56 protein-coding genes and 1 tRNA gene (2 of these 57 running past the window's edge) are annotated in these 57,671 nt (G+C 45.4%); 36 read left to right on the top strand and 21 right to left on the bottom strand.

What is annotated here, in order from left to right; genetic code table 11:
* Positions 1-1,038 carry the 5' portion of a homogentisate 1,2-dioxygenase gene (locus HG547_RS09810; protein WP_169547739.1) on the bottom strand. It extends 123 nt beyond the left edge of the window, so the window shows 1,038 of its 1,161 coding nt (coding positions 1-1,038); the start codon lies at positions 1,036-1,038; its stop codon lies off the left edge, out of view.
* A 216-nt stretch (positions 1,039-1,254) separates the two neighbouring features.
* On the opposite strand from HG547_RS09810, the gene HG547_RS09805 reads away from it, so the two are divergent.
* Both HG547_RS09805 and HG547_RS09800 read left to right on the top strand, forming a co-directional pair.
* Positions 1,255-2,169, top strand: a complete 915-nt coding sequence (locus HG547_RS09805; RefSeq protein ID WP_037417642.1) for a LysR family transcriptional regulator — start codon at positions 1,255-1,257, stop codon at positions 2,167-2,169.
* A 148-nt stretch (positions 2,170-2,317) separates the two neighbouring features.
* On the top strand, positions 2,318-3,112 hold the full coding sequence (locus tag HG547_RS09800; RefSeq protein ID WP_140906875.1) for a TIGR00266 family protein: 795 nt from the start codon (positions 2,318-2,320) through the stop codon (positions 3,110-3,112).
* A 121-nt stretch (positions 3,113-3,233) separates the two neighbouring features.
* Here the strand turns inward: HG547_RS09800 and HG547_RS09795 are convergent, their stop codons facing one another.
* The 3 genes from HG547_RS09795 to HG547_RS09785 form a co-directional block, all read right to left on the bottom strand.
* Positions 3,234-4,493 carry a hypothetical protein gene (locus HG547_RS09795; protein WP_069454783.1) on the bottom strand — a complete coding sequence of 420 codons (1,260 nt, stop codon included), beginning with the start codon at positions 4,491-4,493 and terminating at the stop codon, positions 3,234-3,236.
* Between the two features lie 443 nt (positions 4,494-4,936).
* Positions 4,937-5,269, bottom strand: a complete 333-nt coding sequence (locus HG547_RS09790) for a hypothetical protein (RefSeq protein WP_037425338.1) — start codon at positions 5,267-5,269, stop codon at positions 4,937-4,939.
* Positions 5,270-5,344: 75 nt separating this feature from the next.
* Positions 5,345-5,806, bottom strand: coding sequence for an EVE domain-containing protein (locus tag HG547_RS09785; protein ID WP_037417654.1), 462 nt, complete (start codon positions 5,804-5,806; stop codon positions 5,345-5,347).
* 302 nt (positions 5,807-6,108) lie between these two features.
* Here HG547_RS09785 and HG547_RS09780 point away from each other — a divergent pair, with 302 nt between their 5' ends.
* From HG547_RS09780 to HG547_RS09765, 4 genes are all read left to right on the top strand, one after another.
* Positions 6,109-6,489, top strand: a complete 381-nt coding sequence (locus tag HG547_RS09780; RefSeq protein WP_169547738.1) for a DUF6508 domain-containing protein — start codon at positions 6,109-6,111, stop codon at positions 6,487-6,489.
* Positions 6,490-6,615: 126 nt separating this feature from the next.
* A complete protein-coding gene (locus HG547_RS09775) occupies positions 6,616-8,340 on the top strand; it encodes an AMP-binding protein (RefSeq protein ID WP_169547737.1) in 1,725 nt (574 codons plus the stop codon).
* A 314-nt stretch (positions 8,341-8,654) separates the two neighbouring features.
* Positions 8,655-9,407: a transporter substrate-binding domain-containing protein gene (locus tag HG547_RS09770; RefSeq protein WP_169547736.1), complete on the top strand. Its 753-nt coding sequence runs from the start codon at positions 8,655-8,657 to the stop codon at positions 9,405-9,407.
* 30 nt (positions 9,408-9,437) lie between these two features.
* Positions 9,438-9,755 (top strand): alpha/beta hydrolase, encoded by a 318-nt coding sequence (locus tag HG547_RS09765; RefSeq protein ID WP_248278731.1) that lies wholly within the window; start codon positions 9,438-9,440, stop codon positions 9,753-9,755.
* A gap of 97 nt (positions 9,756-9,852) precedes the next feature.
* Here the strand turns inward: HG547_RS09765 and HG547_RS09760 are convergent, their stop codons facing one another.
* Positions 9,853-10,260, bottom strand: coding sequence for a YccF domain-containing protein (locus HG547_RS09760; RefSeq protein WP_011072069.1), 408 nt, complete (start codon positions 10,258-10,260; stop codon positions 9,853-9,855).
* Between the two features lie 253 nt (positions 10,261-10,513).
* Here HG547_RS09760 and HG547_RS09755 point away from each other — a divergent pair, with 253 nt between their 5' ends.
* From HG547_RS09755 to HG547_RS09740, 4 genes are all read left to right on the top strand, one after another.
* Positions 10,514-11,464, top strand: a complete 951-nt coding sequence (locus tag HG547_RS09755; RefSeq protein ID WP_169547735.1) for a 1-aminocyclopropane-1-carboxylate deaminase/D-cysteine desulfhydrase — start codon at positions 10,514-10,516, stop codon at positions 11,462-11,464.
* Between the two features lie 95 nt (positions 11,465-11,559).
* A complete protein-coding gene (locus HG547_RS09750; RefSeq protein WP_144346321.1) occupies positions 11,560-12,273 on the top strand; it encodes an NUDIX domain-containing protein in 714 nt (237 codons plus the stop codon).
* A 337-nt stretch (positions 12,274-12,610) separates the two neighbouring features.
* Positions 12,611-13,498, top strand: a complete 888-nt coding sequence (gene prs / locus HG547_RS09745; RefSeq protein WP_169547734.1) for a ribose-phosphate diphosphokinase — start codon at positions 12,611-12,613, stop codon at positions 13,496-13,498.
* Between the two features lie 7 nt (positions 13,499-13,505).
* A complete protein-coding gene (locus tag HG547_RS09740; protein ID WP_248278730.1) occupies positions 13,506-14,981 on the top strand; it encodes a nicotinate phosphoribosyltransferase in 1,476 nt (491 codons plus the stop codon).
* Between the two features lie 156 nt (positions 14,982-15,137).
* Here the strand turns inward: HG547_RS09740 and HG547_RS09735 are convergent, their stop codons facing one another.
* The 5 genes from HG547_RS09735 to HG547_RS09715 form a co-directional block, all read right to left on the bottom strand.
* On the bottom strand, positions 15,138-15,398 hold the full coding sequence (locus HG547_RS09735) for a hypothetical protein (RefSeq protein WP_169547733.1): 261 nt from the start codon (positions 15,396-15,398) through the stop codon (positions 15,138-15,140).
* Between the two features lie 271 nt (positions 15,399-15,669).
* Complete coding sequence (locus HG547_RS09730) at positions 15,670-15,843, bottom strand: hypothetical protein (RefSeq protein WP_011072074.1); 174 nt, start codon at positions 15,841-15,843, stop codon at positions 15,670-15,672.
* A 523-nt stretch (positions 15,844-16,366) separates the two neighbouring features.
* Positions 16,367-17,059, bottom strand: coding sequence for a ChrR family anti-sigma-E factor (locus tag HG547_RS09725; RefSeq protein WP_169547732.1), 693 nt, complete (start codon positions 17,057-17,059; stop codon positions 16,367-16,369).
* Entirely contained in the window at positions 17,052-17,720 is a 669-nt protein-coding gene (locus HG547_RS09720) for a sigma-70 family RNA polymerase sigma factor (protein ID WP_169547731.1), read from the bottom strand. The genes HG547_RS09725 and HG547_RS09720 overlap by 8 nt, the downstream gene beginning before the upstream one ends.
* A gap of 122 nt (positions 17,721-17,842) precedes the next feature.
* On the bottom strand, positions 17,843-18,394 hold the full coding sequence (locus HG547_RS09715; protein WP_169547730.1) for an LON peptidase substrate-binding domain-containing protein: 552 nt from the start codon (positions 18,392-18,394) through the stop codon (positions 17,843-17,845).
* Positions 18,395-18,490: 96 nt separating this feature from the next.
* Here HG547_RS09715 and HG547_RS09710 point away from each other — a divergent pair, with 96 nt between their 5' ends.
* Both HG547_RS09710 and HG547_RS09705 read left to right on the top strand, forming a co-directional pair.
* Positions 18,491-19,105, top strand: coding sequence for a class I SAM-dependent methyltransferase (locus HG547_RS09710; protein ID WP_169547748.1), 615 nt, complete (start codon positions 18,491-18,493; stop codon positions 19,103-19,105).
* A gap of 225 nt (positions 19,106-19,330) precedes the next feature.
* Positions 19,331-20,275, top strand: a complete 945-nt coding sequence (locus HG547_RS09705) for a chemotaxis protein CheV (protein WP_169547729.1) — start codon at positions 19,331-19,333, stop codon at positions 20,273-20,275.
* Positions 20,276-20,328: 53 nt separating this feature from the next.
* Here HG547_RS09705 and HG547_RS09700 read toward each other — a convergent pair whose 3' ends face one another.
* On the bottom strand, positions 20,329-20,970 hold the full coding sequence (locus tag HG547_RS09700) for a hypothetical protein (RefSeq protein WP_169547728.1): 642 nt from the start codon (positions 20,968-20,970) through the stop codon (positions 20,329-20,331).
* A gap of 51 nt (positions 20,971-21,021) precedes the next feature.
* Positions 21,022-21,381, bottom strand: a complete 360-nt coding sequence (locus tag HG547_RS09695) for a DUF2750 domain-containing protein (protein ID WP_037425300.1) — start codon at positions 21,379-21,381, stop codon at positions 21,022-21,024.
* Between the two features lie 406 nt (positions 21,382-21,787).
* Between HG547_RS09695 and HG547_RS09690 the strand changes: the two genes are divergently transcribed.
* Positions 21,788-23,089 carry a lytic murein transglycosylase gene (locus HG547_RS09690; RefSeq protein ID WP_169547727.1) on the top strand — a complete coding sequence of 434 codons (1,302 nt, stop codon included), beginning with the start codon at positions 21,788-21,790 and terminating at the stop codon, positions 23,087-23,089.
* A 160-nt stretch (positions 23,090-23,249) separates the two neighbouring features.
* A complete protein-coding gene (locus HG547_RS09685) occupies positions 23,250-23,738 on the top strand; it encodes a peptidylprolyl isomerase (protein ID WP_169547726.1) in 489 nt (162 codons plus the stop codon).
* Between the two features lie 244 nt (positions 23,739-23,982).
* Here HG547_RS09685 and HG547_RS09680 read toward each other — a convergent pair whose 3' ends face one another.
* On the bottom strand, positions 23,983-25,911 hold the full coding sequence (locus tag HG547_RS09680; RefSeq protein WP_169547725.1) for a M1 family metallopeptidase: 1,929 nt from the start codon (positions 25,909-25,911) through the stop codon (positions 23,983-23,985).
* A gap of 337 nt (positions 25,912-26,248) precedes the next feature.
* Between HG547_RS09680 and HG547_RS09675 the strand changes: the two genes are divergently transcribed.
* The 4 genes from HG547_RS09675 to HG547_RS09660 all read left to right on the top strand — a co-directional run bounded on the left by HG547_RS09675 (position 26,249) and on the right by HG547_RS09660 (position 32,373).
* On the top strand, positions 26,249-26,476 hold the full coding sequence (locus HG547_RS09675; protein ID WP_037425292.1) for a DUF3389 domain-containing protein: 228 nt from the start codon (positions 26,249-26,251) through the stop codon (positions 26,474-26,476).
* A gap of 75 nt (positions 26,477-26,551) precedes the next feature.
* Positions 26,552-27,217: an alpha/beta hydrolase-fold protein gene (locus HG547_RS09670; protein WP_156143183.1), complete on the top strand. Its 666-nt coding sequence runs from the start codon at positions 26,552-26,554 to the stop codon at positions 27,215-27,217.
* Between the two features lie 363 nt (positions 27,218-27,580).
* Positions 27,581-29,290, top strand: coding sequence for a bifunctional UDP-sugar hydrolase/5'-nucleotidase UshA (ushA, locus tag HG547_RS09665; protein WP_037425286.1), 1,710 nt, complete (start codon positions 27,581-27,583; stop codon positions 29,288-29,290).
* A gap of 425 nt (positions 29,291-29,715) precedes the next feature.
* Positions 29,716-32,373 (top strand): TonB-dependent receptor, encoded by a 2,658-nt coding sequence (locus HG547_RS09660; protein ID WP_169547724.1) that lies wholly within the window; start codon positions 29,716-29,718, stop codon positions 32,371-32,373.
* Positions 32,374-32,447: 74 nt separating this feature from the next.
* Here the strand turns inward: HG547_RS09660 and HG547_RS09655 are convergent, their stop codons facing one another.
* Positions 32,448-32,807 (bottom strand): TraR/DksA C4-type zinc finger protein, encoded by a 360-nt coding sequence (locus tag HG547_RS09655; protein WP_037417804.1) that lies wholly within the window; start codon positions 32,805-32,807, stop codon positions 32,448-32,450.
* A 141-nt stretch (positions 32,808-32,948) separates the two neighbouring features.
* Positions 32,949-33,896 (bottom strand): tRNA-dihydrouridine synthase, encoded by a 948-nt coding sequence (locus HG547_RS09650; protein ID WP_088585714.1) that lies wholly within the window; start codon positions 33,894-33,896, stop codon positions 32,949-32,951.
* Between the two features lie 266 nt (positions 33,897-34,162).
* Here HG547_RS09650 and HG547_RS09645 point away from each other — a divergent pair, with 266 nt between their 5' ends.
* From HG547_RS09645 to nadE, 15 genes are all read left to right on the top strand, one after another.
* Positions 34,163-34,591, top strand: coding sequence for a hypothetical protein (locus HG547_RS09645; protein WP_037417772.1), 429 nt, complete (start codon positions 34,163-34,165; stop codon positions 34,589-34,591).
* A 93-nt stretch (positions 34,592-34,684) separates the two neighbouring features.
* Positions 34,685-35,524: a DUF692 domain-containing protein gene (locus HG547_RS09640; protein WP_047540409.1), complete on the top strand. Its 840-nt coding sequence runs from the start codon at positions 34,685-34,687 to the stop codon at positions 35,522-35,524.
* Positions 35,524-36,264, top strand: coding sequence for a putative DNA-binding domain-containing protein (locus tag HG547_RS09635; RefSeq protein ID WP_169547723.1), 741 nt, complete (start codon positions 35,524-35,526; stop codon positions 36,262-36,264). Before HG547_RS09640 ends, HG547_RS09635 begins: the two co-directional genes overlap by 1 nt.
* 157 nt (positions 36,265-36,421) lie before the next feature.
* A complete protein-coding gene (locus HG547_RS20925; RefSeq protein ID WP_011072094.1) occupies positions 36,422-36,544 on the top strand; it encodes a hypothetical protein in 123 nt (40 codons plus the stop codon).
* A 117-nt stretch (positions 36,545-36,661) separates the two neighbouring features.
* The gene (locus tag HG547_RS09630) at positions 36,662-37,030 is read left to right on the top strand and encodes a YbaN family protein (protein ID WP_037417764.1); all 369 of its coding nucleotides are present in this window, start codon (positions 36,662-36,664) and stop codon (positions 37,028-37,030) included.
* Between the two features lie 180 nt (positions 37,031-37,210).
* Positions 37,211-37,762 (top strand): adenine phosphoribosyltransferase, encoded by a 552-nt coding sequence (gene apt, locus HG547_RS09625; RefSeq protein ID WP_023265726.1) that lies wholly within the window; start codon positions 37,211-37,213, stop codon positions 37,760-37,762.
* Between the two features lie 129 nt (positions 37,763-37,891).
* Positions 37,892-41,056, top strand: a complete 3,165-nt coding sequence (dnaX, locus tag HG547_RS09620) for a DNA polymerase III subunit gamma/tau (protein ID WP_169547722.1) — start codon at positions 37,892-37,894, stop codon at positions 41,054-41,056.
* Between the two features lie 169 nt (positions 41,057-41,225).
* On the top strand, positions 41,226-41,555 hold the full coding sequence (locus HG547_RS09615) for a YbaB/EbfC family nucleoid-associated protein (protein ID WP_007648738.1): 330 nt from the start codon (positions 41,226-41,228) through the stop codon (positions 41,553-41,555).
* Positions 41,556-41,567: 12 nt separating this feature from the next.
* Positions 41,568-42,167: a recombination mediator RecR gene (gene recR, locus HG547_RS09610; protein WP_169547721.1), complete on the top strand. Its 600-nt coding sequence runs from the start codon at positions 41,568-41,570 to the stop codon at positions 42,165-42,167.
* Positions 42,168-42,446: 279 nt separating this feature from the next.
* Positions 42,447-44,360, top strand: coding sequence for a molecular chaperone HtpG (gene htpG / locus HG547_RS09605; RefSeq protein ID WP_037425271.1), 1,914 nt, complete (start codon positions 42,447-42,449; stop codon positions 44,358-44,360).
* Between the two features lie 117 nt (positions 44,361-44,477).
* The gene (locus HG547_RS09600) at positions 44,478-45,341 is read left to right on the top strand and encodes a tetratricopeptide repeat protein (protein ID WP_169547720.1); all 864 of its coding nucleotides are present in this window, start codon (positions 44,478-44,480) and stop codon (positions 45,339-45,341) included.
* A 141-nt stretch (positions 45,342-45,482) separates the two neighbouring features.
* Positions 45,483-46,127: an adenylate kinase gene (gene adk / locus HG547_RS09595; RefSeq protein ID WP_037417813.1), complete on the top strand. Its 645-nt coding sequence runs from the start codon at positions 45,483-45,485 to the stop codon at positions 46,125-46,127.
* An 80-nt stretch (positions 46,128-46,207) separates the two neighbouring features.
* A complete protein-coding gene (gene hemH / locus HG547_RS09590; RefSeq protein ID WP_169547719.1) occupies positions 46,208-47,254 on the top strand; it encodes a ferrochelatase in 1,047 nt (348 codons plus the stop codon).
* Positions 47,255-47,444: 190 nt separating this feature from the next.
* A complete protein-coding gene (locus HG547_RS09585; protein ID WP_088585710.1) occupies positions 47,445-48,749 on the top strand; it encodes an inosine/guanosine kinase in 1,305 nt (434 codons plus the stop codon).
* A gap of 136 nt (positions 48,750-48,885) precedes the next feature.
* Positions 48,886-49,716 carry an ammonia-dependent NAD(+) synthetase gene (nadE, locus tag HG547_RS09580; RefSeq protein WP_037425381.1) on the top strand — a complete coding sequence of 277 codons (831 nt, stop codon included), beginning with the start codon at positions 48,886-48,888 and terminating at the stop codon, positions 49,714-49,716.
* Between the two features lie 89 nt (positions 49,717-49,805).
* Here nadE and HG547_RS09575 read toward each other — a convergent pair whose 3' ends face one another.
* Complete coding sequence (locus HG547_RS09575; RefSeq protein WP_169547718.1) at positions 49,806-50,339, bottom strand: hypothetical protein; 534 nt, start codon at positions 50,337-50,339, stop codon at positions 49,806-49,808.
* 172 nt (positions 50,340-50,511) lie between these two features.
* Here HG547_RS09575 and HG547_RS09570 point away from each other — a divergent pair, with 172 nt between their 5' ends.
* Positions 50,512-51,987, top strand: coding sequence for an alpha/beta fold hydrolase (locus tag HG547_RS09570; protein ID WP_169547717.1), 1,476 nt, complete (start codon positions 50,512-50,514; stop codon positions 51,985-51,987).
* Positions 51,988-52,181: 194 nt separating this feature from the next.
* Positions 52,182-52,258, top strand: a tRNA-Pro gene (locus tag HG547_RS09565).
* Positions 52,259-52,396: 138 nt separating this feature from the next.
* Here the strand turns inward: HG547_RS09565 and HG547_RS20755 are convergent.
* The gene (locus HG547_RS20755) at positions 52,397-52,672 is read right to left on the bottom strand and encodes an integrase (RefSeq protein ID WP_082458947.1); all 276 of its coding nucleotides are present in this window, start codon (positions 52,670-52,672) and stop codon (positions 52,397-52,399) included.
* A 537-nt stretch (positions 52,673-53,209) separates the two neighbouring features.
* Here HG547_RS20755 and tnpA point away from each other — a divergent pair.
* Positions 53,210-53,647, top strand: a complete 438-nt coding sequence (tnpA, locus tag HG547_RS09555) for an IS200/IS605-like element ISShes4 family transposase (RefSeq protein ID WP_169547716.1) — start codon at positions 53,210-53,212, stop codon at positions 53,645-53,647.
* A 124-nt stretch (positions 53,648-53,771) separates the two neighbouring features.
* On the opposite strand, the gene HG547_RS09550 is transcribed toward tnpA, so the two are convergent.
* The 4 genes from HG547_RS09550 to HG547_RS09535 form a co-directional block, all read right to left on the bottom strand.
* Positions 53,772-53,981: a hypothetical protein gene (locus HG547_RS09550; protein ID WP_169547715.1), complete on the bottom strand. Its 210-nt coding sequence runs from the start codon at positions 53,979-53,981 to the stop codon at positions 53,772-53,774.
* A 208-nt stretch (positions 53,982-54,189) separates the two neighbouring features.
* Complete coding sequence (locus tag HG547_RS09545) at positions 54,190-54,573, bottom strand: VOC family protein (protein WP_169547714.1); 384 nt, start codon at positions 54,571-54,573, stop codon at positions 54,190-54,192.
* Between the two features lie 118 nt (positions 54,574-54,691).
* A complete protein-coding gene (locus HG547_RS09540) occupies positions 54,692-56,821 on the bottom strand; it encodes an alpha-amylase family protein (RefSeq protein ID WP_169547713.1) in 2,130 nt (709 codons plus the stop codon).
* Between the two features lie 77 nt (positions 56,822-56,898).
* A protein-coding gene (locus HG547_RS09535) for a glycoside hydrolase family 13 protein (protein ID WP_169547712.1) crosses the window boundary here: on the bottom strand, positions 56,899-57,671 show its end. It continues 1,225 nt past the right edge of the window; the window shows 773 of its 1,998 coding nt (coding positions 1,226-1,998); the start codon falls outside the window, past its right edge; it ends in the stop codon at positions 56,899-56,901.

Genomic DNA, 57,671 nt, shown 5'->3' with positions numbered 1-57,671 from the left:
AGAGGCTTCGGTGCGGCCGGGCTGCGGGCCGTGCGCTACGCCTTTTTGGTGTAGAGTAATGTAGCCAGCTTCAATCCCGGTGCGGCTCATAAAGTCGCCATCGACGTAGTACAGTACTTCGTCACTATCGATGTTGTTGTGGTAGTAAGGCGCGGGGATGGCACGCTCATGGAAGTCATAGGGGCGCGGCACAAAGTTACATACCACAAAGTTGTGGGCGGTAAACACTAAGTGATCTGACGGCGGCAAGTGAATTTTGCCAACTTTAGGCGCGTATTCGGTGATGTTAAATGCCCAGGGGTAAACACAACCGTCCCAACCTACAAGGTCAAAGGGATGCCATTCTAGCGTTGTCAGCTGGTACTTATCGCCAAATTTACACACCAGCGGGAAGGCGCCGCGTTCAACTACGGCAGCTTGCAATACTGGCGTGCGTAGATCGCGTTCACAGTAGGGGGCTGATTCGAGTAACTGGCCGTATTCATTACGGAAATGCTTTGGCACTTCCACCATTGAAAAGGCTTCAATCACGAATAAACGTACATTGCTGTAATCGTTAAATTTGAGCTGATGTGTGGTGCCGCGGGGGATCACTAAATAATCCCATTTTTTAATCTCTAGGGTGCCATATTCACTGTAGAGCGTGCCTTCACCTTCGTGTACAAACACTACTTCATCGGCGTAGGCATTACGGTAAAACTCCGGCGTGTCTTGGGTGACTTTTGCGGTGTAAAGTGCCACATCATTGTTATAAAAGATTTTGTTGCGGGCGCTAAAGAAGTTGCCTTCACGATCGGCTGTGCGCGAATCCAGTTTATAGTTTTGGACTAATGAATCATCCCATTGGGCACCGTGACCGAGGTGGTAGGGCGCGACTTCCAATGCCTTCGTCGGCATATTGTGGTGATATTTATTCGAGTAAATATTGGAAAAACCATGGGTTGAAAACAGCTCCTCACGGTATAGCTCGCCGTTTTCCTTCTCAAATGCGATATGGCGCTTATGGGCTACTTGGCCTTGTTTCACATAAAATGGCATGGTGGATCCTTGAGTTTTATGCGCTGTGAGCTGTGCCTACAGCGCTTATTGTTATGTTGCAAGTTGCATTACTGTGATCTTCTTATCAATTTAGTTGCTTAGATGAACAAAAAAAAGAATAATAAATCTGTCATCTCAATCTAAAAAATAGATGGTATTAACTACTTTACGCTTCGTTGCGATTGCGTGACATTTTTATTCGGCCAAGGAGTCCCCATGCGCATCGATATTGATGCTTTTAATGTGCTGCAAGTGCTGGTGGAAGAGGGTAGTTTTGCTAAGGCTGCCGAGCGTTTGCATAAGGCGCAATCGGCGGTGAGCTATCAGGTTAAAAAGCTAGAGGAACATTTAGGTGTGCAGCTTTTTAGCCGTGACCAATACCGAGCAGAGTTGACAAGTGAAGGGCGGGTGATCTTGGCCGAGGGACAAAGACTGTTACAACACCTTGCCAATATTGAACATCTAGCCAGTCGTTTTAGTGAAGGTTGGGAGCCAAAACTTGAGTTAGTGATCGATGGCGCCTTGCCGATGGAGCCGATTATGACGGCGCTGAAACGAATGGCTGAGCATCAAATCCCGACAAAAATTCAGCTTAATATGGAGTTTTTGGGCGGTGTACAGCATAGATTCGAACGTGATAATGCGGATCTGATGTTAGTTAAAGACTATCGCACCGGCCCCTATTATCATCCACAGCCGCTGCCAGCGATTACTAGCGTGCTGGTGACTAGCGCGTCACATCCGTTGGCACAATTAAACAAAATCAGTTTATCCGAGTTACAGCAGCACGTTGAGTTGACTATCGAAGATTCCTCTCCCAATAAAACCTATCGAGATGAGCTGCAATTCGGCGGTGATAAAGTGTTTTATCTTTCTGGTTTTATTATGAAAAAGAATGCGTTATTAAAAGGACTCGGCTTTGGCTGGCTGCCAGACTTTTTAGTGCAAGAGGAACTTTTGAGCGGTGAGTTGGTGGAGGTCGACTTTGTCGGTGGCAGTCGTTATACCTTTATCCCCCAATTAGTGTCGACGCTTGAGCGGCCCCTAGGGCGTGCGGGTAAGCTATTTACTGAGTTGATTTTAGAGGAATTTGCTAAAGCAGAGCAGTTTAACGGCGTTGGATTAGGATAAACCTCATATTACGAAATGATTTGAAACAACGAGAACAATAAAAATAATCGCCTTTTGACATTTTATGTCATAAAGTAACTCACAGAAGTGGGCGATGTGGATGTAGTACGCCCAGTCAATAAGGACCGACAGAATAAAGGGGAATCGTATGTCTAGACGTTGTCATGAAGTGGATTATGAAATCATCGGCCACAGTATGCAGTTGGTTGAGGTCGAACTTGATCCCAACGAAACCGTAATAGCCGAAGCGGGGGCAATGAATTATCTGGAGCAGGACATTAGCTTCGAGGCTAAGATGGGCGATGGCTCCGAGCCAGAGTCAGGCTTTTTTGGCAAATTAATGGGTGCGGGTAAGCGGGCGTTGAGTGGGGAGAGCATCTTTATGACGCACTTTACGAACCTCGGACATCAAAAACGCAAAGTCGCCTTTGCCGCGCCTTATCCTGGTACGATTTTGGCGATAGATCTCGCCCAATATGGTGGCGAGCTGGTTTGTCAGAAAGACAGTTTTCTTGCCGCCGCACTCGGAACTCGCGTGAGCATGAAGTTTAACCGCCGCTTAGGTACAGGCTTTTTTGGTGGTGAAGGGTTTATTTTGCAGAGTTTACAAGGCGATGGCATGGCGTTTATCCATGCAGGTGGCACGCTGATTAAAAAGGAACTAAAAGGTGAGACCTTAAGGGTCGATACCGGTTGTCTCGTCGGTTTTACCCCAGGCATTGACTATGATATTGAGCGTGCAGGCTCATTAAAATCGATGTTTTTTGGTGGCGAGGGGTTATTTTTAGCGACCTTAAAGGGCCATGGCACGGTATGGTTGCAGAGTCTGCCGTTCTCGCGTATGGCCGATCGTATTATTGCTCACGCCCCTTCTGCTGGAGGTAGCGACCGCGGTGAAGGTTCAGTCCTCGGCGGTCTTGGTCGTATGATTGATGGACGTTAAGATATCGGTCAAATCGACATAAACTGCACACTCGAGTAATCGCGCTTTCTATTGGTCAGGCATCCCAAACTAGCTTATGGGATGCCTTTTTATTGTCGTTTTTGGTTTACTTAAGCGGGTTTTATTTGTGTTTAAGACCTTGCTGAATGCGCTTTTCAACCTGTCTTGATATCAAATACATCATTAAATAACCTGTGCCTAAGGCCAAAATCACCGCCACAACATTTTCTGTATACAATCGATAAGCGTAGAAAGTACCAATCAGTACGACGATACCACTAAGGCGTATGAGTAGGCTTTGGGTAAAATAGCCATGGGCTTTGAGATTAGCTAACTGATAGCCATTAAGCATCATAAAGATAAAGAACATGGAGAAATGCATTAATACCGGAGCGGCTTTAAGGTATTGCTCAGGAAATAACCAAGCCACCAATGGCTTACTTGCGAATAACATCATCACGAAAAATATTCCGCTGACCCACAACGAAACTTTTGTCAGCCATGATTTGATTTGCTGAACCTCTTCAAAGCGTTTTTCTCGCACGCACACTGCGACTTCGGGTAGTACAAAACGGTAAATGGGGAAGACAAAAAGCAGGGTGAGGTATGTGATCATCGGCCGCACTACCACTTGGAAATCACCCAATTCGTCTATGCTGAAATAAGCAATAGTCAGTAGTACTGTAATGTAAATCATCAAGATACTGGCACCCGCTTCCATCGAGGCGGTCAGACTTTTCTTCATAAATTTGCGTAAATCCGTATCAAAATGCACCGCAGTTAAGGGCGGAGTGGCGATATCCTTGCGCCGTTTGAAGTACATATAGAAGGCAACGATGAGTGATGACAGTGTCATACTGTAAAAGAGTGATGCAATAGCAGTTTGTTGTAACCCATAAAAACAGAATAAAAAGCTGGTGACTTGCGCGAGTGGCTCTAACCAAGTGACTCGATTGGAGATAGCATATAGCCTGTACATGGCAATTTGATTGGTAAAATAGACCTTGAGCCCCATACTCAAAATAATCCCAACCAATTGAAAATATTCTACATTAAGCTGGAGTTTGTGTTTGATATAAGGTAACACGACGCCCCATGCGAGCAGCACCATTGCGATTAAGCTGTAGCGGAATATATTAGTGATATCCACATCTTGCTTGGTTTGAGAGTAGGTTACTACCATAGAAGAGCGAAACCCTGTCATCAGGATCAGTGATAACGAAATGATATCGATAACAGTGTGATAGAGTGCAAGATCAGCTTTGACTACCCATTGTGCTAACCAAAGTTTAAATAGAAAACCCACGACAATACTGGCCAGCGATGCCCAAAAACCTGCAACAATCGCTTGCTTAACCCGTTGAAGTGAAGTTTGTTCCATATTCAAAATCCAGCGTTAGTTTGCGATCATTATGTGGATGGGATGCATGCAATTTGGCTTGTGCGTCAAGCACATCATCCCATAAGGTTCGCGACATAATGGCTTTTTTGATGCTTGTTTTATTGAGTTTAAGCTGTGTTGTACGCGAAGGTTTTAAGATGCTTAGCATCGATACGGCTTCAGTTATTGCACGCCACGGCAGCCGTTTCATCTTATATTTATGCGCAGCTTAATATTTGCAGAGTCTAACATCCTACCGATTTTCGACCAAACAGCAGAGCGTAAAGATATGATAAACATCAGCATGTTGCTTAGATGTAACACTTGTTATTAATGTGCCGATAACGATGTAGTCATCGGAATCAACTTAAGGTGAGATAAAAGCATTGGCTAAAATGTTGGCACTCTCAAAAATAGTTGAGCGTGCCAACGAATGATCTGCACTAATCAGTAATGATATTGACGATATCGAGGATCTTGCGACTCTTTTCATCCAATTTAATAATTGCACCCTCGACTTGGATACTGATCCTTCCCTCTCTATCTAAGGGCACAACAATACGTCCGCGGTCATAAATATCGTAATCTAAGATATCACCACGGTGCAGTTTTTTCTGCCAACCTGGAGGGAGAGGCTGACCCTTATCTACTTTCTTCTGTAGGCCAGGAGGTAAGCCAGTATCTCTCTTGTCATGTTCAGGTTTCGCCAAAGTGACCGACGGGGCTAGCAGACTGAGCACGACCCCACCCATTAGTGTTGCAGTTAATTTATTCATACTCACTTCCTTGGGTATTGCATTGTTAGGGCCAATCTAGCTTAGCTTAAATGAACTTTAGCTGAATATATGCCATTAACATCTGAGCATCAGTACGGCTTGCCATTGCTCGGCGGTAACGGGTTGAATACTTAGCCGTGAGCCTTTCGATACTAGGTACATATCAGCTAACTGCGGCAAGCTTTTAATTAAGCTGAGAGGAATAATTTCTTTGAATTGTTCCACAAAGCGAATATCGACCCTTAGCCATCTTGGGTTGCTAGGATCTGACTTAGGATCAAAATACTTTGATTCTGGATCAAAGGCCGTACTATCCGGGTAGGCGTTCGTGACGACTTCGGCAATGCCGACAATACCGGGTACTTTGCAGCTTGAATGATAGAAGAAGACCTGATCGCCAATTTGCATGGCATCGCGCATAAAGTTACGTGCTTGGTAGTTACGGATCCCAAACCAAGCTTCGGTTTGATTAGGCCTTGCTTTAAGATCTTCGATACTAAATTCGTCGGGTTCCGATTTCATAAGCCAGTAATTCATTTTGTGTCCTTTTACTGAAATAACAGTCTTATCGCGTTAATTCCTTGAGTTTATCTTAGTTTTTACTGACCTCCCAGTTAACTGTATTGATGGCTGCGTATTTTGAACCGTTAAGTCAGTGTTCAGTTAACACCGCTTACCCTGTCATCACTATCGAGTCTGGTATGACTGATGCTGCAATTGCAGCAATGCAATATCACAACTCAATACAAGCAAAGTTGACGAGTTTAGGTTAAACCCAAGCGAATTTTTCAATCCCTAGCTTATAAATAAGAGTAATGTTGAAATCAGTGAGGTGTGCTATGGAAGCTTCAACAATGACGACAGACTGTGGTTTATACACTAAATATCTTAAGGATTTCACTGCTGGTGATGCGAGTTTACACCGTGATCGCATGTTGGAATTTATTAGCGATTTAACCGCTCAGGGCTGGTTACTTGCTAATTTTACTTGGGATTATTGGTATAATAACAGTTACTTGGTGGATAAGCCTGCTTATATCGGTGATGCCAGTGTGGCCCAATGCCGCCTATTATTGACCGCAATGACACGTTTAGAGGTTTTTAGCCCAGGGGTGTTAGAGAATATGCGCCGCCAAGGAGTGCTACTGGCGATTATGGAGCGTCTGCAGTGTTTAGAGGCACCAACATCCAATAACCAAGATGTATTTATGAGCCGTTAATCGGGCTTTAGGGAAAGGGGATGACCTTACTCTTTAGTCTAATACTGGATTTTTTTACTTGTGACATGTTCCGTGGATTGGTTAGTTTTGACCACGCTAACCATAATAAAAAGCACGGAGGCCTTAATGTCTGCTTCAAAGACTCAAGCAACAAATCAACCTACTAGTCCACTTAAATATAGTGAGTTTCGGGGAGCTAACGCCCCAAAACTTGTTGAAAAAACCATAGGACAATACCTTAACGATATTGCTAACACCTATCCCGAACAGTTAGCCGTTGTCGTTAACCATCAAAATATTCGCTGGAATTACCGTCAATATCTTGCACAAATCGATGCGCTTGCAACAGGTTTACTCAAATTAGGCATAGGTCCAGGAGACCGCGTCGGTATTTGGTCACCCAATAATATTGAGTGGTGTTTAACCCAATTTGCTACTGCCAAAATTGGCGCCATCATGGTGTGTATTAACCCCGCTTATCGCCCTGAAGAATTACAATATGCCTTGACTAATGTGGGGTGTCGCGCGGTGATCTGCGCTGATAAATTCAAGTCCAGCAACTACTTGCAGATGATCTACCAGCTGGCGCCTGAACTTAAGCAGTGCGCTGCGGGTCAATTGCAGGCTAAGGCATTACCAGAGTTGCAATTTGTGATCCGCATGGGAGCTGAAAAGTCTCCCGGCATGTTGAACTTCGATGATTTATTAATCGAGGTGAGCGAAGATGATAAAGCAATGCTTGCGCGTATTGCCAATGAACTCAGCCCCTATGATGCGATTAATATCCAATTTACCTCTGGCACAACGGGTAGCCCAAAGGGGGCGACCTTATCGCACCATAACATCTTGAATAACGGTTATTTAGTGGCCGAGGCGATGAGGTTTACCTGTGATGATAAGCTCTGTATCCCCGTACCTTTGTACCATTGTTTTGGTATGGTGCTAGGTAATCTCGTTTGCTTGGCTAAGGGCGCTGCGGCCATATTTCCGGGAGATTCTTTCGATCCTCTCACGACCTTAGAAGTGATTGAGCGTGAGCGTTGCACCGCATTACATGGTGTCCCTACAATGTTTATTGCCGAGTTAGAACATCCTGAATTTAAACGTTTTGATCTCAGTTCGTTGCGTACGGGCGTGATGGCGGGTGCGACTTGTCCTGAAGAGGTTATGCGTCGTGTACAGCAGTTGATGTATATGCAGGAGGTGTTAATCGGCTATGGCCAAACCGAGTGTAGTCCGTTAAATCACATTACTGAAATCGATTCTCCAGTGGAGAAGCGTGTTCTCACCGTTGGTCGGGCGTTACCCCATACTGAAGTGAAAATTGTCAATGAGTTTGGCGAAGTGCTGCCGATTAATCAGCCCGGTGAAGTCTGTAGCCGAGGATATTGCATCATGCAATGTTATTGGAATGATCCTGAAAAAACCGCCGCCACAATTGACAGTGAAGGTTGGTTACATTCGGGCGATATTGGCCAAATGGATGAGCAAGGTTACGTGCAAATTGTGGGGCGGATTAAGGATATGATTATTCGCGGGGGCGAGAATATCTATCCCCGTGAAATTGAAGAAAAACTCTATACCCACAAAGATGTGCAAGATGCTGCTGTGTTTGGTGTCCACAGTGATAAATATGGTGAGGAAGTCTGTGCGTGGATTAAAGTCCGCTCAGGGGCGTCGATTACTGAGGAGGATATTCGTCATTTCCTTACCGAAAAGTTCGCCTATTTTAAAGTGCCACGTTATATCAAATTTGTGGACCAATACCCGATGACCGTTACGGGTAAAATCCAAAAATTTAAAATGCGTGAGCTGATGTATCAAGAGCTGTACGAAGATATTAATGCCTAAAGGCATAAACTCTCAAACCGACCCAAGCCTGAACGCTTGGGTTTATTTTTATATGGCTATCTATGCTTAAGGATAACATTGTCGCATTACCATAAGGTTTTCCTTGAGTCTTCCCCTTGTCGTAAAGATGTCGTTTTTGGCGTCGATAGTTCTGCCTACTCCGAACATTGCTGTCTTAGCGTGGTTCGACAAGGCTAAACAGATAACAATTATTCGCTGTACCTATAGGTATGGCTGATTATACTGAATAGAGTTAAACCGATGAGCTATTTGTTTTTTTAGCGATTAATAGATGAGTCTTTGATGGAGGCATTATGATCCGCTGGTGCCCACTGATGTTTAGTTGCCTATTAACCGTGGCAAATACGACATTTGCTGACACGCTGAAGCTAACGTCATTACTTTGGCCGCCGTATTCCGGCTATCAACTCCAGCACCAAGGCGCGAGTGTTGCGGTGGCTAAGGCGGCGTTTGAGCAAATGGAACAACAACTTATCGTGGATTTTTACCCTTGGAGCCGTGCGATTAAATTAGCCGTTATGCCAGGCTCTGACTACATTGGCTATTTTCCAGAATATTATTTTGAAACCGATAAGTTTATTTTTTCTAAACCGATTGGTATTAGCCCATTAGGTATTGTTGAGCAAAAATCCCGTCCCATTAGTTGGCATCATTTAGCCGATTTGAATCGTTATACTTTAGGTATTGTGCAAGATTATGTGAATACCGACTCGCTGGATGTAATGATTGCTTCAGGGAGTCAACCTGTTGAAGCGGCAACATCCGATGAGCAAAATATCAAAAAGGTGGCGGCTGGTCGTATTGACGGCGCTGTGATTGATATTAATGTGCTGCATTATCTACTTAAACAACCCCACCTTCAGCCGCTCGCAGATAAGTTACAGGTCAATCGACAACTGATTGCCAATAAACAACTTTATGTCGCGTTTCGTAATACAGAAGAGGGACGGCGTTGGCGGGATATTTTTGATCAAGGTTTAGCGAAGCTCGATATTGATAGCATTATGGGCGATTTGTTATTTCAGCAAGAAGCCTTAAGTCAGTAATGCTATTTTGCACCTAACCAAAGCTGTGAGATGACAAGTTTTGTCATCATTTTGTCTAACACCGCGAGTAATCAGTTGTGGGCGGCATTTCATTATCGCGGCTCAGCATGTTTATGTGTGCCAGTAAGTATTTTGTCGGGTGATCGCGATGGGTTAGTCAAGATCCAAACCAGCAGGGCATTGGTACAATATTTTAAGGTCGACTTAGTTGTGTTGGCCTATTGTGGTCATGACATCACCATAGATGCGCCAGCTAAACTGGCGCATTATCTCTTTGAAATCATCTGCTCACCGGAGCAGGATACGGGTGATCAGTTTGCTGATAGCGCTGATTTACTCAATGAATAGCAGAATTAGTGCAATCGCTGCCGAACTATGCATCAGCACTACCCACAGATGCTGAGTAGTGCTGAGTGATATGCCTTACGCCTTGCGATCATGGTTATTACGCTTTCGCTACTATGGTTTGCCCAATCGGCGTTAGGCTTAACAGCGCCAGCTTAAGATGTTGGATCCCGAAAGGGATACCGATAATCGTCACAAAGCAGGCAAGAGCATGGGCCAAATGACCAATAGCCAACCAAATCCCAAACAGTAAGAACCAAATGATATTGCCCACCATGCCAAAGGCGCCTGTTCCTAAATCTTCACGGCCAGTTAAATGACGGCGATTCATTTGTTCTTGTCCAAAGGGCCAGAAGGTCAATTCACCAATCACAAAGCAGGCGCGACCAAAGGGAATACCGATAATACTGATAAAACACAGAATCCCCGCAAGCCACCAGGCTAGGCCCATCACAAATCCACCAAGGACAAACCAAGCAATATTGAAAATTAACCGTAGTAATGACATTGAAAACTCCTTATCGAATCCAAAATCTGTGCGACAGAAACAACATCCACACTCGAAATTATTAATTGATGCTTAAATGTCATAAGCGAGAATTATGCCAAAATATTTTTCATTAATAATCAATGGCATATTATAGTTTATGCCTCTACGGATTGTGAGTTAAGCTAATATTTCGTGAATTTCCTTAATTCTTAGGAAGAATTTAGCCAAGCCCGCGTTACACTAAACACCTTATCTCCCCTTGAGTAAATAAATGCTAGTTAATAGTCCCGTCGAATCATTTTCTTTTGCAGGCAGAGAGATCTTTCTTAAAAGAGATGATTTATTACATCCTGCTTTTAGTGGTAATAAGGCGCGTAAGTTTGCCTACTTTCTAGACCATGATTTTGCTGGTGTGACTAAGGTGATTGGTCATGGCTCCGCGCAGGCTAATTCTCTGTATTCGCTTTCGGCGCTCGCCAAACTCAAAGGCTGGCAGTGTGATTTTTATGTGGACCATATTGCTAGCCACGTACTGACTTTACCGACAGGGAACTATGCCGCAGCTATCTCCAATGGTACACAGGTTATTGATTTATCAAGCCTGATAGCAGCTAATCCTTTTCTTCAGCGTGAGTCTAAGTGGACTTGCCATGACTACATTGAGCATCAAGTTCTGGCTGCTGAGCCTGACGCTTTATTTATTCCGGAAGGCGGGCGCTGTCAGTATGCGGAGTATGGTGTCAGTCTGTTAGCCGTTGAAATTGAGACTTGGGCAATGCAACAGGGACTGACTGAACTGAAAGTGTTTTTACCTGCGGGAACGGGAACCACGGCATTATTTTTAAACCAATATTTTGTGCGTAAGCAAAGTCACATTCGAGTGCTTACCTGCGCGGTTGTCGGTGGCGATGAGTATTTAGCGCAGCAGTTTTATGAGTTAAATCCTAACGCTGCTGAGCATCCACAGATTTTGAATGTGGGGAAGAAATACCACTTTGGTAAACTCTATCCTGAGTTTTATGCCATGTGGCAGCGGATTTGCGCCTCAGGTATTCAATTTGAATTACTCTACGATCCCTTAGGTTTTATGGTGTTAGAAAAATATTTACCGCAGTGGGGCGCAAGCCCTGTGATGTATATCCATCAAGGTGGTTTGCTTGGAAATGAAACCATGTTGCCACGTTATTTGCGTAAATTTGGTAAAAGTCGTACGACCCTATAGAGCAGATGATTTACTTAGTGACGCTAAGACATAATATGTTTGAAGCGACGTAATCTCTAAGTTAAGCTTACGACGTCAAACGATGGAAAATACTCATGACTGAAGCGGAATATCTCGCCAATTACGATCCTAAGGCTTTTAAGGCTCAGCTACTGACGGTTGATGCCGTATTATTTACCTATCATGATCAGCAACTTAAAGTACTCTTAGTACAACGCTCAAATCATCCTTTTTTAGGTTTTTGGGGATTACCCGGAGGATTTATCGATGAACATTCCGATCAATCCCTAGAGGAAGCGGCGTTACGCAAATTGCAGGAAAAAACGGCGGTAGTGCCACCTTATATTGAGCAGCTTTGCACTGTCGGTAATAGTCACCGCGATGTGAGAGGCTGGTCAGTGACCGTGTGTTATACCGCGTTAATGAGTTATCAAGCCTGCCAAACCCAGATTGATTCAGTGAGTGATGTTAAGTGGTGGCCGTTAGAGGATGTGTTACAGATGCCCTTGGCGTTTGATCATCTGCAATTAATTGAGCAAGCTCGCGAACGTTTAACCCAGAAAGCCTTGTATTCTTTAGTACCAGGATTTGCGCTGGCTGAACCTTTTACCTTGCCAGAACTACAACATGTGCATGAAGTCTTACTGGGTAAGCCTATCCAAGGTAAATCGTTCCGTCGACGGGTTGAGCAGGCCGATTTATTGATTGATACGGGCTTAAAACGTACTGAGCGTGGCCGTCCTGCCAATTTATACCGTTTGAAGTCGGATACTGCATCTTATCGATTCTTAAGAAATTTAGAATGTTAGTCAAAGTGTTTGCCGCTTAAAGTGGTTACCCATAGCAATAATAGTGACAGATTATGCGGTACATACAGTTAGGTTGAGTTATCAGGGTTTATGTAGCCGTCGATGTTGTCGTAATACGTCCATTCTTTACTATCGATACCCATTTCCCCATCATCATAGCTAAATTGCGCATAGTGTCTTAAAGACATTATATGCAATTTAGGTATATTCCTTAGCATTATCCGATAAAAAATAGTCTAAAAATCAACTTTACATAATAGTGTCTATAAGACACTATTGCTTGCAGACAACAAGATTGCTGTATATCACAGCGATCTTGCACAGACAGGAGGTGAATATGTCTCTAGGTATTCAAATGCATCAAGGCACAGTTAACTCACCACATCAGCAAGCTGATTTTTATCGACTTCCAGCCGCTAGCGATGAGGCTAATTACCGTTTATTTCAATTTGGTGCGGGGGAGAATCATGTTCAACTGCTGGTTCCTCCAGCGAAACGCGTCACACTCTTTTTCGGTTATCGTGGCGATCATTCCATCATGCAGCTCTTGTTGTTAACCGATGCATTACGCCGCAGCGGTGCAGAGCAGATTGATCTGTTACTGCCTTATATGCCGGGCGCCCGCCAAGATAGAGTCTGTAATGTGGGAGAGGCCTTATCGGTAAAAGTCTATGCCAGCCTGATTAATCAGCAGCAATATGCTTCAGTCAGTGTTTTTGACCCACACAGCGATGTCACCGCCGCATTGTTAGACCGAGTGCAGGTAATTGGCAACCATAGCTTTGTCGCTGCAATCGCGGCTCAATTGACCGGTGATCTAGTGTTAGTTTCGCCTGATGCGGGGGCGAATAAGAAAGTATTCGGCTTAGCTAAGGCGTTACAGGGAATGCCGGTGATCAGGGCCGATAAACATCGTGATGTGGTCAATGGCCATATTATCGCTACCGAAGTGTTCTGTGATGATTTATCGGGTAAAACCTGCTTAATCGTTGATGATATTTGTGCTGGTGGCAGAACCTTTATCGAACTTGCCATCAAGTTAAAGCAAAAAGGGGCCCAAAGCGTCATTTTGATCGTGTCACATTATGAAGATAAGGCCAGCGAATCGGCTCTGCGTGAGGCGGGCATAGACAGATTATTTTGTACCGATAGTTTAGGTGTCCCCACACATATTTCGAGCGAGTTCTGTCATTGCCATGCTGTTTTGCGTTTTATGAATCATTAAGGAAAATATGATGTACTTGAATCCCGTTACCGCCATTGATGGCTACAAAGTCGACCACCGTCGTCAATATCCTGATAATACTCAAGTGATTTTTAGTAACTTGACCGCCCGTAAATCCCGTCGTGGTTATACTGAGCAGATGGTATTTTTTGGTCTGCAATATTTTATCAAGCATTACTTAATTGACAGTTGGAACCGTGATTTCTTTCAACAGTCCAAAGAGCAAGTGATTCGCCAATTCTCCCGCCGCATTAATAACTATCTTGGGCCAAATAATGTCGGTACTCAGCATATTGAGGCGTTACATGATTTAGGCTATTTACCCATTAAAATCATGGCATTGCCTGAAGGCTCAGTGTATCCCTTAAAAGTGCCTTGCCTGGTTTTGTACAATACCGATGAGCGGTTCTTTTGGTTGACCAATTATCTCGAAACGATGCTTTCTGCCAATGTGTGGGGAATGTGTACTAGCGCCACTACCGCGCTGCAATACCGCAAAATATTTGAGACTTACGCGCTAGAAACCGATGGTGACATCGCATTTGTTGATTGGCAGGGCCATGATTTTAGTTTCCGCGGCATGTATGGTGCAGAGGCTGCGGTAATGAGCGGCGCCGCCCATCTACTCAGTTTTACGGGCACAGATACCATTCCCGCGATTGATTTTCTTGAACAATATTATCTTGCAGACAGTGATAAGGAACTCGTTGGCGGCAGTGTGGCCGCAACGGAGCACAGTGTGATGTGTGCGGGTGGTATGGAGAATGAATTAGAGACGTTCCGCCGTCTGATTGAAGATATTTATCCTAGCGGCATTGTCAGTATCGTTTCTGATTCTTGGGATTTTTGGCTGGTGATGACAGAGTTCACCGTTGCCTTAAAAGACCGCATTCTTGCCCGTGAGGGCAAAGTGGTGTTTAGGCCTGATACGGGTTGTCCGGTGAAGATCATTTGTGGCGATCCACAAGCAGCTATGGGGAGTCCTGAGTATAAAGGCGCTATCGAGTGTTTGTGGGATGTCTTTGGGGGCAGCACAACTGCCAAAGGTTACAAATTACTCGATAGCCATGTCGGACTGATTTATGGCGACTCAATCACCATTGAACGGGCTGAAGCCATTTGTGCTGGCTTAAAGGCTAAAGGTTTTGCATCAACCAATATTGTGTTTGGAATTGGCAGTTTTACCTATCAACACGTGACCCGAGATACTGACGGGTACGCGGTGAAAGCGACCTTTGCGAAAGTTGATGGTAAAGACAGAGAAATATTTAAAGATCCTAAAACCGATGATGGCACTAAAAAATCCGCTAAGGGATTAGTGGCGGTATTTAAAGATGCGCAAGGTCAATTTTATCTTAAAGATCAAGCAAGCTGGCAAGATGTTAACCATTGCGAATTTGTCCCCGTATTTGCCGATGGTGAATTATTAACTGAATATTCTTTGGCAGATATTCGCGCAAGATTGGCAGCGTCTCGTTGTTAACGATGTAAATCCCTTTCTACAATGAGATAGAAAATAGGCTGGCAATGCGGTTTTTATGTGAATACGCTTGCCAGTCAACTTAAATCATACTGGATGTCATGACGGCTGTTATTGCTAAATGCGCTAGTCACATAATAAAACGATGAGAACAAAAGGCTAAGAGACTAGCTGGTTTCGTTTAAGAATTTTATAGGTGCGACGGCCAATGTTTTCGAGGTTTTTTAAATCTTTTAGGCTGGGTACCGCATCGGAATATTGCCAATAGCTGATTTCTGCATCGAGCATTTCAAGCATTTTTTTCGAACAACCTAAACATTCGCCTTGGCACATTCGTGCTTCATCTAAATTCAGCGGAATTGTTTGCTGGATTTGCGCGATAAGCTGTTGCATAGCGGTTTTGGTATTCGGTTTTGACATAAAAATACTTCACAGTCAGAAAGTGTGAACATATTAGCAGAAGCGAAAATTGATAGAATTGATCTAGATTAATACACATTTGGTTCAGCGTGTATCCATGTGAGCTAGATACTGGCTGAACCAAACGAGTTCGTCATATCGACGTGAAGGGATAGCAAATCGTGATATTTGGCTATCGATAAAGGCGAGTTGATTTCGGTATTGCGAGGAGAATGGAAACCGAAAAAACCAACATGCCATTATGTGTACTCGATGAGTACTTAATTCAGACTTATTTATTTGACGACAAAAGCCATTTCATAAAGTTTAAGGCTTCGGTACGTTTTGAAAACGTCTGTCTGTTTTTACCTTGTCTATCGGTAAAAGCAATTGAAGTTTTGTTGACTGAAATTGAATCTACAGGGAAGTTCACTGTGATTTCATGTCCGTTAATTTTGTATGACATAGGCCACACTCCTTTTAATTAAATTCACCCTTAGGTGAGCAAGTAATAACGATAAAATATCCTTAGCATAATTGCGAAAGATGATACTAATGAGTCTTGAGGTTACCCATTCCACCATGATTAATCAAGAGATGCTGTATTGATAACTAATGCAAATCAGCGATTGTGTCAATGGAATATCCCAATTAAACCAGTTAAACATAGTCAAGTGACAGTACTATGACATTGGACGAATTAAAGAGTTCATTTTTTTGAGTTAATGTTGAAAGTCATTAACCCATTATTTTTGCAGGACTTACTTGTAGTAGGCTTTCTTTGTGAGGATCAAGTTTGATACAAGTCAAACTGATATAAAAAGGGTAACAACAAGATACTTCTCAAAACGCGGTGCAGTATAACAGTAAATTACCCGCTGGCAAGTGTAATTTTTGCTCAGCGAGTAATGTTTTTATATTGTTTCTTTTGTTGCTATTTTGTGGGTTAGCTTTTTAGCTATTTTTCACTATTCGATGTGTAACTGACTTTAGTAAATCAGCTCACCAATAGGGTTTAATAATTTGCTTAATCCCTTAGTGAAATAGAGCGGTGCGTCCAACACTGTGTAACATAAACATCCCGTTTGAGTTGTGGGAGAATGCTGTGTATTACCATCTAAGATAATAAAGTCGCCAGGAACATAATTACCTGATGAGTCCGAAAATTCGCCCGCCAATAATAACGTCAACTCAATCCCTTTATGGGTATGCTGTGGGATTTCACCTAGCGCTTCAATATGCAATAAACTGGCGCGAGTATTTTTTTCATCTAGGTCGAATCGCATCCGACTGACTTTACCAATTTGTTGCCATGGCTGTGCAATATGCTGCCGAAACACCCTAGGGAGTTCGTATCGGATATTTTTATGGTTAACACTCACTGAAGATTCTATGTAGGGTTCATGCATAGTGCTTTCGGGAAGCGCCATAATGTTCGATAACATTTGTTGCCAGGGATCATTATCGACGACATCAATCTCATTTGACGCGTTGTGTTGAACCGCATTATCACTGGGGGAAACAAAAGCGAGTTTGGCCGCTTCTTCAGTCAATTTAGCTACTTGAGTTTGGCATTTTTGGCATAAGGCACAATGCGCAGCAACAGCGATAGACATCGACAAAGGGAGCTGACCTTGAGCATGGGCCTGAAGTAATTCTGCATGGGGGTGATGTTTAATCATGTTGTGTCTCCAAAAAGCTTTTAAGCTTTTCTAACCCCAATCTGAGTCGCGATTTAATGGTGCCAATGGGGACTTTTAAGGCATCAGCCAATTCTTGCTGGGTGAGTTCTTGCATATAAATGCCTTGTACGACTTGACGTTGAGCAAGGGGCAGGGCATCTAAATGAGCGAGTAACTTGGCGGTCAATTTATGGTCAGGGTTGTTATCTTGGCTAACCGCAACGTCATACAGTGGCCAGATATCATCGCCAAATGCATCTTCACGGTTGTGCTGCACCCGCCTGAGCATATCGAAGCATTGGTTACGCATAATGGTAAATACCCACGTTGCGACAGAACCTTTATCTGCATTGTATAAATGAGATTTAGTCCAAACGATGGTCATCGTTTCTTGAACTAAATCCATGGCGAGGCCTTGTTGATTTAATCGTTGCAGACCAAATGCCCGAATTTTGGGCATAAAGTGACTGAACAAATAGCCAAATGCCGCTTTGTCCCGTTGATTAGCAACTTTGATGATGGCGCTCACTAAGGGATCTGCATCCGTTTTATGCTCATCGGCAATCAAATTATGGTTATCGTTTTCCATAGCTATTTCGATAGGGGGCGATAACTGCCTATCATAGCGATTTTGCGCTGAATGTGATTGAAAATTTTCCATTATTGAGCTCTTCATTTAAGGTTCAATCCCGTTCGAACATGGCTTCAAATCCTGCTTCGCTGTCAATGTTCGATAAGCATGCAGACCAATACGCAGTGCCTTAGAAATTGGATCACTGAAAATTATTTTATAACGGTTCTTAATAAATCCAGTGTGAGCTGGTGGTCGAGCACATTAATGCAGGTGTACTTTTCCGCTGAACGTATGGGTAAAATTTCAAGCCAGCGTTGGCAAACCCATGCAATATCATCAAATTGTGCCGCTTGATATTGTTGTAGGTGCTTTGGGTACTCTTTCAGAATATTTTGCAACATATCACTGAGATAACGCTCATTTTTTTGAATCTGTGCTGCTGGCCAGTTATCAATTAGACTGATTTGCGCGCGCTTTAAACCATCGGACTCCACATTGATGTCGCCGAGAGTAAATCGTTGTTTCCCTTCAATGCTGACACCTAACATGCCATCAGGTAAGGTCTCAAAGTCAATGATATGCACTAGAGTACCAATTGGATAAAGCGTGCTATTTTCCTCTGAGGTCATACACAGGCCAAAACCATCGCCTGATTTAAGTGATTCAGCCACCAATCGTTTATATCGAGGTTCAAAAATTCGTAATTGAGTATATCCCTCAGGTAATAAACAGATGGGTAATGGAAAAAGAGGTAATTTCATAGTGGCCTCGGGTGAACTTAAGTTTCTATCATTACGTACCATCATCAGAATTTGATCAGTGTTTCAAGCAACAGCCTACTCATTTAAGGGGATATGATGAAGTTAAATCCATTCGAGAAAAAGCTGGTTCAGCATCCGCTGCGTTTTTGGTTGCAAAACCATATTGAAGCACCATTATTGACCTCAATGATGCCTAAACCGCTTGTGTATATTCAACAGGCGCTCGAAATTGGTTGTGGTTTTGGCAATGGTATTCATTTGATCCGTGAGCATTTTGGTGCAGAGCATGTTACCGCGGTGGACCTCGACCCTGAGATGGTGAGTGCTGCTAAGGCCCGCTGGCGGTCTTCAGCCCATGGGCTCGAACAGCTCGACTTTAGTGTTGCCGATGCAACCGCATTACCTTTTAAGGATGCACAGTTTGACATCGTGTTTAATTTTGCGGTGTTCCACCATATTCCTGACTGGCAATCCGCGATTGTTGAAGTCGCCAGAGTATTAAAGCCGAACGGGTATTTTGTGATAGAAGATCTTTACCGTGCCGCGATTTGTAATCCACTGAGTCGCCGGTTGTTTGAGCATCCGCAGCAGAATCGATTTGACCATCAGCAATTATTGCATATGCTTCGCCAAGCGGGGTTTAAGATTGTATGTGACAGGAATCTGTTTAATTTGAGCGGTATGGTGCTGGTTCAAAAGGGTTTTGCTTAAACCTTAAGGTCTTTATATCGCTGAATATTGAATTGAGCATGGGTTGATTGTTTGTTCTGTAAACTGCTTGCCCGAGAAATGAGCAGTTTTCGCATCAGAGTGATTGTAATTTTTAGATAAAATCGACATATCACATGGTTCTCATTGCGAGTTTGCCGCTATAATTTAGCTTAATCCTTAGCAGCTGAGGGAAGGCCTTCCTCCCCAGAGTAGAGAAGTCGCATTATGGCAAATGTCTTGGCAACGGTAGATCAACGCACCAATCTCGTCGGTGAAAATCGGCTTGAACTGCTGCTGTTTCGCATTAATTCGATGCAGCTATTTGCGATTAACGTCTTTAAAGTTAAAGAAGTCGTTAAACTACCACACCTTAACGCTATGCCTGGGAGCCATCAGCATATTTCTGGTGTAGCCAATATTCGGGGAATGTCTATTCCGGTGATTGATTTGCGTTCGGCCATTGGTTTCAAACCTGTGCCGCCAGATGATAATGCCAATATGATCATCACTGAATATAACCGCAGTGTGCAGGGATTTTTAGTCGGTAAAGTCGAGCATATTATCAATATGACGTGGAGTGATATTATGCCGCCGCCGAAAACAGCGGGTCGGAATAATTATCTTACCGCAATCACCCGAATCGAGTATCAAGGCCAGTCGCAATTGGTATCAATTATCGATGTGGAGAAGGTGCTGGCTGAAATTGTCCATTACGATATTAGCCTATCTGAAGGTGTGTTAGATGAGAGCTTGTTAGACAAAATGCCCGGCCGGAAAATATTGATTGTAGACGATTCGTCGACGGCAAGGCGGCAAGTGCGTGAAACGCTTGGCCAATTGGGTATTGAAATTATCGAAGCCTCCGATGGGTTGCAGGCGTTACATTTACTGCAAAAATGGCGCGATGAAGGTAAGAATGTCGCCAAAGAACTGCTCATGATGATCACCGATGCCGAAATGCCTGAAATGGATGGTTACAAACTGACCTATGAAGTCCGTAATGATAAGGCTATGGCGGACTTATTTATCACGCTAAATACTTCGCTGAGTGGTAGCTTTAACAATGCGATGGTGGAGAAGGTGGGCTGTGATCGTTTTATTTCTAAATTCCAACCTGATTTACTGGTTGAAGTCGTACAGGACAGATTAAAACAAGTTCTCGGTAAATAACTTCATCTAAACGAGTCGGCTGCCTTTACAAACATAAGGTTTTAGTTTGGTGGCTACTCGCTTAATTCTGCTTTGACATCGGCTAACACTTGGCGCTTCATTTCTTTCGCCGCGGCAATGTGGATACGTGCAAGCCTGAGTGCGTAGCTAAATCGATGTTTACCAACGAGCCTAAGTAATTCTGCAAAAAAGGCTGAATCTAAGCAAAATTGTTTGCTGTAGTAGTGAATGGCGGCAGGCAATGATGAATAGCTTACGCCATCGAACTCAAACTGAGTACTGTCTTGTTGACATTCGAGGTCAACGCCTTCAAGCAGAATGGGCCATCCGGGAAAGTTGATCCTGTCGCGGGCAATTTGATACATCATCCAAGCACTTTTTTTAAAGCCTTCAAACACTTTGCAGGAAAACTCAGACTCGGCGAGTTCCGCTTCTGTCCAATTAATGCCAATGGCTAAATGTTTAGCGTAAAGGGCCATTAAGGCATCTTTAACCGCCATTCGGCAGTCCCCAATTGAGGTTAAGGGATGTTGTTTCGCCAGTTTTAAGCATTCGCTGCAGCATGGTACGGCAAGGGAAGGATGGGGCGTATGCGGCGTTGCATGATATTCAAAAAAATCTTTACAAGGTTCACCACAAAACCAGCAAAGGTGGCGCTTATCGAAGGGAATATCGATACAAGTAATAGGCAACATCAAGGCCAGAGTTCCTCTGGCCTTGATGTGTTAAGCATGACGCTGAGAAAATTAAGCTTCTTCAACATCAACTAAATTTTTGGCAAGTACGATAGGATCGAGTTCTAAACATTCTTCATCGCTTTGCCAATCAACGCCAATGAGCACGCCATCATCATTTAAATCGAATACCCAGTACTCAAGGAATTCTTCAAGGCTAATCGCAACGGCTTGGTAGTCTTTCCATTCTTCGGTGCAGTGGGATTTTGCCTGTGCTTCGCTTGACCACAAAGGCATTACATCAGTGTCTTCGAACTCGCCTGAGTCACAAACCACCCAGCCTTCGCCTGTTTCATCCATCAAACCCCACAGTGTTTGATGCTCTTTTACGTTTTCGATAAAGCCAGCTAAAGCCGCGTTGATTTCAGTCATGATAGGTCTCTTTGAAGTTGCTATTAACTCACCCATTATACGGCAACGGCTAGATAGACCAAGGGATTCTTTGTTAAGATTTTTTCGCTGTTGTTTAACTGAGCAATAAGCGAATTTATCCGTGTATTTGTGGTGATGAGCATTGTGTTGACGGGCGCTATCGGTCAGGATGTGCGCTCTAGAGGCGTAAATCGGGTTAACCGGAATTACGCGCATCTGGAGGATTTCCAGTGGGGGAGAAAATACCTTTGTGGATTTTTAGCCGTTGTTCATTCTTGTTTATCCTTGAATTAAGCCAGCAACTGTTTTGTGGCTAAAAATCGTATCTCTCTTGGCATGAGTCGATCCCAACTCGTGTCTTGCTCAGCTAAGGCATACCTTAGCACCGAATTGAGGAGTAATTGATTTGATTAAAGCAAAAGGCATGTACTATCTTGCAGCGAGCATCACGGCCTGTGTGAGCTTAAGTGCTTGTTCTAGCGCGCCGACCGCTAATGCTACGTCTGACAATAATAGTCAAATTGCTATCGAACAGGCGCAAGCCGCGCAAAACGTGCAATTGAACGAGATTATCGCCAGTCATGCGGCCGCCTTTCCGACGTGTGTTGCAAACCTTCAGGCGCGCGCACAACGTGAAGGTTTATCTGAAGAGACGATTAACAATACAGTGGCAAGCCTACAGTTTGTACCTAAGGTGATTGAGCTTGATCAAGCTCAGCCTGAATTTAGTCAAACCTTCACGAATTATTTCACCAAACGGGCAACGGATTGGCGAGTCAATGAAGGTCGACGTCTACTGAAAAAACACCAAGTATTGCTTGATAAACTCGCGCAGCAATACGGCGTACAGCCACAATACATTCTGTCTTTTTGGGGACTAGAGACCAACTATGGTTCTTATAAAGGCAAAATGTCCGTCTTAGATTCCCTTGCAACCTTAGCCTGTGAGCCTCGTCGAAGTGATTATTTTACGACTGAGCTGATGCAAGCGCTTAAGCTTAAAGAAAAATATGGCTTTGATAAGAGCACTATGGTGGGCTCTTGGGCGGGCGCCATGGGGCATACTCAATTTATGCCCTCGGCTTATGCTAAATATGCCATCGATGGCGATGGAGACGGTAAAGCGGATCTGTGGAATAGCACAGAGGATGCCCTCACATCAGCGGCTAACTTTCTACAACACTTAGGCTGGCAGCGTAACGAGCGTTGGGGCCGCGAAGTATTATTGCCAAACAATTTTAGCTACCAACATCTTGGTGCTAAAGAGGCGCAGCCTCTGTCACAATGGGCGGCGCAATCTGTGCGGCAAACGAATGGATTGTCTTTGCCCGCTATTGATATGAAGGCCGCGCTATATTTGCCTTCGGGTCACACTGGACCTGCGTTTTTAGGCTATGAAAACTTCAATGTGATTATGCGTTGGAATCGCTCGGAGTTTTACGCCATTACCGTGGGCCATTTGGCCGATAGGATTAATGGCGGCGAACCATTAAAAGTAGCGCCGCCCGAGCAGCCACGTTTGAGCCGCGAGCAAATCAAACAGTTACAAACCAAACTGAATGAATCCGGCTTTGATGTTGGTAAACCTGATGGTGTGTTAGGACGCAATTCGACTGCGGGGATCCAAGCATTCCAGCGCAGTAATAATATGATTGCCGATGGTTTCCCAAGTCCTGAAGTCTTTACTGCCCTAGGTATTTCACTCTGATAGACGCCTCGTTATAGGTCATCGCCCGCAGACAATGCTTGAAGCAACCACTGCGCTCCATTGATGTAGTGGTTTTGCAGGGATAAAACAGTGGAGTGCAAAGGCCAGTTTTGTTAAGCTCGGCCGACATTTGAAATCGAAGCAAGTCAAAGGATATTCGATGAACATTAAAGACGATATGGTTGTGCAGTTTAATTACACCCTGCGCGACGAAAAAGGCGAAGTGCTCGAGACGAACGAAGGTCGCGAGCCTATAGCTTATTTACACGGCCATGACAACATGATGCCTGGTGTTGAGAATGCGATTAATGGTAAAGCGGTCGGTGAAAAGTTCACAGTGACGCTGCCATGCGCTGAAACCTATGGTCAGCGTATTGAAGGTGAAGCGGCGCAGCAACGTGTATCGGTAAAGCACCTGTTAGGCGCTAGCGTGTGGAAGCCAGGTATGACGGCGGTAGTTCATACTGACCACGGTCAACGCCAAGTGACAATCGTGAAAGTCGGTAAATTTATGGCGACCGTGGATGTTAACCATCCATTAGCGGGCCGTGACTTAACCTTCGATATCGAAGTGGTTGGCGCCCGAGATGCGACCGATGAAGAAATCGCCCACGGTCATGCCCACGGTGTCGGTGGTCATCACCACTAATCGGCCAGAATGTGATGTTTGATAGCGCTGCTAGCGCATTTTAAGTGCTGCGATACAATCACCTGCCGATGATAAAGCAAAGCCCAAACCTAAGTTTGGGCTTTTTTGTTGGGTTATTATTTGAATTCTGCTTTAACCTCATTTCGTGACGGTAAATTCACCTCAAACCGCTCTTTACCACGCTTACTGCGATGAATTGACTTAATTCTTAGTTTTCACACTCCAGATCAATCTTCACTTGCGGTTAATGCTCGTGTTCAATCGGGGTATCGCTAAACATCATATCTAAACTGGCTTGAGTCTGTGGATGGTAGCCGCTGCGCGCCGCAAGGTAGACGGCTTTTGCCCAGTCGTAATATTCGCTGCTCGCCAGTTTTTGGTACAAGGGCACAATCAGCCTGCGCCTGCCGATCTCAGTTAAGTGCTGTTTTAATGCGGGTAACACGCTGTAGTATCCGTTATCGAGGGCGAGGGCATACCAAGCAAAGGCGATTTCATTATTGTGGGTGCCAGTTAAATGAAAGGCCTTATCTAACTCGGCTAATTGCTGCTCAGTGAGATTTAGCCTTGGCATTTCATTAATAAAGCGTAGCCATTGATGCACAGTCCAGCCCTGAGTGTTTAGGGCGCTGGCGGCACGCTTGCCTTCTAACCATGCTTTGCGCCGGGCATCGATATCATCGAAGGCGTGTGAGTTGGGGGGCACTAAAAAGCTAGGTAACCCCTGTCCCTCCACCCAAGTATCCACTTCGGACTCACTGACGATATTGGGATATTTTTGCAATAACTGCTGCGTGAGGTAATTGCGGAACTGCTCCGTGGTAATGCTTTGAAACGCAAAGTGATCAAAGTAACTTTTGACAAAGTTATCGAAGCGTTCACGGCCGAACTTTTGCTCAAGGAAACGCAGGAATAATTGTCCTTTGACATAGGGCACGCCGCTAAAGGCATCGTCGGGATCGCGCTCACCTAAGTCAATATGCAGTACGGTGTCGCCTGCGGGTAACTCGGCTAATTCTGCCAGCAGCTCTGAGTAACTAATGGTTTGCTCCATCAATGCACGGTCGCGGCCATAGAGATCTTCCATAATCCGGTTTTCCACATAGGTGGTAAAACCTTCGTTGAGCCAGAGATCGCGCCAGGTGGCGTTAGTGACTAAATTGCCCGACCAAGAATGGGCCAGCTCGTGGGCAATTAAACTCACTAAGCTTTTATCTCCCGCGATGACTGTGGGAGTAATAAAGGATAATCGCGGATTTTCCATCCCGCCGAAGGGGAAGCTGGGCGGGAGGATCAACAGATCGTATCGACCCCAGCGGTAATCGCCGTAACGTTTGGCGGCGATGGAGATCATCTCCGGCGTATCGGCAAATTCTTTGCTGGCCTTGTCAAGCATTTCTGGCTCAGCCCAAATGCCTGAGGTGTCGTCTAAGGCGGCAAATTGCAGGTGTCCTGCGGCAATGGCAATCAAGTAGGCAGGAATCGCCTGCGGCATAGTGAATTGGGTTTGCGTTGCAGACATACTCTCTCGGTCGGCACTCATCACGACACTAATACCTTGCTTCGCTGTGACTGTGGCGCTGTAGGTTTGGCGCACTGCGGGTGTATCTTGCAGCGGGATCCAGCTTCTGGCATGGATGGCTTGGCTCTGACTAAACATAAATGGCCATTGCTTACCGAGGGTTTGCTCTGGAGTCAGCCATTGAATGCCTGATGGATTCTTGGAGGTATGGTAATTAACTTTGACCTTAGCGACTCGCTCTTGAGGCAGATTGATGGTGAGCGCTGCGCCTTTGACCTTATCGGCCGCACCTAAACTAAAGGGCACGGATTGCCATTGGCCGTTTGCATTTAACATGCTGACACTGTTAATCGTCAGGTCACGGGTATCTAACACCAGCATCTTGCCTTCTTTATGCCAATCTAGTTCGAGAATGGCGTTGCCCGAAAGTTGTTGCAGCTCAAAATCCACATTTAATGCGAGTTCAATGTGGCGAATACTTACTTGTTGGTAATTGGCAAAGGTCAGTTCATCGGTGGTAGTATGCAATTGGCTGGAGGCGACGCTAGCAACATTACTATTAGGTAAGCTATTGGTTGCATTGGCATATTGTACTAATGGCAGCAGTAGCAACAGGGCACTGCTAATGAGGGTACGACGGGATAAAAACATATAACCACCCAGTGTTGTGATTCTTGTATGGTGTAAAACGCGATCGCCGCGAGCGACTGTATTCGTTGGGGCGTGAGTTTACTCGAACTCAGTAGGTTTGGGGCTATTTAGCTGACACTAAAGTGTAATCAAACTTAATTTGGGATGAGGTTGACGTTGAGGAAAGGTTACTTGTTTACGAAAACGCACGCCAGAGTGTGCTATTTAACTCTTGCAGGGGGATGCAAAGCGACTTGGCACATAGAGGTTATCGGGTATGTAAAAGTACATCCCCGGCGATATAACTTTGTTATCATGACGCGTGTTCACAATGTCTTATAGCTACAACAGGACAACTATGGTACTGGATTTTTCACAGGGTAAGCTGATAGCAACAGAGTTTGAAGTACAGATCAGATTAAGCGTGGCCAATGTTGTGCTTCAAGCGAGTGCCGAAGATATTAGCCTTAGGCTTGACCCTCCAATGATCATCGCCAATGGTGGCGGCGTGCGTTGGAGCATGAAATTAGATAACGCGGAACAGCTCGATGCGTTACAAGCACTCCTCGGGATTGATTATTTGTAAGCACACTTGATTATTGCCAAATGTGCTTGACGTTTAACCTTAATTTTCAATTTGATTTAGAAAGGATATATCAGTATGACGCTCGAACGTATTGTGATTGAACCCCAAGTTGAGGCGACCGCAGTTGTGGTCTGGCTTCATGGGTTAGGCGATTCTGGTGCTGGTTTTGCCCCCGTTGTACCTGCGCTAGGGTTGCCAGCGGATCACAGTATTCGCTTTATTTTTCCCCATGCACCTGAGCAGGCGGTCACCATCAATGGTGGTTATATTATGCGTGCTTGGTATGACATTAAAAGTATGGACTTGCATGATAGAGCGGATATGCAGGGCGTGATGGCATCAGAATTAAGTGTTCAGGCGCTGATTGATGAGCAGATCGCCGCAGGTATTCCTAGTGAGCGCATTGTGCTGGCGGGATTTAGCCAAGGCGGAGTGATGAGTCTGTTTACCGGATTACGCTATCCTCAAAAACTTGCCGGTATTATGGCGTTATCCTGCTATTTGCCAACGGGTGATGTTTTGCCAAGCCAGCTAAGTGTGGCCAATGCTGACACGCCGATTTTGCAGCAGCATGGCGAGCAGGATGATGTCGTTCCGTTATCAGCCGGATTGTTGGCAAAAGAGGCATTAATTGCCGGTGGATATCCGGTGCAATGGCAAACCTATCCGATGCCACATTCAGTTATTCCTGTGCAATTAAAAGCGATTAGTGCTTGGTTACAACAGCGTTTTGAAATGTAGTTAAATCTAAATGCTTATAAAATCATCATGCGGTAAACAATTTTTTGCCGCTTGATGTTTTTTATAAAGAACAATGCGGCTGTCTGCGAAACTTCTGTAAGTTACTTAAATTAAAGCGTTTAAATTTACAATTATATTTTTAATTGTCATTAAATTCGAAAAGTGAAAATAAGTCGATTAGCTTATTTTTTATTTGAAACAAAACTGTATTAAAACTCGCCAAAAATCCCACATTAAAGTCACGTTTATTAATAAAAATGACACAATTCATCTTTATTCTTTGATATTATGCGTGACGCGAGAGTTGATGGTACTCGCACAATCTATCTATGATAAAATAATTAAAATCAAGGGGTTGATGTAATGACAAATAAGCTTATTAAAGGATTAATTGCCACTGCTGTGCTTGCTGCGTTAGCAGGTTGTAATAGTGATGATGACAAAGTTCCAACAACTTGCGCCGAAGCGGGTGCTGCCTGTAAAACATTTACGGTATTACATACAAACGATAACCATGGCCGTTTTTGGGAAAACAAAGATGGTGAATATGGTTTAGCTGCTCAGAAAACTTTGGTTGATCAAATTCGTGCTGAAGTCAGCAAGAAAGGTGGTCAAACATTGTTGCTTTCTGGTGGTGATATTAACACTGGTGTGCCTGAATCCGATTTACAAGATGCGATTCCTGACTTTACCGGGATGAACAAAATTGGTTACGACGCAATGGCGGTCGGTAACCATGAGTTTGATAATCCATTATCCATTGTGGACATGCAACGTAGTCTTGCTGAATTCCCTATGTTAGCGGCTAACATTTATAAGACTGATGGTACTCGCTATTTCGATGCCTATAAAATATTTGATGTTAATGGTGTCAAAATAGCTGTTATCGGTCTAACCACTGAAGATACTGCTAAGATCGGTAACCCTGAATATATTAGTGAATTAGAGTTCAGAGATCCAAAGACTGAAGTTGCCAAAGTCATCAAAGAAATCAAAGATGCTAAGTCGGCAGACATCATTTTTGCTGTGACGCATATGGGCCACTACGCAGATGGCCAAAATGGTAGCAATGCCCCTGGTGATGTGGCGTTAGCCCGTTCACTTAAGGAAGGCGAACTTCAAGTGGTGATTGGTGGTCATTCACAAAACCCCGTCTGTATGGAGCCAGGTAATAAGGCCTATGCAGCATTCCAACCGGGCGATGCCTGCGCGCCAGATCAACAAAATGGCACTTGGATCATGCAAGCCCACGAATGGGGTAAGTATGTCGGTCGTGCGGACTTTGAATACTTTAATGGTGAACTTCACTTAGCCAGCTATAAATTAGTGCCAGTGAACTTAGTTAAAGAAGTCACTGATGAAGCGGGTAACAAGAAAAAAGTACTCGTTGGTGAAAAGATTGAGCCTGATACAGAGTTAAAAGAGCTACTTTCTTACTATCAAGAGAAAGGTCAAGCTAAGTTAGACGAAGTGATTGCGACTACCGATGCGCTGCTTGATGGTGAGCGTGCAAACGTACGTAACAAACAAACCAACTTAGGCCGTATGTTAGCCATGGCACAAAGTGCTAAAGTATCTGCTGATTTTGGCGTGATGAACTCTGGTGGTGTGCGCGCTTCTATTAAAGCGGGTAACATCACTTACCGTGATGTACTCACAGTTCAACCTTTCGGCAACATGGTAACCTTAAACGAAATGACTGGTGCGGCTGCTGCTGATTATTTAGGGGCTGTGGGTAGTTTACAAATTGGTTCTGGTGGTTATGCGCAAATTACTGGCGTGAAGATGACCATTGACTGCGTGGCTAAAAAAGCGACAGTTCATGAAATCAATGGTAAAGAGTTCAGCGCTACAGCAAACTACAAATTCACTGTACCTAGCTTTAACGCTGCAGGTGGTGACGGTTATCCAAAACTGGCGAGCCCAATCCAAACAGGTTATGTAGACGCCGATTTACTCTATTCCTTCCTGAAAGAGAAACAATCCATTGTTGCAGCTGATTATAATCCAGTAGGTGACATTGTGTATGAAAACTCTGAAAGTGTAGAAGGTTGTAAGATTACTGCTAAGTAATCTACAGCGGTTAATAAAATGCCACTCAATTTGAGTGGCATTTTTATTTTGCTCGTTTATTTTCCATCCGTTAGATACAGCCTAAAATCACCATAAAATAAAGAGATACATTTTGCTAACTATGTATATTAAATTGAGTAGATTGATATTTCGTAACGCGAGATGTTCAATTGATTCTATTTGTATCAGTTTATCAATAATCGCTTAAATTTGCTTAAAGACCTTTAACGCTATGTTTGGGTTGAATTTTGTACGTTTTAAACTCAAAATTTATTTGCTGTGTATGTATCAATTTGTTTTTTTGTTGTTATTTGTTGTTGTCGATATTCGTTTTGATTAACAGTATTGATACGTCAAGGGAACTTGAAAATTAACTAAAATAACAACAAGACGGGTTTATTCATTTAAGCCTCAAGGAGAGATATATGCATCATCTAACGTTAGCAGCTAGAGCTGTGCGCGCGAGTCTAATCACTATGGGTTCTGCTAGTGTTTTATTATCTGGAATAACGATTGCGGCAGAAGAAAATACCAAAGTTGAACGTATTGAAGTCACTGGATCACGTATTAAACAGGTGGATATGGAAACCGTTTCTCCTGTCACTGTGATTAATGCGGCTGATATTGCGATGACGGGTGAAAAAACCGTTGCTGATGTTTTGAATAACTCGGCAATCAATAGCTTTGGTTCATGGCGAGGGATTTCTGGATATGGTTCAGGTGCTAGCTCAACAAGTAATGTTAATCTTCGCGGACTAGGTTCCTCTGCTACGCTGGTGTTGCTCGATGGCCGCCGTATGCCTGGTACGAGCTCAAGCTCGGGCTCTGTTGCAGACACATCCTCAATTCCAATGGCGATAGTCGAGCGCATTGAAATCCTACGTGATGGCGCCTCTGCTGTTTATGGTTCAGATGCTGTTGCGGGTGTGATCAACATTATTACCAAAAAAGAATTTGATGGCTTGCAATTAGATTACAGTACAGAGCAGCCTAGTGTTGAAGGCGGTGATGCTAATCGTTTATCCATTGCAACAGGTTATAATACGGATAAAGGCAATATTACCTTAACCTATGAATATTATGATACCAAAGCCGTCATGGATCGTGATATTTGGAATATGGACGATCCGAGTTACGCAACCTACAGTGGCTTAAGCTCTGTGCCCAATGGTAAATATGGCACAGGTAACGGCAGTTGGTATAGCAATTCAGATATTTGTGACCAAACTGAAAATACCGTCGATAAAACTGATGGAAATAATAATGGCCGCTGTTTATATGATTCAGGTAGAGTGACTAAATTATTTGGTGATCAGACCCGTAATTCCTTTTTATCCAATTTTACCTATGAAATTACCGACGGTATTCAATTTCGCGGTCGTGCATCTGCCTCGTTAGCTGAAACTGAAACGCGTTACGCAGGGACACCTGTGTCAACAAATTATCCAGTAATGAGTGCTGATAATAAATTCAACCCCGTTGGGGAAGATATGACGCTTTATATGCGCTCTGCCCAAATTGGCGAGCGTGATACCTTAACTGAGACCAATAATGTCGATATTCTTGGTGGTTTTATTGGTACGCTGGATTTAGGCAATGGCATTGATTGGGAATTAAATGCACAGCATTCCCGCTCAACCACGAATTCATTTAATTACAATTTAATTAATGATGAAATAGTTCAGCAAGGAATAGATTCTGAACAGTACGATATTTTTAATACCACGGGCATGAGTTATGAGCAGTGGAACCAGCAGATGACTGAGCTGTATCGTAAGGCGGCTCATACGGGCGTGTATCAAGGTAAGTTTGAAAGCACTCAAATTGATGGACTGGCTTCAACGCTGCTTGTTGATAATGGCGATGTCTCTGTTGCTATGGTCGGTGGGCTTGAATATGAAATGATTAAGTTTAAGCAAACCAGTGATCCAGAGTCCGCTTCGGGCATTATCTCAGGTGGCTCGGGTGGCGATGATGTGGATGCAACCCGTGATCGAAGTGCAGCTTATTTAGAATTCCAAGTTGGCTTACCTGCGAATGTTGAGTTATCGGCCGCCGTTCGGTACGAGCGCTATGAACAGGAAGGATCGCTCACTGGTGCCCAAGGGCAAGTAGTTAATTCATCAACCTTTGATGCCGTAGTGCCTAAATTTGGTATTAGTTGGCGCCCCGTGGATAGTTTGTTACTGCGTGCCAGTTACGGTGACTCCTTCCGAGCACCCAATATGGGTGAAATGTTCTCTTCACAATCTTTAAGTTTTGAAAAAGCCGTCGATTCGCTTTGGTGTAATGAGCCAGGTAATGTGGATGCGGTTTATTGTGCGACCAGTAATCAACACAAAACTTGGTATGGTGGTAATCCCGACCTTGAGGCCGAGGAGGGTAACTCCTTGACGTTAGGTGGCGTATGGAATGCTACTGATAATTGGAATATCGAATTATCCTACTTTTCGATTGCCTACGAGAATAAAATTGAGTCGATAAGTGTGAATGACATACTGCGTGATGAAATTAAAAATGGTTCATCACCCTATGTTCACCGTGGTGCCGATGGCAAGATTGAATATATTGAAGCGGGTGTGCGCAACTTAGCGACGGTTGAAACGTCAGGTATTGATTTTGTCACAGCTTATAACCTAGAAACGGGGATCGGTGATTTCAACTTCAGACTCGATTTAACCCATGTTTTGGATTTTAAAAAGCAAGATAATGCCGAATCAGAAATGATTGATTATGCCGGGCTTACTGATTCGCCTGATTGGCGTGGTAATTTTGCAACCAGCTGGAAATATGACGATTTTTCTGCGGCCTGGACCGTAGTGTATATTGGTCGTCAATCGGCTGATTACTACAATCAGTTAGAAGAAACCGATGTTTACGTCGATTATTCAAACTACTTTAAACACAACATCCAGTTTGCCTATAACCATGCTTACAATGGTTCAATCACGGTTGGGGTGAATAATGTGTTTGATGCCGATGCACCAAACTTTTATACCTATGCTGATTACCGTGATGTAAACGTTGGACTGTATGATGTGTTGGGCCGTACTTACTATTTGAGAATTAACCAGAAGTTTTAAGTTATCCTTCTCCCTGGATAACTCAAACCTCCGCTTGCGGAGGTTTTTTTGCTTGTGGAATATAGAGACGCTGCTTAATGACTCAGGCGCAGTTCATGACGATGCTCATGCTGGTAATGCTCAGCGCAGCAACTGCAACGTTGTTCGGTAGGATCTTGCATTAAACGTTCAGCTTCGATTTCAGTTTCGCAATCGGAACAAAGGCCATAAAGACCTAAGTCGAGTTGGCAGAATGCGGCATCGAGGCGGTTTAAGCGGCAAAATAGCGGGTGATCGGCAAGGTGGCTCTGTGCCAGTCGGTCGATGAGTTCCCCTAGGCTGAGGTTGGCACAATGCGTCCCAAGTATTTCAATAAACTGAGGGAGCGCGCCGATTTCCTTCCTTAGATTAGCTTCAAGCTCTGACAATTCTTGTCTGATATGGGTGGTGCTCACGTAAAATCGCCTGTTTTATCTGACTCTGGGCATTCAGTCTAATAGTTCCACTACCAACGACTATGATAAAGATCAAGTATCTGTACGATTTTTAGGGGTAACGTGGTGGTTAACATAAAAAACCACCACTTTTGTATGGGGTTACTGGCTAAGATGTTGTTGCGCTTGTTCTAGCACACGCACAATGTCTTCAGTAGTTTTATAGATCCTAAGTTCCCGAAATAGGGTATCTGCCTCGGGATATTGGCGATTGAGATAACTAAACCACTGCTTAATGCGCGCTGGATAATAATCACTCTTACGGCCACTAAGCTCCCTTTGGGTATAACTGAGCATTAATTGTAACGTGTCAGCCCAACTGTAGGGCGTTGCACCGGTTTTTATGGTGTCTGCAAGATTGGGGAGCGAGATCGCGCCGCGGCCAATCATGATACTGTCGCACCCCGTTACTTCCATACAACGTTTAGCGTCCTCACTATTCCAAATCTCACCGTTGGCAATTACCGGTATTGGCAAACGTTTGCGCACTTCAGTGATGTATTCCCAATAAGCGGGCGGTTTGTAACCATCAACCTTACTGCGGGCATGGATAGCAAGCTCTGTTGCGCCCGCTTCATAAACGGCCAGCGCATTTTCCATAAACAGGGATTTGTCTTCGTAGCCTAAACGGATCTTGGCTGTCACCGGATGCTCAGCGGGCACTGCTTGGCGCATGGCGCGCACAATATCGTGAATCGTATTAGGGTATTGCAGCAACACCGCGCCGCCATTACTGCGATTGACCATCTTGGCAGGACAGCCAAAGTTTGCATCTACGCCGTGGGAGCCAAGCTCAATTGCGCGCATGGCGTTTTCGGCCATGCAATGAGGTTCTTGGCCTAAAAGCTGTACGCGGACTGGGGTACCCGATGGCGTATAGCCACCGCTCAGTAGCTCTGGACAGAGTTTAAGAAAGACCTTTTCAGGTAAGAGTTGGTCAACGACGCGCACAAATTCGGTGACAAGCAAATCGTAAGGGTTAATCGACGACAAAATATCTCGCATTAAGTCATCAACCACGCCTTCCATTGGAGCCAAAATTACCCGCACTGCTACAAACCCATATAGAGAAACAAAGGGCGTGCATTCTATCCTATTGGCTTGCTGTTACAAAGTGCGCTGAGAGGCTTGGCAACAATGACAACTATTTATGGCTATTTAATTGGCCAAATTCAGCTTCCTATCAGCATATTTTGATAATTTCTGTGATTTGGTGATATTTTTTGAAATGAAACTAAAGCGGTGCAGGTCTTTTGCAGTAAGCCAACGATAACCCTGTTGTTGGTCACCATTAATCAATAAAAGGAAGCAAGAATATGAAATCAGTTAAGCAAACCGCGGTTGCAGTGGCATTAGGTACAGTGGTGGTTGGTTCAGCGTTTACTGTTAACGCGCAAACAAATTTATTTGGTTTTGAAACCATGGAATCAGGATATCAACTCGTTGGTTCTGAAGGTAAGTGTGGCGAGGGTAAATGCGGTGCAGATATGAAAAAAGCGGCTGCAGAAAAAGCTAAAGAAGGTAAATGCGGTGAAGCAAAATGTGGCGCAGATATGAAAAAAGCGGCGGCAGACAAAGCTCACGAAGGTAAGTGTGGTGAAGCAAAATGTGGCGCCGATATGAAAAAAGCAGCAGACAAAGCTCATGAAGGCAAATGTGGTGAAGGTAAATGCGGTGCTGATATGAAGAAAGCCGCTGAAAAAGTTGACGCTAAAACTGAAGCCGTAAAAAAGGAAGTCAAATAAGTTCAGTTGTACTTATTGGAGGTACTGCCCTAGCACATGGCCAGCCTATGCTGGCCTTTGTTTAGCAGCATCCAAATTAAAGGGGTTAAAGCAATGCAAGATCGTGGATTAGTTGGATTAGGGTTACGGCGTGAAATGCTCAGTGAGTTTTGCCAATCGCTGCCGAGTGCTATCGATTTTTTAGAGGTTGCCCCTGAAAACTGGATGACGCTAGGTGGCAAATACGGTAAACAATTTAGACAATTAACTGAACAACATACCTTTTTTTGCCATGGTCTGTCGCTCTCAATCGGTAGCCCTGAGCCGTTGGATCTTGAGTTTGTTCGCCGTATCAAAGCTTTTATGGACTTACATCAAATTGATGTCTATTCAGAGCATTTGAGTTACTGCTCAGGAGCTGGCCATTTATACGATCTGATGCCTATTCCTTTTACCGAGGCCGCCGTTAAGCATGTCGCTCGGCGAGTTAAGCAAGTTGAAGATATTTTAGAACGACCGCTTATTTTGGAAAATGTCTCCTTTTATGCGGCGCCCAGTGCGCAGATGACTGAGCTGGCGTTTTTGACGGCAGTGCTGGAAGAAGCCGACTGCAAACTCCTGTTAGATGTGAATAATATTTATGTTAACTCGATAAATCATCAATATGATGCGGCGGCATTTTTAAAGGCGATGCCAACTGAGCGGATTGCCTACTTGCATATCGCAGGACATTTTAAAGAATCAGAAGAATTATTGATTGATACCCACGGCAGCGATATCAACGCCCCTGTATGGGCGCTCCTTGATAGTTGCTATGCCATGCATGGCGTATTACCCACCTTGCTCGAGCGTGACTTTAATCTGCCGGCAACAGCGCATTTATTGGATGAAATTAATCAAATTCATACTTACCAAGCCCAGGCCAAAAAAAATCTAGCGAAGAGGATTGCCTAATGGATTTTAAGCAAGTACAGCAATCCTTTATCGATTATATTCGTGATCCTAACAATTCCGTGCCGATCGGTGTACCCATTGAGCGGATGCAGGTTTACCGAGAGCTATTTTTTAATAACGTGATGGGTTTTGTTTCTAATGCTTTCCCCGTACTCAAAAGCTTATACACTGATGCGCAGTGGCAAACCTTAGTGCAGGCTTTTTTTAGTCGACATGATTGTAAATCACCGATTTTTATCGATATTGCTGGGGAGTTTTTACAGTTCCTGCAGTTTCAATATTCTCCAATAGACATTGATCCGCCCTTTATGCTGGAACTTGCGCACTATGAATGGCTTGAACTACGGGTGGCAACTGCGCAGCAAGATAGCCGCCAAGTCCTGATTGGTAAAGAGGGAATTACGCATCAAAATCTATGTTTAGCCGCAACGGCAACCGTGGCGCAATACCAGTATCCAGTGCAGCAAATACGGCAAGATTATCGCCCAGAAGATCCTCTGCCGCAGCCAGTGTTTTTTTGCCTGTATCAGGATGAGGCAGGTGAGGTAGGCTTTTTGCAATTAACGCCTTTAAGCGCGCAAGTACTGGGTTATTTAACCGAAAAGGGGCAGAGCACCTTTAATGAATTGATTCAATGGTTGGTGTCGACTTATCCGCAAATGCTAACAGAGACCTTAACTCAAGGTTGTTTACAGTTACTCGAACAACTAACCGCTAAAGGTATCGTACGCGGAACATAGAAAGATATGGTGCTTAAGTACGCAAAATAATTGTAATAACCATACAGAAAAAGGGTTTTTGTTGGTGTGGCAAACCGCTACAATGACGCCCGTTTTGTGATCTTAATCACTGTATGATTCCCGCGCACTTATCTACGCACACATTTGAGGAGCTGTAATGAGCAGTCAGCCATTTAAAGACCCATTTAACGTTATGTATTTTATTGGTTTTATTTTAGTCTTACTGTTGCCGACACTACCAGCAAGCCTGACTTGGTTAAAGCAATTAGGCTTAATTTAAGCAGGTTTTAATCTCAAATTGAGTATACTACTGGCCACTCTGAGAGTGGCTTTTGTTTTTGAGGTTCGAGGCATTTACACACTATGATTATTTACAAACTATGATTATTTACACGCTATGATATTGAAACGCGGTTTGTTTTTATTGATAGGCTGCCTTGCGCTGGGTCTTGGACTGCTAGGTATTATCGTGCCACTGTTACCGACGGTGCCGTTTATTTTACTCGCCGCTTTTTGCTTCGCCCGTTCAAGCACTCGTTTACATCAGTGGTTAATGACACACCCTTGGTTTGCTGATGCGCTCACCCAGTGGCAAGAGCACCGAGCCATGCGCCCAGGCCTTAAACGCAGAGCTATGCTACTCTCTGGCCTCAGTTTTAGTGTCAGTATTCTTGTTGTGCCAATCGTATGGGTAAAATTGTTGCTGTTAACCATGGCAATCGGGCTTCTCTGGTATCTGAAAACGATTCCTGAAATCGAATCCTAAGTACATTTGATCTAAGGCACAAATTGATAACCAATTCGTCACTTGAATACGCTGCTAGTTGCAACTCAAACCAAAGCGGCATAAGCTTTGTGCGAATTATTAAAGCTCGTCCACACTCGCTGTGGACGTTTTGTTTTTACTGCCAGCAATAAGCGTGGCGAAACGATTAAGTTAAATTAAATGGCTATGAATACAGAAACCTTATCCTTGATAAAGCAAAGCATTAAAACCATTCCTAATTATCCTAAGGAAGGGATTCTATTTCGCGATGTGACCAGTCTGCTGGAAAATGCTGCAGCCTATAAAGCGACTATTGATTTATTAGTTGAGCATTACCGCAACAAAGGCTTTACCAAGATTGTGGGTACCGAAGCCCGTGGTTTTCTGTTTGGTGCACCTTTGGCGTTGGAATTAGGTATTGGTTTTGTGCCAGTTCGTAAGCCAGGTAAACTGCCACGCGCGACGATTAGCCAAAGCTATGAGCTGGAATATGGCCACGATAGCCTTGAAATCCATACCGATGCGATTACCGCTAACGACAAAGTGCTAGTGGTTGACGACTTGCTGGCCACGGGCGGTACTATCGAAGCCACGGTAAAACTTATCCGCCAACTCGGTGGTGAAGTGCAAGATGCCGCCTTTGTGATTTCGTTACCTGATTTAGGTGGTGAGGCTCGTTTAACAGCCTTAGGTCTTGAGTTGGTTAAACTTTGTGAGTTTGAAGGCGAATAATTCTTCAGCCAAAGGCGCCTAGGGATAGTTTAATGGCATGTCGTTAATTGACATGTTATCTTGCAACTATCTCGGGGCGCGATCCCCTTTTTTGTACCAACATTCTTGTCATGCACATTGGGGAGTTCCATGTCATATCAGGTGTTAGCCAGAAAATGGCGCCCTGCCACATTCGAACAGATGGTCGGCCAAAGTCATGTGTTGCACGCATTAACCAATGCGTTAACCCAGCAACGTTTACACCATGCGTATCTTTTTACGGGCACGCGCGGCGTGGGCAAGACCAGTTTGGCGCGTCTCGTTGCCAAAGGTCTTAACTGTGAGAAGGGCGTAACGGCTTCCCCCTGTGGTGTGTGTGGCAGCTGTGTCGAAATTGCCCAAGGCCGTTTTGTCGACTTAATTGAAGTCGATGCCGCCTCGCGTACCAAAGTCGATGACACTCGTGAACTCTTAGATAATGTGCAATATCGTCCGACCCGAGGCCGTTTTAAGGTTTATCTGATCGACGAAGTACACATGCTTTCCCGCAGCAGTTTTAATGCGCTGCTAAAAACCCTCGAAGAACCGCCAGAGCATGTGAAGTTTTTGCTGGCGACCACCGATCCGCAAAAGCTGCCGGTGACTGTGTTATCCCGCTGTTTGCAATTTAATTTAAAGAGTTTAACCCAGCAAGAAATTGGCACTCAGCTACAGCATATTTTAACCCAAGAGCAATTGCCCTTTGAGCACGAAGCCCTAACTCTGCTCGCCAAAGCGGCCAATGGCAGCATGCGTGATGCTTTAAGCTTGACCGATCAGGCCATTGCTTTCGGTGGCGGCACTGTGATGCTTAATCAAGTGCAATCTATGCTGGGCAGCATCGATGAGCAGCATGTGCTGCGCTTACTTAAAGCCTTAACCGATGCCGATATTAGCGTATTGATGCAAAGCTGCGCCCAGGTGCTCGCCTATGGCGCGGACGCCCAAGAAGTGCTGCGTAGTTTACTGGAATTACTGCATCAGATTACCCTGACACAATTTGCGCCAGCCGCCGCGCAGCAATCCCTTTATAGTGCTCAAATTCAGGCCTTTGCCGAGCAGTTAGCGCCTGAACAAGTGCAGCTGTATTACCAAATTTTACTGACTGGCCGTAAAGACTTACCCCATGCGCCGGATCCTAAATCGGGCCTCGAAATGGCGCTGCTGCGAGCGGTGGCATTTGTTCCCGAAAAGCCAGTAAAACGTTGGCAAGTCGAAGACCCAGCTAAGGTAAGTTTGCCTTCTCAGCAGCTAATGTCTGCTTCGCCCGCATCAAATATGCCCGCAGTAGAACAGACGGTTAATCAGGCTGTGGCTGAAAAAAAAACTTCGCTAACTTCCGCCGTTGATTCCCTAGCTTTGCCACAAGTTGCAGCAACGTCTGCGCTTGCTACGACTTCACTCGTCGAAGCATCGCAACAAACTTTATCCGATGAGGATGTTTTAGCTGTCGATGAGGATGCGGTTGATGAAGCGTTAGCACTCAATGCCGCATTGATTGCCGAGCAGCAAGTGATTTTAAGTCAAGCTCAAAGTCAGGGCTTTGGCGCAAATGTGGATGTTGTATCGAATACTGAGACAGAAGTAAGTGCTGTTTCTATGCCTGCATCAAATACTGATGCTGAGCATAATCAAGCCGCGGTTGTTGATACCGCTAGTGTAAACCTTAAGCCTTACGCCAACCAGTTAACAGAACCTACAGTGGCATTATCTAATGAAAATGATGTCGAGGAAGAGACTCAAACGAGTGTTAACGAAAGTGTAGATAAGTTAACGCCTGATGCTTATTCAGCTGAGTCTTACGGGCAATACAATTATGCCGCCGCGCCGCTGGATGCTTATCAAGATGATTATGCGCAATTTATATCTGAGGAGCAGGGCGCATTCTCTGGTATGGAAGATAATTCGTTAAATCGCGACAGTGCTCAGTCTATTGATCATACTCATGTTGTGCATGAGTCCAATGTTCATGGACATGCCGCTCAAGCGTATGCGACACCAGCACAAAAGTCGCAGTCTATTGCCGAAAGCTCTGCTTCAACAAGCCCTCTGGCTTCAACAACTCCTCCGGTTTCAACTACAGTATCCCTCGATGATGACGATATTTTATCGGCGGTATTAGCGGCGCGCGACTCATTACTATCCGATCTCGATGCGCTCAGCACCAAGGAAGGTGATGGAAAAAAGTCGGCAGCGGAAGTTAAGCTTAAAACCCCGAGTCAGAATGGCCATACTGCGCCAGTCTCTCACGCGCCAACACATAAAACGCCTTCAGTTGATGCTTCTATCAAGCCGCAAGGGGTCAGTCACGCGTCCGATAACGACTTTGAGCTGCCCTTTGACGATGATTTCGAGGCCGAGCTCCATCTTGAGTCACAATCAAATGTTACGCCAACTCAGCCACTTGATCCGAACGATCGTCCGCCATGGGAAGAGGCGCCCGTCGCGGGGATGGATGATGCCAACGCATTGGCTGTAAGTTCTAACCTACAGACTGAAAACCCTGTTGTACTGCAAACAACAGTTGATGATTTAGGCGCTGCGACCGTCGCCGCTCAAACATCGCCAACGGATAACGAGGCGACACAGGTTGGGCAAGCGGCTGGACAACATATTGGACAAGAAGCTGCACAAGAGGCTGTACCAGAGAGCGAGCCAGCTGCGCAAAGCCATGAGATGAATACGGCGCCGCAGCCGCCTCAGACACTTACACCACAACTAACGCAGCAACAAATACAGCAACCGACTCAGCAACCCGCATTGGAGCAGGCACAACCCAGCGAGACAGTACAACCAACGTCATCCACTGCATTAGCGCTGGCGCAATCGATTACCGGTCATCCCTTAGACTTGCATTGGTATAAGCTTATGGCGAGCCTAGAGATTGGCGGCCGTGTGCGTCAGTTGGCGGTAAACTCGATTTGTCAGGTGCAGGCTAACCCCTTGCCGTTGCTGCTAAAACCCGACCAGAAACATTTGGCGGCGCCCGTGGCGATTGAGCAGTTAGAGCAAGCTCTGACGGCCGCATTGGGGAACCCGAGGCAGGTTGAGGTGGTCATAGGAACTGATCCCGCGCGGGAAACCCCCTTGGAAATGCGTAAACGTTTCCACCAAGAGTTACTGCAGCAGGCGCGCCAATCGCTAATGATGGACGATAATGTGCAATGGCTGATTAACCGTTTTGGCGCCGAGCTGGATCAGGATACCTTACTCTATCCGCAAGAGTTGCTAGCCCAGCGTAGTGGACTCATTCCCGCACTGCCTGAGCCCGAGTAATATTTCCTCTGTGCATATGCTGCGTGGAGTGGCAGAGTTTGTTAAAAACTCGCTATCAAGATCATAAGTTTAGCGATGGGATATCGGCATTGATTGCCAATCCCATTTATTTCAGTAAGATTAGCCAGCTTAAAAGCTTGCGACTAACCCTAATAGAAGAGAAATGACTATGTTTGGAAAAGGCGGTATGGGCAATCTGATGAAACAAGCCCAGATGATGCAAGAAAAAATGGCAAAAATGCAGGAAGAAATTGCCCGCATGGAAATGGTCGGTGAGTCAGGTGCTGGTCTGGTTAAAGTAACCATGACAGGCGCACACACAGTGCGTAAAGTCGAAATCGACCCAAGCTTGATGGAAGACGACAAAGAAATGCTGGAAGATTTGATCGCGGCAGCCTGTAACGATGCAGCACGTCGCATCGAAGAGAATCAAAAAGCTAAAATGGCCGAAGTGACTGGCGGTATGCAATTACCACCAGGCATGAAAATGCCATTTTAATTGAGATAGACAATGAAATTTAGTCCACTGCTAGACGAGTTAATTCAGTCCCTACGTTGTTTACCAGGGGTTGGGCCTAAATCGGCGCAACGTATGGCGTTTCAATTACTTGAGCGAGACAGGAAAGCGGGGCTTAAATTAGCCGCAGCCCTGTCGAGTGCCATGAGTGATATCGGTCATTGTCAGTCTTGCCGAACCTACACTGAAGAAACGTTATGTCCGATTTGTGCTAGTCATAAGCGCGGCTCGTCTTCGACAATTTGTGTGGTCGAAACGCCAGCCGATGTGTTAGCCATTGAAGCAGGTGGACATTTTTCGGGTCGCTATTTTGTTTTGCTGGGCCATTTATCCCCCCTCGATGGTGTGGGGCCTGAAGAGTTAGGCTTGGCGCTATTAGAGCGTCACTTAGCCTCTGGCGATGTTGCTGAGCTGATTTTAGCGACCAATCCAACGGTTGAAGGTGAGGCTACAGCCCACTTTATCGCCGATATGGCAAGGCGCCACAAGGTGCTGATCAGCCGCATTGCCCACGGCGTGCCCGTGGGTGGCGAACTGGAATATGTCGACAGCACCACCTTAGCGCTGTCCTTCAATGGGCGTATCCCGCTGTAGCCTGTGATGGCCTAAAGAGTAAACCCGCTGGCCCAGTGCTCGCGGGTTTTTATTTTATGGCTGTATTTGTTTAGCGAACACGCCCTCGCGTGTCTAGGTCTAACATTCCTTTCTTCATTCTGACATAGGGATAGCGTAATTTCGGTTTGATACAGCCTTATTTTTCGCCATTTGATCTGTGATTTTATCTCCCCCCTTGAAAAGTGGATTTGCAGCCCCATTTTATAAAGCACTGAGCGTTTGCTTTAACCAAATTACGTAACAAATAAGGAAAATTTCATGTCACAACAAGAAACTCATGGTTTTCAAACTGAAGTCAAACAGCTGTTGCATTTGATGATCCATTCTTTGTATTCCAACAAAGAAATTTTCTTGCGTGAACTGGTCTCTAACGCTGCGGATGCGGCCGATAAGCTGCGTTACCTTGCGTTGACCAACGACGCGTTATATGAAGGAGACGGTGAGCTACGTGTGCGTATCAGCGCAGACAAAGAAAAAGGCACAGTGACCATCGAAGACAACGGCGTGGGTATGACCCGCGATGGCGTGATTGAGCATTTAGGCACGATCGCCAAATCGGGCACCGCTGAATTCTTTAAAAACCTCTCTGGCGAAGCCTCAAAGGATTCGCAGCTAATCGGTCAATTCGGTGTGGGCTTTTATTCCGCCTTTATCGTAGCGAAAAAAGTCACCGTTCGTACCCGCGCGGCAGGTCATAAGGCCGATGAAGCCGTATTGTGGGAATCCGAAGGTGAGGGTAGCTTCACCGTTGAAACTATCACCAAGGCGAGCCGTGGTACTGAGATCACCCTGCACCTGCGTGATGAAGAGAAAGAGTTTGCCGATGAGTGGCGCCTACGCTCCATCATCACTAAATACTCAGACCATATTTCAATCCCAGTAGAAATGTGGCAGGAAGGCACCCCTGAGCGCGATGGCCCAGACGGTGAAAAAATTCCTGCAACCGAAGGCTATTGGAAGGTCATGAACAAGGCGACTGCGCTGTGGATGCGTAATAAGTCTGAGATCACTGACGAAGAATACCAAGAATTTTATAAGCATATTTCCCACGACTACACAGACGCTCTGCTGTGGAGTCATAACCGCGTTGAAGGTAAACAGGAATACACTAACCTGTTGTATATCCCTTCAAAAGCGCCGTGGGATCTGTGGAACCGCGACCGTAAGCACGGCCTGAAACTCTTTGTTCAGCGCGTGTTTATTATGGATGACGCTGAGCAGTTTATGCCATCTTACCTGCGCTTTGTGCAGGGTTTGATTGACTCAAACGATCTGCCGCTGAACGTGTCTCGCGAGATTTTGCAGGACAACCACATCACCAAAGCGATGCGCACCGGTATCACTAAGCGTGTGCTGGGTATGTTGGAAAAACTGGCAAAAGACGATGCGGAAAAATACCAAAAATTCTGGGCCGAATTTGGTCAAGTGTTGAAGGAAGGTCCAGCGGAAGACTTTGCAAACCGTGAGCGTATTGCAGGCTTACTGCGTTTTGCGTCTACCCATACTGGCAGCGCGGCACCAACTGTGTCACTCGATGACTACATCAGTCGCATGAAGGAAGGCCAAACCAAGATTTACTATATCGTTGCCGACAGCCACGAAGCCGCGGCCAACAGCCCACACTTAGAACTGCTGCGTAAGAAAGGCATCGAAGTGTTGCTGATGTCAGAACGTATCGATGAGTGGTTAATCAACCACTTAACGGAGTACAAAGAAAAACAATTGCACTCAGTCACCCGTGGCGAGCTGGAATTAGGTGAGCTGGAAGATGCGGCCGAGAAGGAAGCGCAGGAGAAACTCGCTGAAGAGTCTGCACCACTGATTGAACGCATCAAAGCGGCATTAGGCGCTAGCGTGGCCGATGTAAAAGTCACTTCACGCTTAACCGATACCCCAGCCTGTGTGGTCACGGGTGAAGGTGAAATGTCGACGCAAATGATCAAACTGATGCAGGCTGCCGGCCAGCCAGTGCCAGAGGTCAAGCCGACGTTTGAGATCAACCCTGCGCATCCATTAGTGTCGCGCCTTAATGATCTTCAGGATGAAGCCGCCTTTGCCGATTGGTCGAATCTGTTATTGCAACAGGCGCAATTGTCGGAGAAGGGCAGCCTAGCAGACCCATCGGCCTTTATTAAGCTGATGAACCAAATGTTATTGGCAAGTCTGAAGTAACACATTCGGGGCACTTGGGTTAAGACACAAGTGCCCCGATTCACTTTTAGGCACCAAGAGTCGCATTACCCTAGGGCATTTCCCCGTAGAGGTGCCAGTTTGGGAGTAAGGAAAACCATGGACAATATCCTCGATCTAACGAAAGACAATATTCAGCAAGTGGTTGATGCTTCAATGCAGCAACTGGTGGTGATGGTGTTTTGGGCCCAGCCACAGCCGCAGAGTGTTGCCATGGTGCAAACACTCGAGCAACTTGCCACCCAGCATGCTGGCCGTTTTGTGCTGGCGAAAGTGAACTGTGAAACTGAGCTGGAAATCGCGAACTATTTCCGCATTCAAGCACTGCCGACCACTTTAGTGCTCGATAAGGGCCAACCAATCGATGGCTTTGCGGGCATGCAGGAGGCGGCGCAGGTGAGCGCTATGCTGGAGAAACACTTGCCACCCTTATGGCAATTGCAGCTTGAGCAAGCCAAAGCCCTGTTAGCCTTAAGCCAAGTATCGGCGGAGGATTTAACCACTGCGGCCGTGTTGCTGAAAGACGCCTATAGCGCCTCAAATCATGCTGCTGAGGTGAGTTTGGTGCTCGCCGATGTGTATTTGATGCAGGGTGAACTGACTCAAGCGCAGACTTTACTCGAACAGATTGGCCTTGCCGATCAAGACAGTTATTACCAGAGCTTAAAGGCGAAATTAACCCTTGCCTTGGATGCGGCAGACACACCTGAAATTCGTGATTTACAGCAGAAGTTCGAGCATAATCCGCAGGATTTAGTGTTATTACTCGAACTTTGTAAAGCCTTGCATTCAGCTCACCGCGATGAAGAAGCACTTGCGCATTTATACGGTGTGTTATCTAAAGACTTGAATGCCGAAAATGGCAAAGTAAAACAAGTCTTTATGGAGATTTTAACAGCCCTTGGTCAAGGTAATAGTCTTGCTAACCAGTACCGTCGCAAGCTGTATACCTTGCTCTACTAAGGATAAAATTTGCCACAAAACTGCGATTTATTTGCGGTTTCTGAGGCTAAAGTCGAAGCTAAAAGCCTTCTCAATGGCGGTCAGATGTGCGAAGATCGCCGCCCTAAGAAGAATATCAATGCGAAAAAGAGGACTCTTGAGATGCGCATTATCCTATTGGGCGCCCCAGGTGCCGGTAAAGGTACCCAGGCCCAGTTCATTATGGAACAGTATGGTATCCCACAAATTTCTACTGGCGATATGTTACGTGCTGCTGTTAAAGCCGGTACTCCGCTGGGTTTAGAAGCGAAGAAAGTGATGGATGCAGGCCAACTGGTTTCTGATGATCTGATCATTGGACTGGTTAAAGAGCGTATCGCACAGGACGACTGTGCTAAAGGTTTCCTGTTAGACGGTTTTCCACGCACTATCCCGCAAGCGGATGCGATGGCGGCAAACGGTATCAGCATTGATCACGTGATTGAAATCGATGTGCCAGACGAAGAAATCGTTAAGCGTATGAGCGGCCGTCGCGTTCACCCAGGTTCTGGCCGTGTTTACCACGTGGTATTCAATCCGCCTAAAGTGGAAGGCAAAGACGATGTGACTGGCGAAGACTTAGCGATTCGTCCAGATGACGAAGAAGCCACAGTGCGTAAGCGTTTAGGCATTTACCACGAACAAACTAAGCCATTGGTTGAATACTATGGCAAAGTGGCTGCGGCGGGTCACACTCAATACCATAAATTTGATGGTACTCAGTCGGTTGCGGCTGTGAGTGAACAGTTAGCCAGCGTGCTGAAATAAGCATCATTCGCTAAATTCGAGAACAAGTTCTCATATTAAGAAAAAGCCTGCTATTGCAGGCTTTTTTTATTGGCAACTGAATGTTAGCCTGCCGAGGTATTAGGCTGATAAAAGGTAACACATTGACTTCTCCCTCTCCTGCGTTTGGCGTGTTATTGGTCAATCTCGGCACGCCCGATGAACCCACTCCCAAAGCGGTTAAGCGATTCCTCAAACAGTTTTTAAGTGATCCTCGGGTCGTCGATTTGTCCCCTTGGCTGTGGCAGCCGATTTTGCAGGGGATAATCCTTAATACCCGACCCGCCAAGGTGGCCAAATTATATCAGAGTGTGTGGACAGAGCAGGGCTCGCCGCTGATGGTGATAAGTGAGCAGCAGGCACAAAAGTTAGCCACGGATCTGAGTGCGACCTTTAATCAAACTATTCCCGTTGAACTCGGCATGAGCTATGGCAATCCTTCGATTGATAGCGGCTTTGCCAAACTCAAAGCCCAAGGCGCCGAGCGTATCGTCGTACTGCCGCTGTATCCGCAATATTCCTGCTCAACTGTCGCTAGTGTGTTCGATGCGGTGGCGCAGTATTTTGCTAAAGTGCGCGATATTCCTGAGCTGCGCTTTAGCAAACAGTATTTTGATCATGAAGCCTATATCGCGGCGCTGGCACATTCAGTGAAACGCCATTGGAAAACCCATGGCCAGGCCGACAAGTTGATTTTATCCTTCCACGGTATTCCGCTGCGGTATGCCACTGAAGGCGATCCCTATCCTGAGCAGTGTCGCACTACGGCCAAGTTACTGGCACAGGCTCTGGGATTAACCGATGGACAATGGCAGGTGTGTTTCCAATCCCGCTTCGGCAAAGAAGAGTGGTTAACCCCTTATGCTGATGAACTGCTGGCCGATTTACCCCGCCAAGGCGTGAAAAGCGTCGATGTCATTTGCCCAGCCTTTGCCACTGATTGCCTCGAAACCTTAGAGGAAATTTCGATTGGTGGTAAAGAGACTTTCCTGCATGCGGGTGGTGAGGCCTATCATTTTATTCCCTGTTTAAATGATGATGAGCTCCATATCGAGCTGCTCAGGCAATTGGTACAAGAACAAGCTCAACCTTGGATACGCGCAGAGTGACGGTAAATTTCTCCCGTTGAAACCTAAACACGGCCTAGTTTCATGCTGATTTTATGATAGAATCTGCGCCCTTTGTGGCTCGGGAGTGGATTTTTTATCTCTCTAGCCTAGACTCATTATTTTTAGGACACAATGAGCCAACGCTCGTTGTAATGCCCATTAGCATGGATGCCAGGAAAAGAGAGCCACTATGAAGTTTCCCGGTCAGCGCAAATCGAAACATTATTTTCCGGTCAAAACCCGTGACCCATTGCTTGAGCAATTAACGCAGCAACCTCAACCTTTTGCGACTTATATCAGCGGTATCGATCAAACCTTAGTGGATATCGAAGCCAAGGTAGAGGATGAGTTGCTCGGGCGTTATGGTTTACCCAAGGGTAATTCGACGCTTATCAATGATGAGCAAGCGCACGCCCTGTATACCGAGCTGAAACAAAACGGTTTGATCAGCGATGAGTTTGCGGGCGGCACTATTGGTAACACAGTGCACAATTATTCTATTTTGGCCGATGACCGCTCAGTGTTGTTTGGGGTGATGAGCCAAAATATCGAAGTCGGCAGTTACGCCTACCGTTATCTTTGCAACACCTCCTCTAAAGTAGACCTTAACTTCCTGCAACCCGTCGATGGCCCCATAGGTCGTTGTTTTACGCTGATTTCTGATTGCGGTGAGCGTACCTTTGCGATCAGTAAAGGGGCGATGGATAAGTTAACCCCAGAATACATTGATAAAGACGTAGTACAGGGCAGCTCTGCCTTGGTATTAACCGCCTATTTAATGCGTGCCAGCGGCGGTGACAGGATCACCGATGCGGCCATGTGCGCGATTGAATATGCCAAAGCAGCCGAAGTCCCTGTGGTATTGACCTTAGGCACACGCTTTTTGATTGAAGAAGATCCGGTTTGGTGGCAAAACTTTATCCAAGAGCATGTGACCATTTTGGCGATGAACGAAGATGAAGGTGAGGCCTTAACTGGGTTTCGCGATCCGCTGCTTGCCAGCGAAAGAGCCCTCGAGTGGTGCGATATGGTGTTAACCACCGCTGGCCCAATCGGACTTTATACCGCAGGTTATACCGATGATGCCGAAAAGCGCGAGACCACTCATACGCTGCTGCCAGGTGCTATCCCTGAATTTAACCGTTATGAGTTCTCACGTCCTAAGCTCAAGAGTGACTGTGAAAATCCGATTAAAGTCTATGCCCATATTTCCCCTTACATGGGTGGACCGGAGAAAATAGGCAATACCAATGGTGCGGGTGATGGCGCGTTGTCGGCGTTATTGCACGACTTGGCGGCCAATACCTTCCATAAGACCAACGTGCCAGGCTCAAGTAAGCATAAGCGTGATGGCTTATGTTATTCATCCTTCTCACAAATTTGTAAGTACGCTAACCGCGTGGCCTATGAGGTATTAGCGCAGCACAGTCCGCGTTTGTCCCGTGGGTTACCCGAGCGTGAAGACAGCTTAGAAGAATCCTACTGGGAAAGATAAACCAGAATAGGTTTCAGTTAATAAGGGCAATAGCGGCAAACCGTTATTGCCCTTGTTGTTTTTAGGCGCAAATAAATGATAACGTTAGGCGGTTTACTGCTCCCAATAACAGCGAATATTTAAGGTGGAATTTTCGGTGAAAGCGCAGATCTTAAGAGAAATGAAGGTACTCAAGGCGATTGAGCCTGAGTTTGAAGTGCAGCGCCGCGTGGCGTTTATTAAAACCAAGCTCAAAGAGGCCCGCAGTAAGGCGTTGGTATTAGGGATCAGCGGTGGCGTGGATTCATCGACGGCGGGGCGTTTATGCCAGTTGGCCGTTGATAGCCTCAATAGTGAACATCCCGAGGGCGGTTATCAGTTTATTGCGGTGCGTTTACCCTATCAAATCCAAAAAGATGAGCATGAAGCTCAGCAAGCGTGCCAATTTATTCAGCCATCCAAATTAGTCACAGTAAATGTGCATCAAGGTGTTGATGGCGTGCATCAAGCCACCTTAAGTGCGTTTGTTGAGGCGGGACTGAGTATGCCGGATGAGGCGAAAGTGGATTTTGTGAAGGGCAATGTTAAAGCGCGGATGCGCATGATTGCCCAGTATGAGTTAGCGGGATTAGTCGGCGGCTTAGTGGTGGGGACTGATCATAGCGCCGAAAACATTACCGGTTTTTATACCAAATGGGGCGATGGTGCCTGCGATCTCGCGCCTTTATTTGGCCTCAATAAACGCCAAGTGCGCCAATTAGCGGCCTATCTCGGTGCTCCTGAGTCATTAGTTTACAAAGCGCCAACGGCGGATTTAGAGGACAACAAACCGCTACTCGAAGATGAAGTCGCGCTCGGGCTGACCTATGAGCAAATTGATGATTTCCTCGAAGGGAAGGTCGTTGATAAGGCTGTGGAAGAGAAGCTTATCAATATCTATAAGGCCACCCAACATAAGCGCCAGCCCATTCCAACCATCTACGACTGATTTTTATCACTAACCTTGGCATAGGCAATGCTATCTAAGTTTTCTTTTAAAGCACTCGGCTTATCTGGGTGCTTTTTTATGAAATTTTATCAAGCAGATACGTTTCGTAGATGCGAGCGTGTAAGTGCAATCAGGGCATTAGAGTATTGGCGGTAATCTAAGTAGGGCGTAAGCAGCACTGATATCGAGTGGGAAGATTGAGTCTGCATTATTGTCGTGATGTCTTGCAGTTTACCTTGGGAGGCTTGCATCAATTGCAGTACTGTTTGCTGGTTGGCGCTTTGCTGAGGGCCTGTGGCGATATAACTCTCGATAGCAATTCCTAATGCCGTCGCGGCAGCTTGCCCACACACAATGTGAATGCTGGCATGGGGCGATAGGGCACTTGCACCTATCAAGAGCATTTGGTGTTTTTTGAGTAATAAGTTGTCGCGATAGTGGCGCCAATCCTCACTTGGGGCGCAAATTTTGGCCATAATGGTGAAGATCTTACGCCAGTGGTTACCGTTTAAGGCGATGAGTTCTGCTATCGCGTTATCCTGCTCCCAATGCCAATATTCAGGCATGAGTGGGGGATTCGGGAGATAAAACGCATAGGACGCTGTGGCTGGACCAATATGCATAATAAGTAAAATTTGCGAATATCGAATAAAAGTAGAGCGGATATTAACCTAAATAGGGTAAACCGCCGAAACTAAAATGCCATCAAAACAAATCTTAAATATGAATATTGAGGTTTATTTTTATCTAACCGTATAATCTGCATGCGTATTTTATCGGAACCATGGGGCAGTAATGAAAGCCATTATCATAGGCTCAACTAAACATTTATTTTTCGCTGCCTTTTATGGCTGTTTAGGGATTGCTGTTGCCTTATTAGTGACTGGAATCTATTTTCTCAATGCTAAACCCGATCTGTCCCTCTGGCACACGACTGAGTTAAAACACGAATTCCACTACAACACTAAACTTGATAACTTTCGTGATTACATTACCTTAGAAGATAAGCTCTTTGCCGAGGTTGATAACAAAGTACTCAAAAAAGTGTCGGCGGCAGATGCATCGCCCGTCAATCGTTATGTTAAAAACAGCCTTGCCGATCCCGCGAGATGGCCACAAAACTGGAATCGCAGTTTTGAATGGCCTAAAGCCAATGCGCCTTTTGGCGTATTGTTGCTCCATGGTATGTCAGATTCACCCTATGCCATGTCGAACGTGGCAGCACATTTTAAAGGCAAAGCCCATGTACTGGGATTAAGACTCCCAGGCCATGGCACCATTCCTAGTGGTTTGACGAGCCTGTACTGGCAAGACTTAGCCGCCGCAGTTAATTTAGTAACGGCGCACATGAAACAAGAGCTTAAAGGTAAGCCGTTATTTGTTATTGGCTTTTCAACGGGCGCCGCAGTGGCACTTAACCATGAACTTGAACTGATTAATCAAGATAAAGCGCCCGATTATGCAGGGATGATTTTTATGTCGCCAGCTATTGGGCTTGCTCCAATTGCGGCCGCGGCTCGCTGGCAAAGTTGGATAGGTCGCCTGCTCGACTTAGATAAGTTGCAATGGAATAGTATTCAGATGGAATACGATCCCTTCAAGTACATGTCTTTTGCCGTCAATGCCGGGGATGTCGTCTACCAATTGGCGTTACGTAACCAGAGTTTGTTAAGCGGATTAACGCCTTTGCAGCGTGAACAAATCCCATCGATTTTAAGCTTTCAATCTGTTGCCGATGCAACGGTATCTAGCGCAGCTGTTGTGAGTTTGTTGTATCAAACACTACCGCAAAAGGGCCATGAATTAGTGCTATTTGATATGAATCGTACCGTTATCAACAGTAAGTTAATGACTAATGATCCACTACCCGCCTTGTTACCTATATCCACAGACAACATTCATTACCGTGGCACGCTGATTGAAAATATCAATAGCGAAACGACTCAGGTTCAAGCTCGTGAATTTGGATTGAGGCCACAGGATGAGTCGTTACCTCAGATTGAACACCTCCCGCTTTATTGGCCGGCGGGCGTGTATTCACTCTCCCATGTTGCGTTACCTTTTGCTGAAAATGATGGTCTATATGGCATGTCAAGCAATGAGAAGCTAACCCGCATACAAATAGGCGCTGCCGCTTCCCGTGGTGAGCGAGGCGTTTATAGTGTGCCTGCTTCAGAAATGTTACGTCAAAAATGGAACCCCTTTTTCCCCTATATGATGGACCGAATTGAACAATATCGAAGTGCACATATGCCGAATGAGGCACACTGAAAAGTATAATAGTTTGAAAATGTAGTCATTCAGGCCAGAAACTAAGCAGTTGATCAAACAGACTTCACTAAGCACTTGCGTTGATTGAATCCAATTGCTAAAGTCTGCGTCACTTAAGGTGAACCCCACTCGATAGCATCTTAAGTAATAAGTACTTAAGCTGATGTCATACAGTTCTATTAAGTACAATATTTCGGTATGTAGCGCAGCCCGGTAGCGCACTGTCATGGGGTGTCAGGGGTCGGAGGTTCGAATCCTCTCATACCGACCAAATTCATAAACAATAAAGCCTGCAATCTTAATCAGTTGCGGGCTTTTTTGTGTCTGCTTGTTTTTGCAAGGGTAGACTAACGGGGGACTAACGGAATTCAAAAATTCTTTTTCCTATTAGAGCTTTGCCTTAGTTTTATTAATGGCTGAATTTAATCTCAGCGTGTGGAACTTCGGTCCATTGCAGGTGATCCCGCACATAGATTTTGGTGGACTTGGCATCGGTGTGAGCCATCCGACCTTGAGGGTCAACACCCATATCTGAAAACAGTCTGGCAGATAGCGCGCGGATCTCATGGAAGGTTGGGCGCTGGCTCATTTCTAAATGGTCGCACAGACCTAACTCATCCCTTAATGCCGAAAAGGCTCTGCTAAGGTAATTAGGATCAAGCTGATAGCGGTGGTCTGTGGCCACACTTTGTTTATTCTGTTTGTCTGGTCGGCGATGAACCACATAAGGGCAAAGGAAACCGTCGCGACTCTTATCGATAATGGGGGATTACCATTAGCGAGACGGCCGCCCCATGGCCGCTCTTTGGCATCCATGCCATCGCGGCATATGTGAATCCATTCACATCAGACAGGACGGCCCTGCATCCATGGATGGACTTGAACAACATCCGTGTTTAACGGCCAGTTCGCCATCTGATAGGCAGGATGCCTGAATGTTGTGCAATGCAGGGACGCATGAGAACTACCATGGCTCTCGTTCATAAGCTTAGAAACCTTAGGTTTCTATTCACCGCGTCGTAGAGCAAATACCATGGCTCACCATAAGCCAATACTTGCAAAGCTGTTTTAATTTTTAAGAAGTTATCAACCACTCAGCTTTATTGTCATCCCAAAACCACCGCCTCTGGCGGTGGTGATTGTCCCTTAAGGCTATAGCCTGAATAACGCCCATGTTAAAAGAGACCTTCTTATTCACCACAAGTAAGAGGAAACGAGAAACATGGGCGATTACAGAAGTTCATCACATGTTTACTGGCGTTGTAAATATCATATCGTTTGGACGCCTAAGTACAGATTCAAAATTCTAAAAGGTAACCTTGGTAAAGAGCTCTACAGGTCGATTTATATTCTATGCAATATGAAAAGTTGTGAGGACTTAGAATTAAACGTCCAGATAGATCATGCGCATCTAGTCGTGATAATTCCCCCAAAGTTATCAGTATCCACATTAATGGGGATATTGAAGGGTAGGAGCGCAATAAGGCTTTTTAACAAATTCCCTCATGTTCGCAAGAAGTTATGGGGAAATAGCTTTTGGGCGAGGGGTTATTTTGTTGATACGGTAGGCGTAAATGAGGAAATCATAAGACGCTATGTTCGCCATCAAGATAAGCAAGATCTAGAGCATGATGCTCAATTGTCGCTACAGATGAAGTAGGTGTAAGGAAATAGCCCCTTCCAAGGGCAAATCAAAGCCGCCTTCTAAGAAGGCGGATTCTTTACTTTAATCCTGTCAGTTATTCAACGCATTTCTGGCTTTGAGTATTTCTACTACTTAAAAATCATATTCTTACAAAATAGGGGAGTACGATAAGGGCGATGCCGATGGTGATAAGTAGCGCGAGATTGGTGACAAAATAAGGGTAAATCATCAGGGTGAGGCCGACGGTCAGAGGGATGGGGGCGGCTTGGCGTTTGCCGTAGGTGAAAAAGCCAAGACCAAAGAGGCCAAAGACTAAACTCCATAACAATATTGCTGGATTATCAAACACCTTGAGTTCCTCAGTGATTAGCTTTGGTAAGCACCGACCTGTTACTGTGCCATTTTGGTGAAACGATGAGCTAGTGCTGCGCCGCTGAATTGAGTCTACTGCTAAATATCCCTTGGCGTAATTAAGCTTTATTCATCTTATTCGTTGCGTGAATACGCTATTTTAGAGCGCTGATTTATTTACATTTTTAATACAGTGAGGATTCAGGTTATAGCTCATATAACTCTAGGGGTAAGCCGTCGGGATCGCTAAAAAAGGTGATCTTTTTGCCTGTATGTTCGTCAATGCGCACAGGCTCGACGGCGATATGATGGTCTGTAAGATGCTCGATGGCCGCTTCAATCGATGCGACGCGAAAGGCGAGATGCCTAAGACCGCAGGCTTCGGGGTAGCTGGGACGCTTGGGAGGATTGTCGAAGGAAAACAACTCGATTTGACTCTTATCCGGTAGTTGTAAATCGAGTTTGTAAGACTTGCGCGCCTCACGATAATGCTCTGCAAGCACGCTAAGGCCAAGAATAGTCACATAAAAATGTTTGGACTTTTGATAGTCACTGCAAATAATCGCTGCATGGTGAATGCCGAGTAACATGGCTTGCCTCTGTACTGTTTAACTGATGTTTAGGCTAGTGTGTTTTAAAAAAGCCAGAGTCACAACGGTGTGTGACTCTGGCGCTAACCTAAGATTTTTATCTTACTTCGCTAGCTGGCTAATGGGCGAGTTCAAATATCGCAGAGGACAGAGGGGCAAGTTGCAACTGAACTTGACCTTCACCTTGTTCGACGATTAACTGCGCCGTATGGTCTTCCAGTAAATCCTTAAGCGGATAGGTTGCATCGGTTAACTGCCATTGCGCAATCAGAGATTGGGGCAGTTTAAGTGAAAATAACTTGGCTTGGGTTTGACTAAAGTTACTGACAATAATCAGCTTTTGGCCTTTGCTATCGGCGGAATTAGCCTCAAAGCGGACAAAAGCGAAGGTTGCGTCATCATAACCCGTTGCGCTGCCATTGATTGCCTTATTGTTGGCCTTATTGCTAGCCTTTGCAGCCGATACCGTGCTGCGGTTAGTTTCATCCAGCGAGTAATATTGTCCTAAGAGCGCGGGCGCATTTTTCCCCGTGCTGAGGTTCAATAGTTTTTGATAGTAGGTGCGCAGCGCGGCTTCTGTTGTTGTCGATTGGCCGCCATCAAATTTACCTTGATTCATCCAGCGCTGATGGGCGGGGACGCCTGCATAATCAAAAATACTGGTGCGCGAAGCATGGCCAAAGCCTAGGTTTTGCGTCGCCGCTTCTCCTACTTCTTGACCAAAATAAATTAAGGTGGGTGAGGTACTTAAGGTTGCTGACACCACCATGGCGGGCAGGGCGTAGCGGGGATCGACCGCATCCGTTGAGGCATTACCACTTAAGCTACCTAAAAAGGCGGCATTAGCGATGCGCTGCTCGTCGTGGTTTTCTAAAAAATGCAGCATGTGTGGGGCGATATCTTGCACTTTGGCCTGATCCGCGGCGATCTGCGCGGTACTTTTTTGCCCTGCCATAATGGCTTTGAGGGTGTCGTAAAGATCGACCTTGTCGTAGAGGTAATCCATTTTGCCGAGCTGAATATAGTCGCGATACAACGCGGGGTTATAGACCTCAGCTAAAATAAAGGCTTCGGGATGACTATGTTTTATATGACTATTTAAATAGCTCCAAAACTCGACGGGCACCATTTCGGCCATATCGTAACGAAATCCATCGACTCCCATCGCTAACCAATACTGGGCAATTTGATTGAACTTGATCCAAGAGTTAGGTAATTCACGGGTTCGTTGCTGCCAAAAAGCATAGTGCTGCTCGGCGCCGAGTGTGGCATAGCGTGGCGGCAGTGGGGGAAAATCATGGCTGCCATCGGGGCGGACACCGTAATTGATTTTAACGGTTTCATACCAGTCGTTCATATCCGGCTTGGCAAGGCGTGAGCCATTGCCCGTCGATTTGGCGGGGATCTCTTCAAATTGACCATCACTTAGGGGATGCGATTCGCCGCCTAACGGTTTGAGGCTCTCTGGTAAATCTGGCACTTGAAAGCCAGAGGATTGCTTTTTATCAGTCACATAGTAAAAGTTATTATGCTTTGCATATTCAAGGGTTTGGTTATCGTCTTCACCAAAATCGCGCACGCCCTCGGGCTTAGTGATGGAATGGTAATTACGCGCCACATGGTTAGGGACTATATCGATAATCACCTTTAAGCCTTGCTTGTGGGTGCGCTCGATAAGTGCCTGAAACTCCTGTAAACGCTTGGCGGGATCGACCGCTAAATCGGGGTTTACGTTGTAATAATCTTTAACCGCATAGGGCGAGCCGGCGCGACCTTTAACCACATCGGGATCATCGTGACCTACGCCAATCGCACTGTAATCGCCAATTAAGGCATGGTGTGGTACACCCGTATACCACACATGGGTAACGCCTAAGTCTTTGATACTTTTGAGCGCTGTGTCATCAATATCATTAAATTTACCCACACCGTTTTCGCTAATCGTGCCCCAAGGTTTATTGGTGGTGTTTTTATTGCCATAGAGTCGGGTAAAAATTTGATAAACAACGGGTTTAAACTTGTTTGCTTGCTCAGCATTATGATCGGCTGGCAGGATTTTACCTTCGTCGGCATTTAGATTGGCAGGCACAGTTTTAGCTGCCACTGCATCTAACGCCGTTACTTGAGTGCTGATTGCTGGTGTAGTCATGGTGCAAAAGGTGCTAATGCTGCTGAGTGCCAGTATGCTAAATCCCTGTTGCCAGCGATAAGCGCGACGTTTGCTGCTGTTAGATAATATAAAATTCAACCTAGGTTCCTTTACTGACTTGGCGGCCAAACTGTGGTTTGGCCGCGCTGTTAGCTAAGTTTGCTATTGAGTATGGGTTATTGATGATTGAGTTCAAGCAGCATAACGCCAGCATTGGGCAGAACAAGTGATTGATTCAGCTTGAACTTATCCTCCGAGAAGACAGAAATAGCAGAGCTATTGCCTGCCAATACCTTGTTAAATCGGATTAAATCGAGCGTTTGTGCTTGGTCATTCTTGTTGTAAATCACCATCACTTTATCTGCATCGGCTTGGTAGCAGGCATTGCCCGCGAGGGCATGTTTTGCAGCACACCGAAATTGCACATAAATGCCGTTTTGCGGCACAAAGTGCAGTAAATCGCCCGTTTGCAGCGCGGCTGAATGCTTACGGTAATTGAGTAGGGTGCGCACAAACGCAAGTGCTTGCTGCTGTTTTGCATTTAGCCCTTTACCGCTAAAACCGTTGACTTTGCTATTGGTAAAGCCACCCGGAAAATCACTACGCACTACACCGTCGTGGCGATCTTTGGTCGGGCTGGTCATCAATACTTCGGTACCGTAAAACAGCTGTGGAATGCGTTTGGCCGTTAACACATAGGTGAGGGCCATTTGATACAGCGGCAGGTTTTCTTTAAGCAGACTATAAATCCGATTTGTGTCGTGGTTACCTTCAAAGAGGACTAACTGGCTTGGGTTCGCATATACCACATCGTTAGCTAACATCTCGTAAAGCTTGATAAAACCAGTATCCCAGCCTTCTGGCTCGTTCAGGCTTTCAAGCAGCTTTTCATAAAGTGGAAAATCCATCAGGCTCGGCAAATCTGAGGTATAGCCATCGGCATTGATTT

Origin of the sequence: Shewanella sp. DNRA4, from assembly GCF_012843185.1 — a bacterium.
Lineage (GTDB): Bacteria > Pseudomonadota > Gammaproteobacteria > Enterobacterales > Shewanellaceae > Shewanella > Shewanella xiamenensis.
The sequence above is the reverse complement of the archived record's forward strand: the minus strand, read 5'-3'. Positions and strand labels throughout refer to the sequence as shown.

What these genes read in the sequence shown, in the direction of transcription:
- apt (WP_023265726.1), top strand. Translation starts at nt 37,211, where the DNA reads ATGGCTATGAATACAGAAACCTTATCCTTGATAAAGCAAAGCATTAAA.
- HG547_RS09755 (WP_169547735.1), top strand. Translation starts at nt 10,514, where the DNA reads ATGCTAGTTAATAGTCCCGTCGAATCATTTTCTTTTGCAGGCAGAGAG.
- HG547_RS09660 (WP_169547724.1), top strand. Translation starts at nt 29,716, where the DNA reads ATGCATCATCTAACGTTAGCAGCTAGAGCTGTGCGCGCGAGTCTAATC.
- ushA (WP_037425286.1), top strand. Translation starts at nt 27,581, where the DNA reads ATGACAAATAAGCTTATTAAAGGATTAATTGCCACTGCTGTGCTTGCT.
- recR (WP_169547721.1), top strand. Translation starts at nt 41,568, where the DNA reads ATGAAATTTAGTCCACTGCTAGACGAGTTAATTCAGTCCCTACGTTGT.
- HG547_RS09675 (WP_037425292.1), top strand. Translation starts at nt 26,249, where the DNA reads ATGGTACTGGATTTTTCACAGGGTAAGCTGATAGCAACAGAGTTTGAA.
- HG547_RS09760 (WP_011072069.1), bottom strand. Translation starts at nt 10,260, where the DNA reads ATGTCATTACTACGGTTAATTTTCAATATTGCTTGGTTTGTCCTTGGT.
- HG547_RS09780 (WP_169547738.1), top strand. Translation starts at nt 6,109, where the DNA reads ATGGAAGCTTCAACAATGACGACAGACTGTGGTTTATACACTAAATAT.
- HG547_RS09645 (WP_037417772.1), top strand. Translation starts at nt 34,163, where the DNA reads ATGAAATCAGTTAAGCAAACCGCGGTTGCAGTGGCATTAGGTACAGTG.
- HG547_RS09710 (WP_169547748.1), top strand. Translation starts at nt 18,491, where the DNA reads ATGAAGTTAAATCCATTCGAGAAAAAGCTGGTTCAGCATCCGCTGCGT.
- dnaX (WP_169547722.1), top strand. Translation starts at nt 37,892, where the DNA reads ATGTCATATCAGGTGTTAGCCAGAAAATGGCGCCCTGCCACATTCGAA.
- HG547_RS09715 (WP_169547730.1), bottom strand. Translation starts at nt 18,394, where the DNA reads ATGAAATTACCTCTTTTTCCATTACCCATCTGTTTATTACCTGAGGGA.
- HG547_RS09805 (WP_037417642.1), top strand. Translation starts at nt 1,255, where the DNA reads ATGCGCATCGATATTGATGCTTTTAATGTGCTGCAAGTGCTGGTGGAA.
- HG547_RS09720 (WP_169547731.1), bottom strand. Translation starts at nt 17,720, where the DNA reads ATGGAAAATTTTCAATCACATTCAGCGCAAAATCGCTATGATAGGCAG.
- HG547_RS20925 (WP_011072094.1), top strand. Translation starts at nt 36,422, where the DNA reads ATGAGCAGTCAGCCATTTAAAGACCCATTTAACGTTATGTATTTTATT.
- HG547_RS09800 (WP_140906875.1), top strand. Translation starts at nt 2,318, where the DNA reads ATGTCTAGACGTTGTCATGAAGTGGATTATGAAATCATCGGCCACAGT.
- HG547_RS09785 (WP_037417654.1), bottom strand. Translation starts at nt 5,806, where the DNA reads ATGAATTACTGGCTTATGAAATCGGAACCCGACGAATTTAGTATCGAA.
- HG547_RS09635 (WP_169547723.1), top strand. Translation starts at nt 35,524, where the DNA reads ATGGATTTTAAGCAAGTACAGCAATCCTTTATCGATTATATTCGTGAT.
- HG547_RS09570 (WP_169547717.1), top strand. Translation starts at nt 50,512, where the DNA reads ATGAAAGCCATTATCATAGGCTCAACTAAACATTTATTTTTCGCTGCC.
- HG547_RS09615 (WP_007648738.1), top strand. Translation starts at nt 41,226, where the DNA reads ATGTTTGGAAAAGGCGGTATGGGCAATCTGATGAAACAAGCCCAGATG.
- HG547_RS09680 (WP_169547725.1), bottom strand. Translation starts at nt 25,911, where the DNA reads ATGTTTTTATCCCGTCGTACCCTCATTAGCAGTGCCCTGTTGCTACTG.
- adk (WP_037417813.1), top strand. Translation starts at nt 45,483, where the DNA reads ATGCGCATTATCCTATTGGGCGCCCCAGGTGCCGGTAAAGGTACCCAG.
- HG547_RS09750 (WP_144346321.1), top strand. Translation starts at nt 11,560, where the DNA reads ATGACTGAAGCGGAATATCTCGCCAATTACGATCCTAAGGCTTTTAAG.
- HG547_RS09545 (WP_169547714.1), bottom strand. Translation starts at nt 54,573, where the DNA reads ATGTTACTCGGCATTCACCATGCAGCGATTATTTGCAGTGACTATCAA.
- HG547_RS09735 (WP_169547733.1), bottom strand. Translation starts at nt 15,398, where the DNA reads ATGTCAAAACCGAATACCAAAACCGCTATGCAACAGCTTATCGCGCAA.
- HG547_RS09705 (WP_169547729.1), top strand. Translation starts at nt 19,331, where the DNA reads ATGGCAAATGTCTTGGCAACGGTAGATCAACGCACCAATCTCGTCGGT.
- prs (WP_169547734.1), top strand. Translation starts at nt 12,611, where the DNA reads ATGTCTCTAGGTATTCAAATGCATCAAGGCACAGTTAACTCACCACAT.
- HG547_RS09685 (WP_169547726.1), top strand. Translation starts at nt 23,250, where the DNA reads ATGAACATTAAAGACGATATGGTTGTGCAGTTTAATTACACCCTGCGC.
- HG547_RS09575 (WP_169547718.1), bottom strand. Translation starts at nt 50,339, where the DNA reads ATGCATATTGGTCCAGCCACAGCGTCCTATGCGTTTTATCTCCCGAAT.
- HG547_RS09585 (WP_088585710.1), top strand. Translation starts at nt 47,445, where the DNA reads ATGAAGTTTCCCGGTCAGCGCAAATCGAAACATTATTTTCCGGTCAAA.
- HG547_RS09670 (WP_156143183.1), top strand. Translation starts at nt 26,552, where the DNA reads ATGACGCTCGAACGTATTGTGATTGAACCCCAAGTTGAGGCGACCGCA.
- HG547_RS09630 (WP_037417764.1), top strand. Translation starts at nt 36,662, where the DNA reads ATGATATTGAAACGCGGTTTGTTTTTATTGATAGGCTGCCTTGCGCTG.
- HG547_RS09790 (WP_037425338.1), bottom strand. Translation starts at nt 5,269, where the DNA reads ATGAATAAATTAACTGCAACACTAATGGGTGGGGTCGTGCTCAGTCTG.
- HG547_RS09700 (WP_169547728.1), bottom strand. Translation starts at nt 20,970, where the DNA reads ATGTTGCCTATTACTTGTATCGATATTCCCTTCGATAAGCGCCACCTT.
- HG547_RS09695 (WP_037425300.1), bottom strand. Translation starts at nt 21,381, where the DNA reads ATGACTGAAATCAACGCGGCTTTAGCTGGCTTTATCGAAAACGTAAAA.
- hemH (WP_169547719.1), top strand. Translation starts at nt 46,208, where the DNA reads ATGTTAGCCTGCCGAGGTATTAGGCTGATAAAAGGTAACACATTGACT.
- HG547_RS09600 (WP_169547720.1), top strand. Translation starts at nt 44,478, where the DNA reads ATGGACAATATCCTCGATCTAACGAAAGACAATATTCAGCAAGTGGTT.
- HG547_RS09725 (WP_169547732.1), bottom strand. Translation starts at nt 17,059, where the DNA reads ATGATTAAACATCACCCCCATGCAGAATTACTTCAGGCCCATGCTCAA.
- HG547_RS09740 (WP_248278730.1), top strand. Translation starts at nt 13,506, where the DNA reads ATGATGTACTTGAATCCCGTTACCGCCATTGATGGCTACAAAGTCGAC.
- htpG (WP_037425271.1), top strand. Translation starts at nt 42,447, where the DNA reads ATGTCACAACAAGAAACTCATGGTTTTCAAACTGAAGTCAAACAGCTG.
- HG547_RS09795 (WP_069454783.1), bottom strand. Translation starts at nt 4,493, where the DNA reads ATGGAACAAACTTCACTTCAACGGGTTAAGCAAGCGATTGTTGCAGGT.
- HG547_RS09730 (WP_011072074.1), bottom strand. Translation starts at nt 15,843, where the DNA reads ATGTCATACAAAATTAACGGACATGAAATCACAGTGAACTTCCCTGTA.
- HG547_RS09770 (WP_169547736.1), top strand. Translation starts at nt 8,655, where the DNA reads ATGATCCGCTGGTGCCCACTGATGTTTAGTTGCCTATTAACCGTGGCA.
- HG547_RS09640 (WP_047540409.1), top strand. Translation starts at nt 34,685, where the DNA reads ATGCAAGATCGTGGATTAGTTGGATTAGGGTTACGGCGTGAAATGCTC.
- HG547_RS09775 (WP_169547737.1), top strand. Translation starts at nt 6,616, where the DNA reads ATGTCTGCTTCAAAGACTCAAGCAACAAATCAACCTACTAGTCCACTT.
- tnpA (WP_169547716.1), top strand. Translation starts at nt 53,210, where the DNA reads ATGGGCGATTACAGAAGTTCATCACATGTTTACTGGCGTTGTAAATAT.
- HG547_RS09765 (WP_248278731.1), top strand. Translation starts at nt 9,438, where the DNA reads ATGACAAGTTTTGTCATCATTTTGTCTAACACCGCGAGTAATCAGTTG.